The sequence below is a fragment of the uncultured Methanobrevibacter sp. genome (assembly GCF_902801725.1).
Taxonomy (GTDB): Archaea; Methanobacteriota; Methanobacteria; order Methanobacteriales; family Methanobacteriaceae; genus Methanocatella.
On the sequence record NZ_CADCJB010000004.1, the window covers coordinates 57,672 to 106,102 of the forward strand.

Genomic DNA, 48,431 nt, shown 5'->3' on the forward strand with positions numbered 1-48,431 from the left:
GGCTGTTTGGCTGGCGTAGGTATGGTAACCATTATCGGCGCCCCATTAAGATATATCGTATTAAGTGAAGCGAAGCCTACAGAAAGAGGTGCTGGTCAAGCTATCGTTAATATGCTGTCAAGTGCAGGGCAGTTAATAGGTGGAGCGCTTATCGGAGGGATTATTGCATCTTTTTCAGGAATCATAGGTTATAAGGTCAGCTTAATCCTGGCTGCAGTTGTAGCATTCATCGCATTTTTATTCACATTTCAATTAAAAAACAGGGACAAACAGATTGAAACCATGAAATCCAACCAATGATGTAAGTGTAACCTAATTTGGTGCACTATGAAAAATATGACATCAACGGAAAATTAATTATTTAGAAAAACAAATATCTAAATATCAAGTAATTCAAAAAAATATTTGAAATTATAGAAAAATAGTAAAACGGAGAAAATCAATGAGTCAGAATAGAATTGAATGGATTGATCTTGTGCGTGCAATAGCAATTTTAACAGTATTGTATATTCATGCAACTGACGGAATTTATATCATCACTTCAAGTGAGATAGTGCATTATACAATATATTCAAGATTATTTAATTTTGCATCACTATTTATTGGGCGTATTGGTGTTCCTTTCTTTTTAATGATTACTGGTTATCTTCTTCTGGACAGATCATACAATGACGAGAAAGTTAGAAAGTTCTGGGAGAAAAACTGTAGAGGATTGATTGCAGTTACAGTTATCTGGTCCGTAATATATGCTATCAGCTTACAGTACATTACCGTTTGGTATGATGTGGTTAACGTTAATGAAGCCGGAAACTTATTCTTTAGCCACATGTGGTATATGCCAATGATTATAGGAATGTATCTTTCAATGCCATTTGTTGCAACAGCATTAAAACAATTTGATGATAAAACCATTTGGAGAGCGACAATCGTATTTACCCTTTTAGCATTCCTATTGCCTTTTATTACAACCCTATTGGACATGCACGGCATTCAAAACGTGAATATTCAATATTGTCTAGGATTCAGTGGAGGAGTTTATGGAATCTACATAATCCTAGGATATTTAGTTAAAAAGGGATTTTTCAAAAATGTTGGAAGCATAAAATTAGGATTAATTGCGATTATATCATTTCTAATATGCGTATTATTCCAGTATTATTCATTTACTAAAGGATATGACTTTTTCTTATGGTATGATTTCCCATTCGTATTGACAGGTTCATTTGCACTATTTGAATTGTGTTCCAGAATTGGAAAAGTAAGGTCCTATCCATTTATAACCTTTTTATCCAAATATTCATTTGCAGTATTCTTAATCCACAACGTATTCAGATTGCCGTTACTGCCTACTATTGTGATGCTGCCTTATTCAGAACCTGTTAAAGCTCTAATACTATGGATATTGTTAATTATCCTAAGTTATACAGCAGTGGTAATCATCTATAGAATACCACGGGTCGGAAAATATATATTATACATGAGATAACAATCATTATCTCTTTTTATTTTTAAAATAATAATTTAGTGCCGTTAAAACAAATCAAGCATTCCAACCAAATAAAAGAAATAATAACTGTTTTTAATTAGAATTTAAGTCATAAATGAAAAAAAATGAGTTAAAAAATAATAAAAAAAAGTTATCTATGGTTTAATACCATTAAATAACAAATCTAAAAAGTCATCAGAATAATCCTTGTTTTCAACATCATGACGGTCATCGTATATCTTCCACAATATAACAGATTGGAAAATCATACTGAAACACATCAATGACAGTACCTTAGGATTAATTTCCCTGACTTTGCCCTTTTCAATCTGAAACTTGAAAAAGTCCTCCAGTTTTTCAATAACTATGTCAGTAAAATTTGAAATTAAATGTTTGCGATCAGGAACTGCCCTAACATCTTCCATTGCTATTTTGATAATGCTGAAATCATTTTCAGGAATGTCTAAAATTTTATAAAAACAGCGATTAAGATAGTCGGCAATTTCATCATCATCACTAAACTCGAAAATGTCCTCCAATTTCCCAACAAAACGAGCAACATAGTACTCTTTCGTGATTTTTATTAGATTTTTTTTGGATTCAAACTTTCTGAAAATAGTTACTTCATTAACTCCTGCTTCTGCAGCAATTCTTTTGGTAGTTGCTTTTTTGGAACCCTCTTTTTGAAGAATGCCAAATGTAGCCTCCACAATTTTTTCTTCAGTGTTATCCAATTCAATAACCATAATTATTAATATAAATTTTAAATAATTAAAAGTTATCCAATCTTCAAGAAAATAGGCCATACGAATGTGCAAAAAAAGAAATTAAAAAAATGGAATATGAAAATTTCAAAATCCATCATATGTATAAGCATCGTATGCTGCAAATAATCTCACGATTATACCGACGATTGTGTGGAGAAGAGCTATGCCTAAGAATAAAAGAGCAAACCACAAAATTATAAATCCTATTAAAAAAATCAATCCCCTTTCAATATAACCATTCATGAATTGCCCAAGGCCAGGTACAAAAAATGAGCATACTGCTTTAACTAACCTGTCTGAATCCATAATAACCCTCACTTAAATCAATATATCTAAGAAATACTTACAATAATTTTTATACTTGATTGTATTTAATCCTATTCATTAATCATCAACGGCAAATTTCCAATGATTTTCGCCCCATTATTTATTTCGACAGTGTCTTCAAGGCGAACTCCGAATTCTCCTTCCAAATAAATTCCTGGCTCCACTGTTAGAACCATGCCCTTTTCAATTACTGTTTCATCACGCGGAGAAAAACCCGGACTTTCATGAATATCCAGTCCAAGACTATGGCCTGTAGAATGGATAAATTTATCCCCATATCCATAATCTTCAATGATGTCTCGAGCAACTTTATCTACTTCACAACATTTCATGCCAGGTCGGATAGCTTTAATTGCCTTGTCATGGGCTTCGGCCACAATATCCCAAATTTCATGCTGAAATTCAGTATAAACCATTGTACGAGTATTATCAGAGCAATAACCATCATAAATAGCTCCCCAATCAACCAATATTGGCTGAGACAATTTTTTATCTTCAGGAATAGCATGCGGAAGACTTGAACTGGCACCACTAGTCACTATAGTATCAAAAGATTCCTTTGAAGCGCCATTTTCAATCATGTGCCTTACAAGATCGAATGCCACCTCTTTTTCACTGCAATTATTGTTTAGAATATCCAGCTGTTTGAATGACTCTTGAGCAATTTCAGTCGCTTTTGTGATTTTTTCAATCCCCGAAGGAGTTTTAATCATTCTTTGCCTGTTAACATATGTCTTGGAGTCCACTTCAAAATCATCCCTGATCTTAACATATGTGCTAAAAGGCAGGCTGGGCTCGATAGCCAGACTTTTTACAGACTCTTTTTTTAGCTCATCAATAATGACTTCAAAAGATTCATATTTCCTTACTTCAATTGATGAATTCTTATTTGCAAGTTCCATATCCATGCCAGATGCATAAACAACAGGATTTTCTTTTATAATGCAAAAGGCAAAGCTAGTTGGCCTGTATCCTGAAATATATTCAACATTCGTAAATTCTGTAAGCAAATAAGCCTGAAAATCATCTTTTTCCAAATCTTTTAAAATATTACTGATATGCAGATTCATATTTAATTATTTAGAAAAAGTATTATAAAAAAATAAGGAAATCCGAAAAACTGTTTTTCAATAAAATGCTTGAAAAAAGATAATTTTATTAAAGTCAAATTAGATATTTTAACATTATGATTAAATTTACAAGTAGTGAAGTGAGAGATTTAATAATTGCATTTATTGTTATTTCACTTTGTTTTGCAATAGCAAATGCAGGAAGAGACATGAATGCCATACTTCACCTATTACCTATGATTATGGTTGGTGTAGGTGCAGGTTTCATACTGCACGAACTGGGACATAAATTTGTGTCAATAAAATATGGTTATTGGGCTGAATTCAAATTATGGCCTCAAGGATTAATATTTGCACTTGTTACATCCTTTTTCGGATTTGTATTTGCAGCACCTGGTGCAGTTTACACATATGCAAATTACATGACTGATGAAATTAACGGTAAGATATCAATTGCAGGCCCTATTGTCAATATAATTCTTGCAATAATCTTTTTAGCAATATGCGTTGTGATTTACCCTAATGCATTATATTCACAGACTTCAATATTAATATTGAACGTTTGCGCTTTAGGTTTCAATATCAACAGTTTTCTTGCATTATTCAACTTGCTTCCAATCGGAAACCTTGACGGATCAAAAGTATTGAGATGGAATGTCGGAATCTGGATAATTACAATAGCCATTGCGGGAATCATGACATACATGTCAATGACAATTGGTGTTGAAAATATCATTAGATTAATTATAGGATACTGAACCATGAGCAAAGAACTTACATACTTCAAGGGAACTCATAGAGTAATTGCGCCCAAAAAAACCATTGAAAATACTGAAGACAAGTTAAAGACAGCTGGAATCACCCGTATTGCAGACATTACTGATTTGGATAGAATCGGACTTCCAATATATACTGCCATCCGACCCACAGCAGAAGACGGGGCAGTCAGCATTTATGGAGGAAAAGGAATTTCAAAAGACCATGCAAAAGCATCAGCAATGATGGAAGGATTTGAAAGATATTCCGCTGAAATGCAAGAAAGCGACAATACCACAATAGCCAATTTAGATGAAATAAGCAAAAAGGGCAATTATATTGATCCAAAATTCCTAAATTTAGGTCAAAAATTAGAAAAGCAAGATTTAAGTGAATTGAATTTGGAGTGGAATCTGGCGAAAGACATAATTTCCGGTGACGAGTATTATGTTCCATCAAATGCAGTTTATCACCCATATACCCATGACAATTCTATCGATGGACTGTTCAAATCAAATACCAACGGCCTGGCATCAGGAAATGTTCTTGAAGAAGCAATTCTGCATGGTATGTTTGAAGTAATTGAAAGAGATGCATGGAGCATCTTTGAGTTAACCCATAAAAATTATGCTCAAATTGATTTGGACACTATTGAAAGCGATATCATTAATGATACTGTTGACAAGTTCGAATCTGAAGGCATTAAAATAAAGCTGATGGATTTCACTGCAGACATCAAAGTTCCAACAATAGCTGCCTCAGCAGATGATACAATTCTAAAGGATGCAGGGCTTTTGACTTTGGGAATGGGAACACATCTTGATCCAGAAGTTGCAATCCTAAGAGCATTGACAGAAGTGGCGCAAAGCAGAGCAACTCAAATCAATGGTGCTCGTGAAGACACCGTCAGAGCCGATTTTGCTCGTGAAGCAGGCTATGAGCGAATGAAAAGAATCAACAAATATTATTTCAGAGAAGAAGATGAAAAAATTAGTCTGGCAGATATCGAAAATAAGGCTACAACATCAATAACTGAAGATATTGAAATTGTTAAAGACGAACTGGTATCCAATGACATTGGTAAAATTTTATATACTGATCTGACAAGACCTGAATTAGGTATCAGCGTTGTTCGTGTAATTATTCCAGAAATGGAACTTTATGCACTTGACCAGACCCGCGCAGGCTACAGATTTTTAAAAGTATGATACCATGACAAAAATCATCATTTATACAGGACTATCACTTCCATTCAAGGAAGCAAAAGAGATTTTGGATTCACACGATGACATTGAAGTGATATACAAAAGGCCAATTAAAAGAGGAGAGTTAAATTTAGCATTGAATGAAAATCCAGACATCATTGCCATAATCGACGGCGTTTTTCATCAAAGCTCCGCTGTAGGACATAAAGAAATCTTAAACGTTTTAAGAAAAGGAATTAAAGTTTATGGAGCATCAAGTATGGGTGCTTTGAGAGCATCTGAACTTGACACATTAGGAATGATTGGCATAGGATACTGTTATGAACAATACACCTCTGGCGCGATTGATTCCGATGATGAAGTTGCAGTAATGCTGGACAGTGAAAGTTTAGAAGCACTTTCCGTGCCTTTAATAAATATGAGATATGTTTTTACAAATGCCGTCAGTGAAAATATTATAACCGAAGAAGAAAAAGATGAACTGTTAATCATCGCCAAGAAAACCCATTACCCAAAGAGAAACTACTCTTCAATATTAAGCGAATCCGATTTGGATATTGACAAAAAAGGAAATCTAATAAATTTCATTCGTGAAAGTGATGACATTAAAAAAGAAGATGCAAAATCTTTATTGAAACATCTAAAATCAATTGCATGATATATCATGAATGAAAAAATATTTAGAAATTGAACGGTAAAATAAATTTAAACCAAACAAAGAGTTATTAAAATAAAAATTTTTATTGAAACTACCTTTTAATTAATCATTAAATTCAGATACTAAAAGATAATTTCATTTCCAAAAAATAGTTAAAAGAGATTAATTTTTCATCTCTTTATATTTTTTAAAAACAATGTCTGGAGTTTCAATACTCTGATCAAAAGTTGTGGAAAACTCTTTAATTTCAAACTCCTCATCAACCTTTCTAAGTCCACTTAATGAAATATTACAACCTTCAATCTTAAATCCAACACCATCAGCATCAACACTGATTAAATTGATTTCAATTTCAGAAGCATTATCCAAAGACTGATTGGCATTGACATCATATTTTATATTTAAAAATTTATGAGGTAGTATTTCATTAATTGTCCTTTTAATGACTGAATCAAAAAGCTCTAAAAATTTTTTAGCAGGAGGCAAATTATTAGCCCACCAATATGTAATTACGGAGTTAAGAATAATTTCATGTTCGGCAAAATCATCATAGAATCTTGCACGAACATTAACAACACTATCATCAACTTTAATCAATAATACTGGACTAACCGCCATTTATATCACAATTATTCAACTAATGATTTGATTAAATCACTTGCTCTTACAAGACCCACTAAATCCCCTTCAACACCAATTACAGGAATTTGTTCGATGTTTAAAGATTTCATTTTTTTAGCACAGTCTGTAACTTTAGTTTTTGAGTTAGCTACTTCAACATTACCTACAGCAACATCACCAACAACTTTATCAGTGAATTTCAAATGGTTTTTCTCAATGTATAATACTGAAGTGCTATCCCATGACCATTTGTCTCCTTCGGTACCTACTGTAGAACTGTGTTCACTTCTTTCGGAAATAATTTCAATTTCAGCGATGAAATCAGTTTCAGTTAAAATACCGGACAATTTTGCATCGTCATCTAAAGCCAATACTGATTTTAATCCAAATTGATTCATGGTTTCAAATGCAACGTTTAATGGAGATTTTTCCCAGGTGGTTGGAACAGTGGTAATCATATAATTTTCAACAGCATCATCAACATCAACTTTTGTCAATGCTTTGGATACAAGGTCAAATGAAGTAATAATACCTACCAATTCCCCATCTTCATTTACGACAGGAACTCTTCTCACATTATTATCAATCATTACACGTGCAGCATCAGTTACATCGTCATCAGGACTGACTGTAACTAAATTTCTGCTCATTAACATTGCAATTTGTTCTTCATCAGGATTATTAATTAAATCTGAACGTGTAATTACACCTACTAACATATTAGTGTCTTCTTTTACTACTGGAAGTACTGCTTTCTTTTCTTTTCTCATTAAGTCTAAAACTTTTTCTCTGTTTCCAGGTACAGAAACACTTACAACACTTTTAGACATTGTTCTTTTGACTAACATAAAAACACCTTATAATCATACAAATAAAAGGTAGATATCTAATGCACCACAAGTACTGCGCATTTAGCGGAGTTTACAACTTTATCCGCAACACTACCCATAATAAATCTATCGAAGCCAGATTTACCTGAACTTCCCATAACAATTAAATCAACTTGTTCCTCATTTGCCACTTCTAAAATAACTTTAGCCGGAGAACCTTCCCTAATAACATGATTAATTTTGACATCATCTTCATTTAATTTATCAAAATCCTTAAGGTTTTCCTCGGATCTTTCATTTAAAACTTGATTTAACTGATATATTTCATCATCTAATGGAAGCCCGTTAACAAAATTATTTTCAGTGACGCTTACTGCAACAATTTCAGCTCCACTAACTTTAGCTAAAAATAATGCATGTTTTTGTGCTTTTTTAGCGAATTCTGACCCATCTGTTGGGACCAATATCTTTTTATACATCATTAACATCTCCCTATATAGCATATGAATTATACCATTATACTATATGTTTAATTTTTTATTAATGATATATAATATATTTTTCGATTCACAGCGATTTATCATATTTAAGTATGGATTAGTAGAAAAAGAATTTGACACTATAAATTCAGCAGAACTGCCAACTGAAATTGCAGACTTGCCCACAACATCATTAATTTCACTACCACATACATTTGTTGTAGCCATTTTTAATAATTCTTTTGGATTTAAATAATCATTATAGTAGACAGACATAAGTTTTAAGCTAAATTCCAACTCCCTAAACATATTTGGAGAATTAAGCATCACATTATCAGTTCCGATTAATGGTTTGATACCCAAATTCAACATCCGATTTAATGGAGCCACCCCCACATTTAAAGTGGCATTGGCCCTTGGACAGACCACAACATTTTGATTTGATTTTGAAACTGACAGCAAGTCATCATTTTTAGGATTAGTGAGATGAACCAACTGACTGAAATCAGATTCGACTCCACGACCAATTTCACTTTTATCAAACCTATCCAGAGATTCAAATTGGTTGGATTCAGACTCCGCCACATGAATTGATGAAATTTTATTTTGTTTATTGCATTCTTCAACAATTACTTCCGCAGCTTCATCTGTGATTTCTCCAAAACCGCTTGGCGCAATCCCATCGGCAATCTTTAAAAGTTTTTTGACAGCTATTTTAACCCTTTTCAAATCAGGATCATCACCATAGAAACTATCATCCCTTCCCAGAATGATTGGTTTGATTGGAATGTTCTTGCTGGCTTTTCTTAAAAGTTCAACTCCCTTGATTCCACCTTCCCGATAATCAATGAAATGAGTTGTTCCGCTTTCAACCATCTCCCACATTGTCTCTTTCATGGCAGAAATAATTTCTTCATCTTCCGCATTTGCTAAAGCGACGTGTTTTACCCCATTTGGAGGCTTGACCATTTCACTTAATGACAGAGAATATCCTTCATCCCGAATAATGGAATCACCTATATGCATATGGCCATTGACAAATGACGGGCAGACAACTGCACCATCAACATCAATAATTTTACCTTCAGAAGATTCTTTTCCAATATCTACGATAATGCCATCATCAACGACAATATTTTCTTTTGTTAATGTTAAATCTTGGCCTTTTAAAATGATTCCGTTAGCTATAGTAAACATTAAAGGAAAATCTAATCTTTTTTATTAATAAATTTTTGCCCCTACATTAAATTTATTAAACTGAAAACAGTAATATTAAACTTAACAGAAAACAATGATTTTATATCTTTTTCATAGGAGAAAACCTTATGAACTCTCAGGAAATACGCTATTTTTACAGAAATATTGTAAAGACTGGAAATGTTTACCGAGTTAAACATAACAATAAAGATTATGGAGAGTTTAAAAAATTATCCGACGCACTCTATGAAAGAGATGCCCTATTTTTTTGTAACTTTGATTATGATTTGCTTGTTGAATGCGATTTGGAAAACAAGTATGAAAATATAGACCTTCCACCATTTCCCGAAAAAAGACCTAAAGGAAGAATAAAAGGAACAAAAATAAACAAAAAAGAAAGAGAAGGAGAAATTCTCTTTGACCATAAAGTCAGAGGATTTTATATTAAGAGAATGGACGAAATAATCGGCTATTACGACACCATGACCGAAGCGTTTTACTACAAAAAACTTCTAATGGACAATGACTGGGACAAAAGTGTCCTGAATCATAATGTGAGCGAAAGGATTGATGTAAATATCATTATTGACCAGACAAAAGAATATAAAGTTAAATTAAATTTCTGTCCAAAGTGTAAAAACAGGTTGAAAATTGGTGAAGAGGAATGTCCTTCCTGCGGTATCAACATTAAGGAATATCTGTCCAGCAATTAAATTTTTAAAAAAAAAGAAAAAGGGCAGGTAAATTAAATTACCTACATAACATGGAGAAGAATTATTCTCCTTCAGCATACTCATTTAAAGATTTGACATTGATTTCATTGTTTTGAACAGCTTCAATAGCATTCAAAGCAGCTCTTGCACCTGACAATGTGGTGACATAAGGTATGCCAAGTTCAATGGCCAATCTTCTGATGATATAACCGTCTTTTGCAGACTGTTTTCCTTCTGAAGTGTTAATAATCAAGTCAACTTCATTGTTTAAGATTGCATCCCTAATGTTAGGAGATCCTTGTGAGACTTTTAATACTCTTTCAACATCATCAAGTCCGGTAGCGTCCCCAGTACCTGCAGTAGCCATTATTTTAAATCCTAAATTATTTGCTTTTTCTGCAATTGGCCTGATTTTCTTTTTGTCCAACTCTTTAACACTCATGAATATTGTACCCTCTTGAGGCAATTCCATACCTGCTGAAAGCTGTGATTTATAAAATGCCATTCCGAAGTTTTCATCAATACCTATGCTTTCCCCAGTGGATTTCATTTCAGGACCTAAAACAGTATCGGATTCAGGAAGTTTCAAGAATGGGAATACAGATTCCTTAACAGCCACATGATCTATTTTAATTTCTTTTGTTAAATTGAAGTCTTTTAATTTAGCTCCATGCATAATCCAAGTTGCAACTTTAGCCAATGGCACCCCAATAGCTTTACTTACAAACGGAACGGTTCTACTTGCACGAGGATTGGCTTCAATAATATATACCATTTCCTCATCAAGTTTAACTGCATATTGAATATTCATTAAACCTTTAACATCCAATTCGAGAGCCAATTTTCTTGAATTTTCACGGATAGTATCTAAAATATGCACTGGAATGGTTTGAGGAGGTATTACACAAGCAGAGTCTCCTGAGTGAACACCAGCCTCTTCAATGTGTTCCATGATTCCTGCAATGAATACATCTTCACCATCACATAAAATATCCACATCAAGTTCAATAGCATCCTCCAGGAACTTATCAACCAAAATAGGATGGTCAGGAGATACCTTTACAGCTTCCTTCATATATTCCTCAAGCTCATTAGTATCATAAACAATTTCCATAGCCCTTCCACCAATAACATATGAAGGACGTACCAATACTGGAAATGTGATTTCTTCAGCAATTTCTTTAGCCTCTTCAAAGGAATTAGCTGTTCCGTATGGCGCCTGATGAATATGCAATTTTTCCAGAAGGTCAGCAAACAGTTCCCTGTCTTCTACCCTGTCAATGCTTTCATATGGAGTTCCCAAGATTTTAACTCCAGCATTTGCAAGTGGAACTGCCAGATTAATGGAAGTTTGACCACCAAATTGTACAATGACACCATCTGGTTTTTCCTGTTCAATAACACCCATTACATCTTCAAAAGTCAACGGTTCAAAGAACAGCTTATCTGAAATATCATAATCAGTACTTACGGTTTCAGGGTTGTTGTTGATTAATATTGTTTCGATTCCATCTTCTTTAAGTGCTAAAGATGAATGTACACAACAGTAATCAAATTCAATACCTTGACCAATTCTAATTGGACCTGCACCAAGAATAACAACTTTCTTTTTGGTAGTTGAAACAAGTTCATTTCCAATATCATAACTGCTGTAGTAATAAGGAGTCTTTGCTTCAAACTCAGCAGCACATGTATCAACCATCTTATATGATTGTTTGATGTTGTATCTTGAAAGCAAGTTTCTGATATACTCTTCAGTTTGACCCGCCAAATCAGCTAATCTTTTATTAGAAAATCCTAGCTGTTTTGCTTTTCTTAAGTAATATTCATCATCTAATTTTTCGGCTGTGACATCATTTTCAAAGTTTACGATGTTCCTGATTTTGTATAGGAAGAAATTATCGATTTGGGTAAGTTCCCTGATTTTATCAATGTCCATTCCATCTTTTATTGCGGAATAAATTTGGAAGTAGATTAAGTCAGTCGGATTTGCCAAATCCTCTTCTGTGTATTCAACATATTCAAATCCGTCAAAGCCCATATCAAGAGATCTTAATGCTTTTTGGAATGCTTCTTCAAAGGTTCTTCCAATAGCCATTACCTCTCCAGTTGCCTTCATTTGAACTCCCACTTGACGGCTGATTCCTTTGAATTTGTCAAAAGGCCATCTTGGGATTTTAATTACAACATAATCGATAGCAGGCTCGAAAGAAGCAGGGGTTTCTTTAGTAATGTCATTCTTGATTTCATCCAATGTCATTCCTAAAGCGATTTTGGATGATATTTTTGCAATCGGATAACCTGTTGCTTTTGATGCTAGTGCACTACTTCTTGATACACGTGGATTTACTTCAATAACCTTATATTCATCAGTTTCAGGATTAAGCGCAAATTGGATATTACATCCGCCTCGAATACCCAAAGCCCTTATAATTTTGATAGATGCATCACGCATTTTTTGAATGGTTTCATCACATAAGTTTTGAATAGGTGCAACTACAACACTGTCCCCAGTGTGGATTCCCATAGGGTCTATGTTTTCCATAGTACATACAATAATACATGTATCTTCCTTATCCCTCATAACCTCAAATTCAATTTCTTTCCATCCGAGGACTGATTCGTCAATTAGAACCTGATTAATGAAACTCATATCCAAACCATGATTTGCAATTTCAATTAATTCCTCTTCGTCGTGAGCAATTCCACCACCGGTTCCCCCTAATGTGAATGCCGGCCTGACGATTACAGGATAGCCTATTTCCTTAACAGCTTCAAGAGCTGCATCTACACTTTCAACCGCCTGACATTTAGGAATTTTTTCACCTATTTCATCCATCAGATTTGCAAATAAGTCACGGTCTTCCACATCCTTGATTGTCTGGACGTCAGAACCTAAAACTTTAATTCCTTCAAGTAATCCCAAATCTCCAAGACCTGTTGCAATATTTAATCCGGTTTGTCCACCCATTGTTGGTAAAATAGCATCAATATCTTCTTCTTTTATAATTTTTGCAACAACTTCCGGAGTTAATGGTTCAGTATAAACTGTATCAGCCATATCAATGTCAGTTTGAATTGTAGCTGGATTACTGTTGACTAAAACAGTTTCAATACCTTCCTCTCTTAATGATTTACATGCTTGTGAACCAGAATAATCGAACTCTGCAGCCTGTCCGATTTGAATAGGTCCAGAACCAATAATTAATACTTTTTTAATATCTTTATCAACTGGCATTTGTAATCCTCACTAAATTTTTAATAATCATCCATCATCTGATTGAACTCATCAAAAATACTTTTTGTATCATTTGGACCAGGACCCGCTTCAGGGTGGTACTGTATACATTTTAAAGGCAGTTCCTTATGAGAAATACCTTCAGGAGTTCCGTCATTCAAATTAATTTGAGCCAATTCCAAATCGGTTTCCTTTAAAGATTCCTTATCAATTGTAAACCCATGGTTTTGGGATGTTATAAATACTTTTCCAGTGCTTAAATCTTTAACAGGTTGATTTTCACCACGATGACCGAATTTCATTTTATATGATCTTGCACCGAAGGATTTGGCAATCAATTGTTGACCCATACATATTCCAAAAATAGGCAGTCTGTTGGATAGTTTCTTCATTGTTTCAATTGTCTCTGATACCCTATCAGGATTTCCAGGTCCGGAAGTAATCATCAAACCGCTTGGAGAGTAATCAAGAACTGTTTTATAATCAGTATCATATGGGAATAATACTACACCAATATCCCTTTCTAAAAATGAGTTGATGATGCTCTTTTTAACTCCACAGTCAATTAAAGCAACTTTCTTGTCTGCATCTTCATTAAACACTTTAATTTCTTTAGTTGAAACCAAAGGCACAACATCTCTTTCTTCAATGCTTGGTTGGGATCTTGCCATTTCAAGCAATTTATCATCATCAACGTCTTCAGTTGTGATTGCTGCTTTAAGTGAACCTCTTTCACGGATTTTCAAGGTTAAATCCCTAGTGTCTATTCCGCTTATTCCCGGAGTTTCAAATTCTTTTAAAAAATCATCCAAAGTTTTTTGAGGTCCGAAATTGGAAACTTCACGACAAACTTCACGACAAACAAAACCTTCAACCTGAATATTATCAGATTGATACCACTTCTCACTTACCCCATGATTTCCCTCTAACGGGTAAGTGGACATTAAAATCTCTCCTTTAAAAGAAGGATCAGTCAAAGATTCAGTGTAACCACCCATACCTGTGGAAAAAACAAGTTCTCCCAATTTGGTGGTTTCATAACCAAACCCTTCACCTTTTAAAATAGTTCCATCTTCCAAAGCTAATTTAGCTATTTTTACCATTACATCACCATTATAAAAAAAATATAATTCTCTATCTTTAATATATATTATTTTACTATATTATAAATTATTGTTTTTGAAAAATTATTCAAAGATTATGAAAAAAACACACCCCGATTTGAATTGTTTTTAATGGTGAAAAACAATGCATAGATTAATATCCGATTAACTACTACATAACACATATTGAATTGAAAGAGAAAAGATTATGGATAGCAAACTTGTAGGCTTAGTTAAAAAGCATTTAAACTCAAAAGATTATTCCAAATTCAAGAAGCTAATCAATGATACAAGAATCTATGATTCTCCCAATTATCTGACCGGCGAGCTTAGACCCTATCAAAAAATGGGTTATTCCTGGTTGGTTCAAAATATCCGGTACGGATTTGGAAGCATCTTAGCCGACGATATGGGTCTTGGAAAAACAATACAGGTTCTATCTGCAATCCTCTATTTTAAAGAAAATGATTATATGGAAGATAAGACAGCACTTATAATTGTTCCTCCAACATTAATATCCAACTGGGAAAATGAAATTAAAAAGTTCTCACCGGATTTAACCTATTTTATCTATCATGGATCCAACAGAACATTCCCCTTGGACACTTATGACATCATATTAACCTCCTACGGTGTTGTCAGGCTTGATTTAGATATGTTTTTAGATCAAAGATGGTTTTTATGTGTAATTGATGAAGCGCAGAATATTAAAAATCCAAATACAGAACAAACAAAAGCCATTAAGAGCGTTGCTGCCAGAAGCAAAATTGCAATGACAGGAACACCTATCGAAAACAAATTGATGGATTACTGGTCGATATTCGATTTTACAAACAAAGGCTACCTGTCTACAAAAGATGATTTCAAAAGACAATACGTAATGCCAATAGAAAAATTGGAAGATGAAGAGACCTTGGACGAACTCAAAACTATTGCAAAACCCTTTGTTTTAAGAAGGCTTAAAACGGATGATGACATCAAAAAAGAATTGCCCGAAAAATTTGTTAATGACATTTACTGCACATTAACCAAAAAGCAGATTAAACTGTATAATGCCATTCTGGAGGAGATATTTTTCGACATTGAAAATTCAAAAGGAATTCAGAGAAAGGGAATTATTCTTAAAATATTAACAGCTCTGAAACAAACCTGTAATCATCCTGCACAATTTTTATCAATCAAAAATCCAAAAATAAGTGAATCCGGGAAAATGGAGCTTTTAGTGAATATTTTAGAAAACATCCTAGACAATGATGAAAAAGTCATAATATTCACACAATACGTTGAAATGGGCAAATTAATCCAACAATTAATTTCTAAAAAGTTTAAGCAGGAAGTACTCTTTTTACACGGCTCACAAACAAGAGAAGAAAAATCAAGAATTATCGATACATTCCAGGAGGATGAAGACCATAAAATTTTTGTTGCAACACTCAAAACCGGAGGAACAGGTTTGAATTTAACTGCTGCCCAAAATGTAATTCATTATGACCTATGGTGGAATCCTGCAGTGGAAAATCAGGCCACAGACAGAGTTCACAGAATTGGTCAGGAAAATGACGTGATGGTTTACAGATTCATCACAAAAGGAACCTTGGAAGAAACTATCGATGCGATAAGCAAGCATAAAACTGATTTAGCCGCCAAATCCATCAGTAACGATGAAACGTTCCTTACCGAGATGAACAACGAAGAGCTGAAAGAAGTATTGAAATTAAGATTATAATCAGAATTTCATACTAAAATTAAGGCTTCTTGATGAATGTGTCAAAGCGCCGATTGAAATGATGTCAACACCTAATTTTGCATATTCCTCAATAGTATCCTCAGTTATGCCTCCAGACACTTCAATCAATGAATTTTGACGAATGTTTAGCTCATTCAACTTATCAATGACTTCACTAACATCATCAGGTGACATATTATCAAGCATCACAATATCAGCACCATTTTTAACGCATTCAATAGCGTCATCAAGTGTTTCAACTTCAATTTCAATCTTTTTAGAAAAGCTGACATTTGCTTTTGCCTTTAGCAATGCTTCAAGAGGAGTTCCGCAGGCCGCAATGTGATTGTCCTTAATCAATACCATGTCATCCAGACTAAACCGATGGGTATCCGCCCCGCCTACACCCAAGGCATATTTATCAAATTTGGCGATCGCAGGTGAAGTTTTACGTGTTCCAGCAACCCTAACATCATAATCCTTAACCAAATTAACATAATGATTAGCTGCACTGGCCACACCACTCATCCTCATAGATAAGTTTAAAACAGTTCTCTCCAAAAGCAAAATTGTCCTTGCATCTCCTGCAACGGACATTAGCAAATCATTTTTAGATATCTCACATCCATCATTTAACCAGAAGTTGACTTTAATACCATATTCTTCAAATACTCCCCTAATTATATCCATTCCTGCCAGAATTCCCTCATCTTTAGAAATTATTTTAGCAGTTATTTCTTTTCCTTTTTCAACAACAGCATCTGAAGTAATATCGCCAAATCCCTCATCTTCGGCCAACATGTATTCTATTATTTTATCCAAAAAATCACCTAAACTTTAATAATTAATTAAAATATATATTTATTCTATAATATAATATAAGTGATTATATATGGAAATAATATTTTTAGGAACCTCTTCAGCAGTCCATTCGAAAGAAAGAAATCAAGTTTCAGTTGCCGTCAAGGCATTCGGAAAGGTGATGCTATTTGATTGTGGAGAAGGAACCCAAAGGCAAATGCTTCACACAAAAGTAAGTCCTATGAAAATATCCAATATATTCATCACGCATTTCCATGGAGACCATATTTTAGGCCTTCCAGGACTAATACAATCTCTGGGACTGCATGGCAGAAAAGAAAAACTGACAATTTACGGACCTAAAGGATTACATAAAGTCAGAGACGCAATATTGAACTTCGGCTATTGTAAATACGAATACCCTCTCGAATTCATTGAGATAGAACCTGGAATCATTGAAGAAACTGATGAATACCTTATCAGATGCCAATCTGTCAGACATAATGTTCCAGCACTTGCATATTCAATTGAAGAAAAGAAAAAGCCAAGATTTTTGCGAGAAAAAGCCATTGAATTAGGAGTTCCCGTTGGCCCTCTTTTCGGCAAATTGCACAATGGAGAAGAAGTCGAAGTTGATGGAAGAATCATAAAGCCAAAACAAGTTCTTGGAGAACCTAGAAAAGGAATCAAACTCACATATTCAGGAGATACGAGACCATGTGAAGAAATGATTGACCTTGCAAAAGACAGTACAGTTCTAATCCATGAATCAACATTTTCAAGGCAAGATGAAGAAAATGCAGAAGAGCATGGGCATTCAACAGCAGCCGATGCTGCATACGTTGCAAAGCAATCAAACTGTAAAGAATTAATATTAACCCACATCAGCACACGTTATAATGGAAAATTTTCTGAAATTATATTAAATGAAGCACAGGAAATTTTTGAAAATACCAAAATCGCTTACGACCTAATGGAAATTGAAGTTAAATGATAATATGAACCTCCCAACAACACTGGACAATAATTTACAAATTTTAGTTTACATAATAATCATTATTGTCTTAACTGCAATCATAACAAAACTTTTTTCATATTTCATGAAAAAAGGGGAACGTGCCGGCCGAGATATGACTGCATCATATCTGATTAAAGACATTATAACCTACACAATATATTTTATTGCATTAATGTTTATTTTGCAATTCTTTGGAATAAACCTTGCAGGAACATTATTGAGTTTAGGTATCGTGGGTATTGCAGTGAGTTTTGCAGCTAAGGACATTATTTCCAATTTATTTTCAGGAATCATATTAATACTTGGCAAAAGCATTAAAGTTGGAGATTCCATTGAAATTGATGGCAAGAAAGGGACTGTCGAGCGTATTTCCCTCAGGTCAACCGTTATCGTTGATGACTTGGGCATAAAGATTAATGTTCCAAACTCCACATTAACAAACAATCCCTATCTCGAATTTAAATCCGATGAACTGCGCAGGGTTGATATTAATGCTGGATTGCCTTTAAATATTGATGTTGAAGAATTTAGAGATTATATTATTAAGAAAATTGTAACTTATGATGAAATAGCTGATACTCCCATGCCTAATGTTTTTGCAAGGGAAACCAGCTTTAAGCAAACCAAAGTCAAAGTATCTTTTTGGATAAAAGAATTTAATACTGAAGACAGACGTAAATTAATAATTGTAAATAAAGATAAATATAAACTGATAATCGCTAACGATATTCGGAAATATATAAATACAATGGGTGAAAAAAATGAGTAATTCCATTCAAGAAGAAATTTTAAAGTTGAAAGAAGAAAAAAATGCCATAATACTGGCGCACAATTATCAGCCAAAAGAAATTCAAGAAATTGCCGATTTTCTGGGCGACTCTTTGGAATTATGTATCAAAGCCTCTGAAATTGATGACAAAGATCTTGTAATCTTTTGTGGTGTGGACTTTATGGCTGAAACTGCATTTATTCTAAATCCTGATAAGAAAATTGTCATTCCAACACTTGAAGCTGAATGTCCAATGGCACATATGTTGCCGGAAGAGGAGTTATTGAAAGCTAAAGAAGAACATCCTGATGCAGGAGTAATACTTTATGTCAACAGTATTGCGGAAGCAAAACAGCATGCCGACACATTATGCACATCTGCAAATGCAGTGAAAGTGACTGAAAGCTTAAAACAGGATAAAATATTGTTCGGACCTGACACCAACTTAGGAAATCATGTTGCCCAAAAAACTGATAAAGAAATCATTCCAGTTCCAAAAGGAGGACACTGTTACGTTCATAAATTATTCCATGTGGAAGATGTTGAACTGAAAAGAGAGCAGCACCCTAATGCAGAAATAATATGCCACCCTGAATGTAATATCGAAGTTCAGGAAGCATGTGACCAGGTAATGTCCACTGGAGGAATGCTAAGGTACATCACCCAAAGTGATAAAGAGGAATTTGTACTCGGAACAGAAATTGACATGATTACAAGAATTAATCTGGAAGTTTCAGGTAAAAAATTATATCCTTTGCTTGAAGGAGCAATCTGTGAAACCATGAAGTTGCACACACTAGAAAAAGTAAGGGATTCCCTTATAAATGAAGCTCCACAGGTTACATTGCCAAAGGACGTTGCTGAAAAATCCTTAAAGGCTGTTCAGCACATGCTTGATGCATCAAAATAGCTAGTTCGCTAGCTTACTTTTTTTATTTTTTAAAATTTTCTAAAAATGAAGTTAATTCATCAATGAAATAATTATAATCAACATCATTTATCTGATTTTTATTGAATTCGAACATTAACAACTCGCAATCATCAATTAAATTCTTCAAAGGAATTGTATCGAATTTCGGCGAATAATATAAATCCTCATAAGGGCTGATGATTAGCGCTTTTGCCTTAACATTTTTCAACTGATTTTCAACATCATACTGAATAATAGCGTCATTTTGAAATTTAAAATCGTAAATGTCAATGAATAACCCATCATCAACATAATCATCCATCAAAACATCGATTTCATCTTTTGACATTGCATCAAAGGTATTTCTGGAAGAATAACTTGAATATAAAAGCCTATTAATGGAAACCATTATTTTTGATAAAGATTCACTGTATAATTCAGAATAATAATTTTCGCTTGAGTCTATGATGCTTTCAATTCCTTTAGCGACAACATAACGATGTCCGGTTGTCCTATATGCACTGCTGTCAACAATGATGAATTTCATATCATCAGGATACTCGCAGGCCCAAGTATACACTTCATATCCTCCCAATCCTCTGCCGGTAATTCCAAGAACTTTATCCATGTTCAATTTTTCCCTAAGAAATTTCCGTTTAAAATTGACTCTATCCAAAAAATTATATTCCGGGAAATTATATCTCAACCCAGTAGTGGAAGGGCTACATGAGTCCGGAACACCAATAGATGATATTGAAATGAAAAAATAATCATTGAAATCAAAAGGATTGCCTTCAGATGTTAACTGTGAAAAGTCAGCAAGCGAAGATGCATTTCCTTCATAGTTATGACAAAAAACAATTGCATTAGTAACGTTGCCATCTTCATCATAGCATGGAGTACCCTTTAAAATATAATCCACAACAACATTTTCAAGAACTTTGCCATTCACAAATTCAAACTTATCAAAAGTGTACTTCCCATACTCCAAAATAAATTCAGGATTATTAATAATAATCCCTCCCCAAATTAACTTCTAATTAATAATTGTCTTTGAAATTTATAAATATATTTACAAGCAATAAACATTAAAGTAAAATATATATAACAATATATTTTATAACATATCCTCCAAAAAGCCCGAAAGGAATACGTTCATTTCTATTTCTTCTCTTGAAATGAAATCATCCAATCTGATTTTTGCAACCTCGCTTTGAAAAGGGTAGATATTATCGGCAAAATACATTTTAATCTTCAATATGCCGTTTCCAACTTCAGTTTCTTCGCTTAAATTTTCATCCAAGAATTTGACCTGACTTTCAGACAATCCAAAAACCTCATATTCAATGAATTTTTTATCATTATCATCACCATAATCAGATATTTTTACATCCATGTTATCCCTCAAAATCATGCATGAACATCAACAACTCATCAGAAATGTTTTCAAGTTCATTAAAACACAGATGTCCCAGTTCCGAATCCATTACAATCAATTCAGAATTTTCAATCATAGCAGACATTGGGATTCCGTCAAGTTCCGGAGGAAAATGAGGGTCCTGCTTACATGAAATAATCAGAACTCTGGAATTTATCTTATCCAAATCATCTTCAACATCATAATTCATGCAGGATTCATTGCAATACTTCACATCATAAATGTCAACATTCAAACTTTCATTTCCAAAGTTTTCAAATTCCGCAGCCAATTCATCATTAGGCATGGCTCTCAATGCTTCTTTAGAAAGACCAAAATTAAATTCTGCCAAATTGGCCAATCTCAATGTTCTGATTAATGAATAAGTCATCTCCCCCTTGTTGTAATCAGGGTCTGACTCGATTATTTCATTTACAAATTTGGAAAGAATGAAATCATGCCCAGCAACTTTATAACTGCTCACACCACATATTATAAAGTCTGCAAAATCAGGATAGTCAATAGCCAACTTCAAACCAACAAAACCACCCATGGAATTACCTATTAAACCTAAAATATGATTAATATTGAATTTTTCAGCCAAAAACTGCTTATGAAAATTGACCACGTCCCCAATTGAATATTTGGGAAATTTATTTTTCAAACCGGTTGATGACGGAGAGCATGACCCCGGTGAACCCAAAGCGGAGGAAGATATGAAAAAGTATTTGCTCTTATCAAAAGGAGCATCACCACCGCTTAACGGAATAATTTTATTCATTGAAGAGAAATTGCCCAAAGATCCATGGCAGTACAAAATTGCATTGCTGATAGCTCCATTTTCATCATATTTCGGAGTTCCAAAAGTCATATACTCCACAGTTACATTATCAAGAGTTTTTCCATTTTCAAATTGAAACGTGCCCATTGTAAAATACTCTTTTTTATCTTCAAAATAATCATCATCGTAAATTTTAATCCCCACCAAATTAAGTTATTTTTTAATTTTAGTATAAAAAACAAATTATTTAAATTAATCTAAACAATGTTATTGTGATGAAATATAAAATTTTAGAAAAGCCAAATTGCGAAGATGCATACGACCTGGTCCAGGAAGCATTGCGCAAAAGAGCAACAATTGTAATATTTGCATGCTGTAAAGTTAACTATGAAGGACGAGCATTAAGTTTGCTTGACTGGGGAGAAAGAATAATTATGATAAAACCCGATGGGGCATTTTTAATCCATCAAGAGAAAAAAGTGGAGCCAGTTAATTGGCAGCCTCCCAAATCAAAAACAAGAAGTTATATCAAAAATGACAATCTTTTCCTCGAAAGCCACAGAAGAACTCCAAAGGAACTGCTAACCGTAGAGATAAGAAAGATTCAATTTATCAATTATGCCAATATCGAAGACTATGAAGAACTTGAACAGGCAGGATATGAAAAAGACATGAGCGACATGATTATGGAAAAGCCACACATGATTGAAGAGGGTTTTACTCCTACAACACGAGAATATAGTGTGGAACACGGATTCATTGACATATTAGGAAAAGATAAAGACAATAACCTGATGGTTTTGGAACTCAAGGCACGTAAAGCCGGAGTCAGCGCAGTCAAGCAACTTAGAAGATATCTTCAGGATTTAGAAAATACTGACAACGATTATTTAAAAGAATGTAAAGCCCAAAAGAAAAAAATCAGAGGACTTCTTGTTGCCCCATCCCTAATGGACGACGCGCAAGAACTAATTGAAGAGGAAGGTATTGAATTTGTATCAATTGAACCTCCTCGAGAATTAAAACGAGATAAAAAAGTAACATTGGATGCATTTTAACGCAATGCATCTTCAATTCTTCTCATTTCATCAAGATAGAATTTTCTTGTGAATTTATTTGCAGGGATTGAATTAGTAACATGACAGTCCTTTTCTAGTTTATAAATAAGATAATCCTCATTTTCCAATGGAATAGTTTCATCATCCTCCAAAAGTTCCAAACCATCCAATTCTCCTAGAATAAGATTATATTCATTTTCTTCAAGCTCAATTACATCATCCAATTCCATTTTCTGAACTTTAGGATTTAATTGTAATGCAATGGCAACAAAACCATTAACGGATTTATCTGAAATTTCGAATGTGGAGTTCCTTATTTCCTCCATGGAAAATTTAACATGAGTTAATGTGTGTTTTGTAACAGGAATCTCTCTTGACAAACCAATCTGATTAATTTCATAATTGTTTTTCCAGTCACCAATTTTATAAATTGCATAATTCATATCATCAATATTAATAATCTCATCATTTGCCATTTTTATCACATTTATAAATATCTTTTTATAAAATAAAAACATTATTATTAAATATAATGTAAAATTTAAACGGAGGTTGAGCTGTGAAAAAATGTCCAAAATGTGGAAATCCTAGTTACGATGGTGCTCCGGTTTGTGGAAATTGTGGATACAAATTCCCTAAACCAAAAGTTAAACCACCTAAAGAAGAAAGTATTTTTGATAAAGCACCAGAACCAAAAAAACCATCCTCTAACGAAAGTACAGTCAGTATTATAAAAGAAAAGAAACTTATCATTGGTGCAATACTTTTGGTAACATTGATTGTAATCTGTGGAATCCTTTTAACTGGATCCAACAATAACAATCCAACACAATCATCAAGTAGTGAATTAGTTGAAGTTGCCGAAGGAGCATTTTCATTTAAGTATCCTGGAAATTGGGAAGTAATAAATGAAAGCGATGCAGAGCACACCAATGCTAAATTCTTCAAAAATGGAAATAATACTACTATTGAATATTACAACAGTACAATGGAATCCACCTCACTAAAAGAAATAACTCAAGATAGGATTAGTCTTGCTCAAAATAATAATTCATATGTTGAACTTGTCGAAACTGTCAAATTAGATGGTAGAAACGGATCAAATATCATCATAGAAAATGCTGATGGAGATTATACAAGATTTGTTTCAATGTTTAGTGACGGGAAGCTATATGTATTTAAAATAAGCGGTGAGTCAATCAACGCTGTTAATTCAGACGACATTAACTCAATGATAAATACCGCAGACATCAAATAAGTATGATTAATTTCATACTTCTATTTTTATTTTTTAAAGTGTTAACATGACTAAAATTAAAATTGCACTTTGCCAAATGAACGTTATTGACGACAAAGACGAAAACTTAAGAAACGCTGAAATGATGATAAATAGAAGCGTTACTGAAAATGCTGATTTTATAGTCTTGCCGGAAATGTTTAACTGCCCCTATTCAAATGACAAATTTATCGAATATTGCGAAGAGCAAAAAAACAGCAAGACTCTTTTGAAAATATCACAACTGGCTTTAGACAATAATGTCTACATCCTTGCAGGATCAATTCCCGAAAAAGAAGGAAGCAAACTGTACAATACCAGCTATCTTTTTAACAGAAACGGTGAAATTACCGCAAAACATAGGAAAATGCATCTTTTTGATATCGATGTCAAGGGAAAAATAACATTTATGGAATCTGATGTGCTGACAGCCGGTGATAATGTAACCCTAGCAGATACGGAATTTGGAAAGATAGGCATAGGAATCTGTTATGACATTCGTTTTCCAGAACTTGCAAGATTGATGGCTCTTGAAGGTGCTTTAATGCTATTTTATCCTGGAGCATTCAACCTAACTACCGGACCTGCCCATTGGGAGTTGCTTTTCCGTTCAAGAGCATTGGACAATCAGGTTTTCTGCATAGGTGTTGCCCCTGCATTAAACAGAGATGCAAGTTACAACAGCTACGGACATTCCATTATTGCAAACCCGTGGGGTGAAATAATAGCCGAAGCAAATGAAAACGAGAGCCTGATAATATCAGAAATTGATTTAAGTGAAATAAAAAAAATTAGAGAAGAACTTCCCCTTTTAAAAAACAAAAGAGAAGATCTTTACGAAATTATTAAAAAATAGCTATTTCAATTTAGCCAGCCTTTTTTCAAAGTAGGCTAATTTTTTATCATTATCAGCAAAGACTTCGCAAGCTGTTTCTATAACCCTAACTTCATTATCATAGTCGTTGGCTTTCCTGTATAAAATACATAAACGTTTGTATGGAGCATCTTTAGGTTGTTTTGCTTCAACATAACGTTCATATTCTTTTATAGCTTTTTGAGGATTGGTTTTCTCCATTTCTTTAATGGTGCTCATAGGAATTACTTTAACAATGGATTCCCCTGATTTTTTAGCCTTTTGTCTTTTTTGTGCTTTTTTGATTGCCTTGTTACAGGATTTCTTGAAATCCTTATCATCCTCAGTTTTTCTTGCGTCTTTAATTAATTTAATAGAATCATCTGTGGCCAAATCACCCAAAGCTTGAATGGCTGCCAATTTAACACCCCAATCTTCATCTTCAAGACATTTGGCAATAGTATCTATCTCATCTTCTGCTTGAAGTTCACCTAAAGCACGTACGGCAACTTTTCTAACTCCAAAATCTTCATCATTTACAGCTTCAACAAAATAAGGAATTACTTTTTTATCTTCTGTCTCTTTGAGTGCGAATGCAAGGAAACGTTTATCTTTACCTTCAGCATTTTTAAACTCCTCGATTAACTTATCAACAGCTACATCTCCCATACTGCCCAAAATTTCAGCTGCTTTAAACCTAACTTGAGCATTATCATCAGTAGTGGCTTTGATTAATGGTTCAATAGCTGATTCATCAGTAGTCCCTACTAAAGACTCAATTGCTTCTTTTCGAACTTTAACATCATCATTTGATAAATTGTTAATAGCTTCTTCAAAATTAAAATCAGTCATGTTAATAAGTTAGATTTCAAGTACTATATAAATATTAAAAAAATAGAAAAAAATAAGAGAATAATCTCTTATTTAAATTGCGGTCCAACCACCATCAATACAGATTAATTGACCTGTACAGAAGCTGGATGCATCAGATGCTAAGTAAATTGCAATACCATCCAATTCACCTGGTTTACCTAAACGGCCAGCAGGACAGTATGCTGCAATAAGATCCATAAATCCATCCATTTCAATTGAATCAACAGTTAATTCAGTTTCAAATACTGCAGGACCGATTGCATTTACTGTAATATTATATTTTGCCCATTCAACAGCCAAGTTTTTGGTCAAGTTCATTACTCCACCTTTAGCTGAAGAGTATGCACTGATTCCTCCACCAGGGAAGATTACTCTGGAGTGGATTGAACCAATGTTGATGATTTTACCGTATTCCTGTTCAATCATAATTTCTCCAACAGCTTTACACATGTAGTAGACACCGCTTAAGTCAATGTGGATGTGTCTTTCCCATTCTTCGTTGGATTGGTCAGTGACCATTTTGTTGTTACCCATACCTGCTGCGTTTACAAGAATATCGATTCTTCCATAAGCATCCATAACTTTTGCAACGCCAGCGGTGATACTGTCATAATCTCCGACATCACATACAGCATACATTACTTCAGTTCCGAATTCTTTTTCGATTTCAGCAACGTTTTCTTGTAATCTTTCTTCTCTTCTTGCAAATAATGCTAATTTTGCACCTTGACTAGCGTATGCTTGAGCAATTTGCCAACCAAGACCAGATGATGCACCAGTAATAAGTGCCACTTTGTCTTTAATATCGAAATAATTTTTCATTTTGAATACCACCTAGGCATAAGCCTATGATTAAATGTATAGTAAATTAAACTATTTAATAATTTTTATTTATTCCTACAAAATTTAAAACAAGATTTAATTTTAAATAAACAACCATATAAATTATTCAATAAATGATTAGAAAAAATTAATAAAAAAAGTTTGAGCATAGAAAAAAATATTAAAAATTATCATATTGAACAATAAATATCAAAAAACATTATTAAATATTATAAAAATTAAAACTTAATTAAACATCAAAATTTATAGAGGCTAAAAATAATGATTGAAGAGCAGACCAAGAGCTATTCCAAAAAGCAAATTTACAAGATATTGCATCCATGGGTTAGACAATGGTTTAATTCAAAATTCGAGGACTTTACACCCGCTCAGAAAAAATCAATCATAGATATTCATAAAAAAAACAACATTCTGATTTCATCTCCAACAGGGTCCGGTAAAACATTGACCGCATTCTTATCAATCATCAGCGAACTGACAACACTTGCAGAGAAGGATAAACTTGAAGACAAAGTTTATTGCGTTTATATTTCACCCCTAAAAGCATTGGACAACGATATTGAGAAAAATTTAGACGAACCTTTAGAAGGAATTGAAAAAATAGCTGGAAAAGATTTGGGAATCAGAAAAGCAGTAAGAACAGGAGACACCACACAATACCAAAGGCAAAAGATGCTTAAAAAGCCACCGCACATCCTAATCACAACCCCCGAAACATTATCAATTTTACTGGTGGCTCCAAAGTTTAGGGAAAAGTTAAGCAATGTAAAATATGTGATCGTTGATGAAATTCATTCATTAGCTGAAAACAAAAGAGGAGTTCATTTAAGTTTATCTCTTGAACGATTACAACATTTAATAGGAAACTTTACCAGAATCGGACTTTCAGCTACCGTAAGCCCCATCGAGGAAGTTGCAAAATTTCTCGCAGGATACGAATATGGGGTTGAGCGAAACTGCAAAATCGTCAATATAAACTATTTAAAGGAGCTTGACATGGAAGTGATGTGTCCTGTAAGCGACATTGTACTGGCGGATGAAGAAGACACAAGGCTTGGAATGTATGATCTTCTGGATGATTTGATTTGGGAAAACAAGACCACACTAATATTTACAAATACCCGAAGCGGTACGGAACGCTTCGTTTACAATTTAAAGAAAATGTATCCTATGCACTACAATAATGAAAACATAATGGCCCATCATTCATCACTTTCTAAGGAAGTGCGCCTTGAAACTGAAAACAACTTAAAGGAAGGGAAACTGAAGGCCGTTGTTTCATCAACTTCACTGGAACTTGGAATTGATATAGGCTACATCGATCTTGTTATCCTAATCAATTCCCCAAAGTCCGTTGCAAGAGCGCTTCAAAGAATTGGGCGTAGTGGCCATAGGCTGCATGAAAAATCAAGAGGAAAAATAATTGTAACCGACCGTGACGATTTGGTTGAATGTTCCGTCCTGCTTAAGAATGCAAAAGAAGGAAAGATTGACCGAATCAACATTCCAACCAATTGTCTGGATGTTTTGGCACAGCACATCTATGGAATGAGTATAGAAAACCCATGGGATATTGATTATGCCTTTGACGTGATTAAAAAGAGTTACTGTTATAAAAACCTGACCAGAGATGATTATGAAGACGTTTTAAGCTATATGGCTGGAGAATATCCCGAACTTGAAGAAAGGTATGTTTATGCAAAAATCTGGATAGATTACAAGAAAAATACATTCGGAAAACGTGGTAAATTAGCCAGAATGCTTTATTCCACAAATATTGGGACAATTCCAGATAGTTCTGGTGTTTTAGTCAAATGTGACGGAGAAACTGTGGGAAAAATTGAAGAAGATTTTATGGAAAGACTTAAAAAGGGAGACACATTCGTTTTAGGAGGAAATACCTATAGATTCAATTACGGAAAAGGAATGACCATAAATGTAACACCTGCAATGGGTCCCCCAACAATTCCTTCATGGTTTTCACAGCAATTGCCCCTTTCCTTTGATTTGGCGATGGATATCCAAAGGTTTAGAGCACATATGGACGTTAAATTTAGATATAGAAGAAGTAAAGAGGAAATAATGGAATTCATACATGATTACCTGTATGTTGATGACTTTGCAGCCAATTCAATCTATGAATACTTCGTTGAACAGTTCAAATATGCAAAAATACCAAGCAACCAACTCCTATTAATTGAATACTACAAGGGATTTGGTGGAAGACGATTCGTAATATTCCACTCATTATTCGGAAGAAAAGTCAACGATGCGCTTTCAAGAGCGGTTGCATACATCGTAGCTAAAAGATATAATATCAACGTGACCATTTCAATATCAGACAACGGATTTTATTTAAGTTCAGATGGCAAAATCGGAGGTTTGGAGTCATTTAGAGAATTGAATCCAGAAAACTTTGAAAATATTCTATCGCAATCACTCAACAAAACAGAAACATTAGCCTCAAGGTTTAGGCATTGCGCCGGAAGATCACTTATGACCTTGAGAAGATACAAGGGAGAATCAAAATCAGTAGGACGCCAGCAAGTAAGAGGAAAAATACTGCTCAAATTTGTACAGGACATGGATGAGAATTTTTCAATCCTAAAAGAAGCAAGAAGGGAAGCACTGGAAGATTACATGGATGTTAAAAATGCTTTGAAAGTAATTGAATGGGTGGCTTCAGAAGAAATGGATGTTAAAACCATAAATACTGTTATACCCAGCCCTTTTGCATTTAATTTAATATCACAAGGATATTTGGATGTGTTGAATCAAAATGACAAAGCTGAATTTACAAAAAGAATGCATCAGGCAATTTTAAACCAAATAAAAGATAAATTAAAAGACATCTACTGAACTCAATTATAAATACTTTTATAGTTAATGATAAATAATGAATAATAGGAGATACTCATGACAAAATGGAAAGCAGTAATAATAGGATTTATTTTATCTGTAATGGTTAATTCATTTTTCGCCCACTATGAATTCATAGGATTATTGGTTGTTGGATTTATTACAGGATATATCGCACATGACGGGATTTTTGGAGGAATGTGGAATGCGGCCGTTGCCGGATCATTGGGCACTATCATATCCGCAGTATTATTCATAATATCTGCAACAGTCGGAGGAAGTTTCCTCGGATTATTCGGAGGACTTACCGGTTTTACAGTATCCGGAATTTCAAGCCTGTTTGCAGTCATCTCAGAATTAATCTATTACGCAATTGTCATGGGAATAACAGGAGCAATTGGAGGAGCAATAGCTTCTAAAAAATAAGTTTTTGGAGAAATAAAATGGAAATATTTAGTGACATAGATTTTAAATCATTAGTATTCGGAGCAGGAATCGCCGCCGCATTTGTAATATTGGGGTCAATGTATAACGAGTTCCTTTATGCTTTCGCATCAATCGGATTCCTATATGTTGGATACAACGCTCCAAATATAAAAACATCAACATTACTTGGTGCATTCGCAGCAACACCGATAATATATCTTGCATTTGAGTACAACATATTTAGGGGAATACCTCTAACCGAGACAGGAAGAATAGTGATGATTATTGCAATTCTTATTGTTGGTATACTCGTTACAGTCATTGGTGCATGGGCCAAAAGAGACCGTATGAAAGCTAAAGAGGAATACGAGAAAAAACAAAAAATCGGTAAAAATAAAAAGAAAAACAAAAAATCCAAAGAGCCTCAAACCGAAAATAAAGGTCTTTTAGGTAAAATTTTAAAAAAAGAATAAAAAAATAATAACTAAATTTATGTTATTATTTTTTCCAATTCATCTCTTTCTATACCACGTTTAATTTCTAAAGCAATTCTTCTACCCATACTCATTGGTTTGCCGTAGGTTAAGTAGGAGTAAGGAGAACCGTCCATAAATGTGTTTGTTCCACCGTCAGTTCTTGCACTTATTTCGAAACAGATTACTTCAAGATTATCGTTTACTAAAGTCTGCATACAGAAAGGACCGTTTAATCCAGGAGCAACTAATTTTTTAGCACTTTCTGTTAATTTATCAGCAATATCAAATACTTGTGGAAGCAATGATTCACGAATTACCGCAGGGTGGTTACCAGTTACAACATAAGAAGGGCTTAAATCAATGTCCAATTGGTCTTTTGCAGGCATCCTTACAAATCCATCAATACTGGATTCATATCTGGTGTCCATACCCATCAATTCAACTGTATCATCAAGTGCTGAGTAGAAATAGTGTATACAGTAATTACATCCTGAAACATATTCTTCAATGTGGGCCGCTTCAACATCACTGTCTTCTAGCCATCCACGTGCTTTCATAGCATCAATTTTAGAATTGAACTCTTCAGTAGATGAAGCTACAAAGTAACCTCTACCTCCCCTAGCACCTGGGAACTTGACCATAACAGGCCTGTCGATTTCATCAGGACCATTATATTTGAAAGGAATTCTTACGTCGCCTTCAACAAGTAAAGCTCTTTCTTTATCTCTTTCAGCTTCCCATCTTAAAACATCTCTATTACCAAACATAGGGACGTTGAATTTATCTTCAACATTATCCAATCCAGCATATGCGACAAAAGATCCATGAGGTACAACAATTGCATTCATATCCCTGAGTTTTTGTTGGACATCTTCATTGACTATGTCCTTAAATTCGTCGACAATAATATATTCGTCGGCGACATCAAAACGTTGATATGGAATTTCACGACCTTTTTGACACACAATAGCAGTTCTGAATCCTTCTTCCTTAGCACCTTGCAAAATATGTAAAGAAGTATGGCTTCCGAGAGTAGCTATTGTTATTTCACTTTTGTCATATTTAGCTAAAATATCTAAAATATCTTCCTTTTTAACTTCGCCCATTTTATCTTCTCCTCAAAGAATGATGATATTATATATGTTTTTTAGAATTTATATAGTTTTTATTGCATCACCAAAAAAATTCTAAAAAAAATATTAAAAAGGATAACCAACAAATTATAAGATAATATTTCGATAAAATATAAAAGGTTGAAAAAAATGTTGATAGGATTAATTTCAGACACCCATATACCGGATAGAGCTAAAGAAATACCTCAAAAAGTATTTGATGCATTTAGCGAAGTTGATTTGATAATACATGCTGGTGATTTAACTTCTCTAAAAGTGATAGAGGACTTGGAGAAAATAGCTCCAGTAATGGCCGTTCAGGGAAATATGGACAGGACAAGAGGAATTGATTTACCTGCAGCAAAGGTACTTGAAGCTGAAGGTTTGAAAATTGGAATTGCCCACGGCGAAGTTTATCCTAGAGCAGATACTCAACAACTGGTTTACCTTGCAAAGGAATTGAATGCAGACATAATGATTACAGGACATTCACATCAGCCAAAAATCGAACAGACTGACGGAGTACTTTTACTGAATCCGGGAAGTCCGATTGTGCCTAGACTTGCAGACAGAACTGTGATGATACTTGAAATCAACAACAAGGAAGTGGATGTCGAAATTATAAAAATTGGTGCACCGGTATGCAGCGCACTTGATTTTGACCAATACAAGAGGGATTGAAATGGGAAGCAAATGGCAAATGGAAAAACACAATGATCCGTATTACAAAAGAGCAAAACAAGAGGATTATCGTTCACGCGCATCATATAAATTAAAGCAACTTGACAAAAAGTATAAACTCATAAAAGAAGGGAATACTGTCGTCGATTTGGGTGCCGCACCTGGAGGATGGTCCCAAGTCGCATTGGAAAAGGTCGGAGAAGAAGGAATTGTAGTTGGTGTTGATTTGAATAGATTTAAGAAATTCCATGAAGAGAACTATTATGGAATCAGAGGAGACTTTACAACACCAGAAGTTCAGCAAAAGATTATGGATATTATTGGAGGAAAAGCAAAAGTCGTAATGTCCGATGCATCCCCTTCACTATGCGGAATTAAAAATATAGACCAATTGAGGTCAATTGATTTGGTTAATGTCGTTATTGAAATAGCGGAAAACATCCTTGAAGAGAAAGGAAACCTGGTAATGAAAGTTTTTCAAGGCCCTGAATATAAAAATATGCTGGATTCGCTTAAAGGAAAATTCAGACATGTGCGAACAACCAAACCTGCATCTTCACGTAAAAAAAGCTCTGAAATGTATGTGGTGGGTTTGGAATATATGCCAAAAAAGAGAAAAAAAAGAAATTAAAGATTATTATAAGCATCATTAGCGGCTTTAAGTTCTTGTTTTGCAAAATCAATTCTACTATCTACTTCATTAGACGGTTTTCCTGCATCTAAAGCACTTTGAACATTTTCAATAGCAGAATTTGCTCGGGATAACTCAAGTCTTGCATCATTATAAATTTTAACATCATCAGCTCCTCCCGCATAATATGTAGATTTGACATTATCAAACTTAACTGCCAAATCAGAATATGAGGATTTCAGCTCTGCAAGCTCATCGTATTGAGTGCCTGAAGATATTTCATCTGTAATACCCTCAGAAACCATACTATATCCCACATACGCCACAACGATAATTGTTGATACAATCATAATGATCCCAACAACGGAAATCATCATTGAAGTGGATTTGAATACATTTAATCTTGATTTCTTCATAATACCCTCAAAATAAAATTAAAATATTTATAATATGTATATTATTAATTTAAGTATTTAATATTTACCTCATCCCATTACTTGCCAAATGCTCTCATGCAATAATTTTTAAAGTATGAAAAAATAATAATATAGATAATGAATTCTACTACTAAATCACAGACATCAATTGCAAAATTCGAAGAATTTTTTTCTACTTCTTACAAGGATGATGTTTTTGAAATACTTGAAAAATATCCTGATGAGCGATCACTTAATGTAGACTATAATGCATTAGAAATGTTTGATCCTGATCTTGCAGATTTATTAATAGACAAACCGGAAGAGGTTATTCAGGCTGCCCAAATAGCTATCAAAAACATTGACCCTCTTGTAAAAGATGCAGACATCCACATCCGTTTTGAAAATCTTACCAATATAATCCCTTTAAAAACATTGCTGAGTAAATATATCGGAACATTCGTTGCTGCAGATGGGATTGTAAGAAAAACTGATGAAATCAGACCACGTATTGAAACTGGAGTATTTGAATGCAGAGGCTGTATGAGGCTTCACGAAGTTGAACAAACCTCCAGCAACACCATTATAGAACCGTCACTCTGTAGCGAATGTGGTGGAAGGTCATTTAGATTGCTCCAAGAAGAATCAAAATATATCGATACTCAAACCGCAAGAATGCAGGAGCCATTGGAAAATCTATCCGGAGGAACCGAACCTAAGCAAATGCTGATGGTATTGGAAGATGATTTAGTAGATGAATTGAATCCAGGAGACAAGGTAAGAATAACCGGAACATTGAAAACATTCAGGGAAGAGAGAAGCGGCAAATTTAAAAACTATATCTATGTAAACCACATTGAGCCTTTAGAACAGGAATTTGAAGAACTTCAACTGTCAGAAGAGGATGAAGAAAAGATTATTGAACTATCAAAAGATCCCCACATTTATGATAAAATAATCAAATCAACAGCCCCATCAATTAGGGGATATAGAGACGTAAAAGAAGCTATTGCATTACAGTTGTTTGGTGGTTCCGCAAAGCAGCTTGAAGACGAAACAAAATTAAGGGGAGATATCCACATTCTTATCGTAGGGGATCCTGGTATCGGTAAATCCCAAATTTTAAAGTATGTTTCAAGATTGGCTCCAAGAAGTATTTACACAAGTGGTAAAGGTACTACCGGTGCAGGATTAACCGCTGCTGCCGTTAGAGATGAACTTGGAGGATGGTCCCTTGAAGCAGGTGCATTGGTACTTGGAGACCAGGGTAATGTATGTGTAGACGAATTGGACAAGATGAGATCTGAAGACAGGTCTGCACTTCACGAAGCATTGGAACAACAAACCGTAAGTATTGCAAAAGCAGGAATCATGGCAACTTTAAATTCAAGATGTTCCGTTCTTGCAGCAGCAAACCCTAAATTCGGTAGATTTGACAAATATAAAATCCTTGCAGAACAGATTGATTTGCCTGCGCCGATTATTTCCCGTTTTGATTTAATTTTTGTAATTGAAGACAAACCAAGTAGAGAAGGGGATTCAAAATTAGCTGATCACATATTGAAGATACATAAAGAGAATACAATCGACTATGAAATTGAACCCGAACTGCTTAGGAAATATATTGCATATGCCCGTAAAAATGCCAATCCTGCATTAACCGAGGAAGCAAACAATGTCCTAAGGGAGTTTTATGTAAATACAAGAAACAGCAACCCTGAAGAACAAGGTGCAGTTCCAATTACAGCACGTCAATTGGAAGCTATTATTCGTTTGGCTGAAGCCAGCGCTAAAATCAAACTTAAGGACACTGTCGATAAAGAAGATGCTGAAAAAGCAGTGAGATTGCAGATGGCATGTCTTAAAAAGGTAGGTGTTGACCCTGAAACCGGTGAAATGGATATCGAAATCATGGAAGGAAGAACACCTAAATCCGACAGAGACAAAATCCAAAGAGTAACTGAAGAAATTGCACTTCTTGAAGAGGAATATGCTGGAAATGCTCCATTAAATGTGCTAATATCCAACATGAACGAAAAATACGGATTAAGTGAAGATAAAGTGGAAAGCATTGTTCGCAATTTAAGGCAAAAAGGAGTAATTTACGAGCCTAATACAGGATATTTCAAAAGAGCATAGGCTCTTCAACTTTTTTTATTTTTTTTAATTTTACTATTTTTTTCAAAAATATCAATACATTAATAAATGATTAAAATAAAATTTAATATATTATACTTATACTAATTTTCACGGAGAGATAATATGGATAAATACGAAGATTTATTAGAAAGAGCAATAGACCAATTACCTCCAGAAGTATTTGAACACAAAAGATTTAAAATTCCTAAAGCTTATTCAGATATCCAAGGTAATAGAACATTCATCAAAAACTTTAAAGATGTTGCAGAAGGCTTGAACAGAGACCCTCAACACTTATTAAAATTCTTAATGAGAGAATTAGGTACTGCTGGAAATATTGAAGGTCAAAGAGCAATTTTGCAAGGTAAATTTACTCATTACTTAATTAATGAAAGAATTGAAGATTATGTGGACAAATATGTTATTTGTCACGAATGTAACAGACCAGATACTAGAATTATCAGAGAAGGTAGAATATTCTTACTTAAATGTGCTGCATGCGGTGCAACAGCACCTTTAAAATCATTATAATTTTACCTTTTTTACTTATTTTTTATCGATATCATGTTTTGTGTAGAGTGCGGAAGTACTGAAAAAAAGATGGTTGGAAACATCTGCATAGACTGTTTTTTAAAAGATTTTCAGATGATTGAAATTCCAGGAAGAATTGAAGTTCAAATCTGCAGCCATTGCAACAGTAAACTTGAAGAAGGAAAATGGAGTGAAGAAAACATTCCCGAAGAAGAGATTATCTACAGAGCACTCGAAAGAAATATCCGAATAGCTGATGAAGTTGAAAACGAAATAATCAACCTTGAAATCGATCAGATGAAAGGAACAATCGCCAGCTGCTATGTTGAAGTTGTCGGTGAAGTTTATGGCGCGCAAATTGAAGAAACCCATGACAGTGAAGTGAAAATATTAAAGACAGTCTGTCCAACATGCAGCAAATTACAGGCAGGATACTACGAGTCAGTTATCCAATTTAGAGCTGACAAAAGAGATATAAAAAAAGAAGAATATGACAAAGCCGACGAAATTGTTGAGAAAACCCTAATTAAACAAAGCAAAAAGGACAAACTTGCATACTGTCCGCAAATAGCTAAATTAAAAGAGGGCTATGATTACTACATCGGTTCTTTAAAATCCGGTCGGAAAGTTGCTGATGCACTAAAAGATGAATTCGGAGGAGTTATCAAGGAATCCCCAAGACTCATCAGTGAAGACAAATCCACCGGAAAAGGGCTTTACAGAATCTGGATTTCAGTCAGAATCCCTGAATTTGAAATTGGCGACTTCATAAAATATGAAAACAAGATATCACAGGTAAAGGATATTGATAAAAATAGAATTACTTGCATTGACATTGCAAATGACAACAAGCATTTCACAATTCCACTTAAACATATGGAAAATGTAGAGCTTGTTAAAAAAGAAGATGAAATTGAAACTACAACAATAATATCAAAATCTCCGAAAATAATTCAAATTTTAGATCCAAGTGACTATTCCGCCGTGGATTTGGAAATAAAAGAAGGATTTGAAGACTGCCAGATTGGAGAAGAAATCAAACTTATTAAAATTGACAACTACATTTATTTAATAAATTAAGTGATAACATGAATATTGAAGAAAAAATTCAATTAATTGAAGAAGGAACCTTGGAAGTTATAGACAGTGAAGAATTGAAGGAAGTTCTTGAAAAAGACGCACCTATAGCTTATACTGGTTATGAACCTTCAGGTAAAATCCATTTAGGACATGCAGTAACAGTTCAAAAATTAAAACAACTGCAAAGTTTAGGTTTTAAAATTAAAATCCTTCTTGCAGATTATCACGCATTTTTAAATGGAAAAGGAAGTCTTGAAGAAATTGCTGAAACTGCAGAGTACAACAAAAAATGTTTCCAAGCATTAGGCCTTGATGAAACAACCGAATTTGTTTTAGGCTCATCTTTTCAATTAGAACCTGACTACACCAACAATATTTATCAATTGGCTACAATGACCACCTTGAAAAGAGCAAGAAGAAGTATGGACCAGGTGAGCCGTGCTGATGACAATCCAAAAGTAGCAAGTGTAATCTATCCAATCATGCAAACCGTAGATATGGCTGCATTAGAAGTTGATGTTGCTCTTGGAGGTATGGAACAGAGAAAAATTCAAATGCTGGCGCGTGAAAATTTGGAAAAAATAGGCGAAAACGTACCTGTCTGTATTCACACCCCATTATTGCACGGACTTGATGGAGATGCCAAAATGTCTTCAAGTAAAGGAAACTACATTGCAATAGACGATTCCATTGAAGAAATCAGCAAAAAAATCAAGAAGAGTTTCTGTCCTCAAGGAGAGGTTGAAGGAAATCCTATGATTGAAATTGCAGAAACTTTCGTATTCCCAAATCAAGAGAAATTACTTATTAAAAGACCTGAAAAGTTCGGTGGAGACATTGAATTGAACCACGACGAACTAATTAAAGACTTTAGTGAAGGTAACTTACATCCAATGGATTTAAAAAATGGAATTAAAGATTTCTTAATTGAATTCTTTGCTCCTGTAAGAGAATACCTGGAGGAAAATTAAATGGTTGAAGAAAAAGAAGAATTTGAAATGGGTTTGCCAAATGGTGTTGGCGAACAGATGCTCGCTCATGCATTTGAAAAATTTGACATCAAATTGGAACAGACCGAATTCGGACCTAAAATAATAGGTGAATATGACGAACTTGTAAAAACAAGAGATTTCTTGGAAAATGCAATTCGTGAAAGATTAAAAGAATTATCCGGAGAATAGATTTCTCCACATACATTATTTTTTTTGAATTTATCGTAACGGCAAAATCCCAAATAACTTTTTTATGTATTGCCAAATGTTTTTTCATTAACCTCTTCATTCAAACTAGGTTAGAGTAACTGGTGTTTCAGTTTATATGCAAAATACCGTTGGAAAATCAGCATCCAATCCATTTTATTGAATTAATTTTTACCTACACAATCTTTAATGTCTTAAACGATATTTAGGTATGTCTAAATATTATGGAGTTATTAATATCCATGCAAACAATTTATTTTAAAAACAACTGCTCAAATCACCGAATTTAACAAATAATCATGATTAAATATGGACAATAATCTATTTTTAGTATTTTTAAAGCAATTTAAAAAATAAAGATTAAGTGAAGTTATTATCAAGTATACCTGATATGTAATAAACATTTGTCAAAAAGAAAACTGCCCAACATATATTTCGATAATTAAACAGTATATTAAAACTTTTATAAATTATTATAAAATTTTCAGTTAATTTTATATACTACTAAATAAAAATAAGTAGTTAGACTTAACTTGAATTTTTATAAAGTTAAAATGAAAAAAGTTAAGTCATAATAAACGAGGTTAAATTAAATGTTTAAATTTGATAAAGAACAAGAAGTTTTTGACTTCGCAGGAGTCAAAATGGGTGGTCAACCGGGAGAATATCCTACTGTGTTAGCAGGAACAATATTCTACGGAGGACACAACATTCTTAACGATGAATTAACAGGTGATTTCGATAAAGACAGAGCCGAACAATTAGTAAATGATATGGCAGCTATTTCCGATGTAACAGGAAATCCCTACATTGTACAAGTTTTCGGACAGACTGTAGAAGCACTTCCAAAATATATTGAATATATCGGAGAGATTTGTGATGCTCCATTTCTTATAGATTCTACATCCGGTGATGCAAGAGTTGCTGGTGCACAGTACGCTGATGAAACCGGATTAACAGAAAGAGCAATCTATAATTCAATCAACATGGCTGCAGATAAATCTGAATTAGAAGCACTCGCTGAAACAGATATTTCTGCTTCAATCATCTTAGGATTCAACCCAATGAATGCTACCGTTGAAGGTAAAATGGCAATGTGGGAAGATGGGGATGACGGTGCATACGAAAAAGGTTTACTTGAAGTGGCCGCAGAATGTGGAATCGACAGATTCATGATGGATACTGCAGTTACACCTTTAGGTCAAGGTGCAGGTATCGCTGCGAGAACTTCATTTGCTGAAAAAGCAAAATGGGGATATCCAGTAGGATCAGGAATTCATAACGTCCCATCCGCATGGGATTGGTTAAGAGAATACAAAAAAGAAGGAAACAAAACTGCATTCACCGTTTGTGATATCGGTGCAAATATCGTGCAGGTAATGTGTGCGGGAGACTTTGTTCTTTTTGGACCGATCGAAAACGCAAGCATAGCGTTTCCGGCCGTAGCTCAAACAGATATGTTTATATCCGAAGCTGCAAAACCTTTAGGAACAGAACCTGTTGATTATCACCCTATGAATAAACTAGTATAATATCATTTGTTAATGCATTTTCAAACCTCAATGAAGATTTGTTCAACATCCAAATTAAACAACAGATCTTAACATAAAAGTATAATACCAAATTAGCACTGGAGCAAGCACCTCCAGTGCTTTTTAAAAAAATAATCATCATTAAAAGAAAAAGTTAAATAATCCGATTAAAGGATACAATCAGGACAGATTCCAAGATATGGTGCTACAGCCTTTTTAATATCAGAAGAGACTTTATTTATACCATTATTAGCATCAATAACTTCACAGGTATACTCTTCAGCCAGCTTCAAGTAATTTTGTCTAACGCCTGTCAAAAATTCTTCATCTTCAAAAGTATCTTTACCGGAAGTTCTCGCAACTGATTTAATAACATCCAAATCCAGTAAAATTATTAAATCAGGTTTTTTAGCATACCTATTTATAACTTCGACCCAATCGACAGGTTTCTGATAAGCCAAACTTGAAATAAATGACCTGTCTGAAATTATGATTTTAGACTCATCTTCCAACCTGTCCATTATTAACATCCTGTCCGCTGCAAACAAAAGTGCCAATGATTTTAGCAATCTTTCAGAAGTTGCATCAGGACGTTGCAAAATCTTTCGAATTAATTTACCAACTTCAGAATCTGTCGGTTCAACTAATGTGTCCACTCTAAATCCATTTGCTTCCAACCATTCCTTCAACATTTGAATTTGAGTAGATTTTCCAGCACCATCAATTCCTTCAAAAACTATATACATAAAATAGAATATGTTTTAATTTAATATATAATTAATTCCAAAAGTATTAATGAATAAAAACTTAAGGTGTAAAAATAAAATGGCTTTAGAAGAATTATTAGCGCCTGCAGGTTCACCAGAAGTATTAACAATAGCAGTTAATGCCGGTGCTGATGCAGTTTATATTGCAGGTCAAAATTATGGGGCAAGAGCATATGCCAAAAATTTTTCAATGGAAGAAATTGAAAAAGCAGTGGAATATGCTCACTTAAACGGCAGCAAAATACATGTTACCGTTAATACATTAATTAACAATTTTGAAATCATTGATGTTTTAAAATATTTGTTGGAATTGTATAAAATTGGAGTGGATGCAGTAATTGTGCAGGATTTTGGATTGATATGGCTTTTAAAAACATTCATACCGGATTTGGAAGTCCATGCATCAACACAAATGGGCTTGAACAATTATTCATCAATAAAATGGGCCAGCAAAAACAACATTAAAAGAGTCGTTCTCCCAAGAGAAGTTACAATTGAACAGATAAGGCAAACCACAGAACAGCTTGAAAAGGACGGCATCAATATGGACATTGAGGTATTTGGCCACGGAGCATTATGTTACTGTGTAAGTGGAAAATGTTATATGTCATCATACAACAGTGGAAGAAGCGGCAACAGAGGAGCCTGTGCACAGCCATGCAGACGGGAATATCGTTTGAAATACAGAGGATACAACATTGGAAACGGATACCTCCTCTCAACACATGACCTTGCGACCTACAATAATTTAGAAGCCATATCCGACGCAGGAGTCAAATCCCTAAAACTGGAAGGAAGAATGAAATCCGGAGACTATATCGGAACAATCGTAAACAGCTACAGAAACCTTCTGGACGGCAATGAGGGAGATTACAAAAAAGATTTGCACCTTGTTTTCAACAGACAGTTTACCAACGGATACATGATGGGCGATAAACCGGGAGATGTAATGGGAAGAGGCCATTCCGGTCATGAAGGATTATACATCGGAGACATTGTCGACATTGAAGATACCAAAGTTACAATTGAAATCAAAAACAAGGAAATTCCAGTTATTTTAGAGCCTGGAGACGGAATTGCATTTAAATACAATGGAAAAATCAAAGGAATCTATCTTGAAGACATCGTAAAACAGGACGAGAATGAAATCATAATTAACACTACACGCCTCGTTAAAGTCGGAACAGAGGTATTCATCAGTTATTCAAAATCAACACACGAATACCTAAAACAGTTTGAAAAGGAAATCATCAAAAACAATGTTCCGCTCAGCCTGTCTTTAACATGGGATGAAAATCTGAATTTATACACCAAGGTCGAATATTACCTGGACGATGAACTAATTAATTTCAGGCATAAAACACTGGACAAGTTCGAAAAAGCAAAAAATAAGCCAGTTACTGAAGAAATCCTGGAAAAACAGCTTAAAAAAACCGGCGGAACACCATTCTATATAGAAAATATTCGATTTAACAATATGCCGAAAGACATATTCATCCCTATTCGTGAAATTAATCAGATAAGGCGTGAAATACTTGACAACGCAACTGAATTTTTAATTAATCATTATACCCCTACCAAAAAGTCCGTTAAGGCAGTGCGCAAAAACTTAACTAAATTTTTTGAGGATTACAAAAATATCAAAGGCAAATCAAAAAGAAAAACTCCGAAATTGTCAATATTTATCGACGATATTGCTCAAATTAAAGCAGCATCAGGATTTGATTTGAAAAGAATCTATTTTGATGGAAACTGCCACTATAACAATCCTCAAGATTATTTTGACAATATAAAAGAGACTCTTAAAAAGGGAAGCCTTATGGCATCACCGACCGAATTTGTCTGGGTTCTCTCATCATTCATAACAGAAAAGGACGCATTAAGATGCAACGAAATTATTAAGGATTTGGAAAATGAGGGAATTATCGTATCGGTAATGGGAGACTTTCCAGGAATGGCTGAAATATTTGACTGCCCAATTTATGGAAATCATAATTTAAACGTATGGAACAGCTTTTGTGTGCGTGATTTGAACGAGGCGGGTTTCAAATCATTGATATTGTCATCAGAACTATCCGGAGATGAAATAAAAGAACTGATTAATAAGACTCCTGACAGAAACATTGACCTTGAAATGATTGTTAATGGAAATTTGGAAGTTATTGTCAGCAAAGACGATTTTACCAACCTGAACGATGGAAAAGACTTCATCATTTCAAACGATGCAGATTATGCAACCTTGGAAGACAAGAAAAGAAAGAAATTCAAGTATAAAATATTTTTCGACTACAACAGGCAGAGCCATATCATCAACAAGGATTGCCTGTGTTTGATTGAAGAGATGAATGATATAAAAGAATTCGGACTTGATTCCATAATTTTGGACTGCAGATATTCAAATGAGAAATACACTTCCCAAATCCTATCAATATACAATGAAAGTCTTAAAAACAAGACCATTGAAGAGTTAAGCGAATACAAATATCAAATTATGGATTTTTCCCAATCATACATCAACAAAGGCAACTACATTGAAGGAAGACTACACGAGGACAAATAATGAGAATTCCAGAATTACTTGCACCTGTCGGCTCAATGGATCATCTGAAAGTGGCAATAAATGCGGGAGCCAGTTCCGTCTATCTTTCCGGAAAGAACTATGGCGCAAGAAAGTATGCTCAGAACTTTACATTAAATGAAATAGAAGATGCAGTAAACATAGCACATTTACATAATGTTAAAGTTTACGTTACCGTGAACACATTAATTAAGCAGGATGAACTTGAGGACGTAATAAATTATCTGTCAAATCTATATGCTATCGGAGTAGATGCCGTTCTGGTTCAGGATTTTGGGCTGGTGGAACTCATTAACAAAAACCTGCCAGACCTCAAGATTCATGCATCCACACAGATGACCTGCGAAAACCAGCTGAAATTAGACTACATCGAAAGCAAGGGAATTAAAAGAATAGTTCTTCCACGGGAGATGAGAAAAGAGGAAATTCAAAACCTCAAAACAAATATGGAACTTGAGATTTTCGTGCATGGTGCATTATGTTATTCATATTCAGGACAATGCCTTATGAGTAGCTTTAAGGGAGGCAGAAGCGGAAATCGAGGAACATGCGCCCAGCCATGCAGACAGAAATATAAAGTTTCCGGAATAAAAAAAGAAGATTATTACCTGTCACCCTGCGATTTGAATTTGTTTGACAAACTAAAAGAAATTTCCGAGATGAATATTGCCTGCATCAAAATAGAAGGCAGAATGCGAAGCAAGGAATATCTTGCCATCACAATCAGCAGCTACAGAAATGCCCTCAACAAACTGAAAAGCGGGAAAAAAAGTGAAAACGAAGAGCTCAGTTTGGTTTTCAATAGGGGATTCAGCCAAGGTCAATTCAGCAACACCTCAAAAAGAAGCATAAGGGCAGGACATATAGGATTAAAAATAGGAAAAGTAATTGATGCCCATAAAAACCAAATTGCGATAAAAATAAATGACACAGTTAAGAATATTCCCGAGAAGGGTGACGGACTGCTTCTCATTAAAAACAGCAAGGATTATGGGTTTGAAATTTCACAAAATCCATTATTGACAACCGTGAATCATTTCAAAAAAGGAAAAAACAAGCAAGTTAAGGATTTGACAAGAAAAGACAAAGTCATGATTGTTAAAAAAGTATGGCAAAACAAAAAAAGTGATTTTGATTTAAACGGGTGTGATGTTTACCTGACTAAGAAAAATAACCTTATTAAAAAAGTTCGAGAAATTGAAAGCAAGAAAAACAGTTACGTCAAATCCAAATTGATTCTTACATTTTCAGTTAAAAATAAATTCCCCCAACTTAAAGGGCGACTAACGCTTGCAAACAAAAAGGAAATAGAATGTGAAGTCAGAGGAAACACACCGTTTGAAAAACCACTTAAAAAAAGCGTTTCGCAGGAAATCATCCAAAAGCAATTGTCGAAAGTTGACAATTACCCCTATAAGATTATTCAAACCAATATCAATTATGACGGAACACTGTTTATTCCAATAAGCAAAATCAATGAATTGAGAAGGGACTTATTCAAAAAATTAGAAATAGAACTCAACAATTCCTATAAACATGAAATCAAACAAATTAACTTGAAATTAACTGAAGCTAAAAAAGAAGAATCTGCACCCTCAATTTCATTCTACACCAATAATCTGAATCATTTGAAAAATATAGAAGGAGTGAAAAGAGTTTATTTGGAAATTCCTCCTGAAAACGATAATTTAGACATTAAAAATCATGAAAACTACAACCTGAACTATATGATCAGCTTTTTAAAGGATGCTTTGGAAATTTCACGCATGAAAGATTACGAACTGATATGGAAATGGCCGGACATCACTCATGACAAGCTTATTAGAGCATTCAATAAGGTAAAAGGAATATTGAATAAAATGCATTATAAAATTCCAATTATGAGTGGCAGTTTTAATGGAGAATATGGGCCTTATTCCATGAACATTACAAATACCGAAACAATAGACAGCCTCGAAGATTATAAAATTTTAACAATATCACCTGAACTAAATAAAGAGGATTATGAAAACATTGCAAGATATTGCAAAACCCCTGATAAAGTTGAAATACTAGTGCAGGGAACCGTTGAACTAATGAAAACACGCTACCCCCTCTTATATGGAAAAGAATTCAAACGATTAAAAGACAAATCAGAATTTTTCTTAATTGACAGAAAGAACAACAAATATCCTATTCACAGAAGCATTTCAGGTGAAGAGTTAACAATATTCAATTGTGAAGAGTTATCGTTGCTTGGCGAAATTAATCACTTAAAAGATATTGGCATCAGCAATTTTTCAATAGATGGAAGATATAAGGATAATGACTATAACAAAATTGTCGGAATATATAAAAAAGCATTTGAAGGAAATATCGAAGAAAAAGAACTGTTAAAATATAGCTGTCAAAACACATCAGGCAACTACTAATATTACTTTCCAAATGCTCTAGGGAATATGGAATAATACATTAATAATACATATTATATCAAAAAAGGGTTTGGTAAAAATGCAAGGGGAAAAAATTACATTGCAAAATATAAAAGGCATTGGAGATAAAATCTCTGAAAAAATTATAAATGGTATTGGAGGGGAAGAGGAACTCCAAAAAATTGTTGAAAATGTTGATGTTGAAAAGATATCGAACATTGAAGGAATAAGTCAAAGAAAAGCAATTGAAATAATGAATCAATTGCTAAATAACCCAAACTATGAGTTTATAAAAAGCGATAGAGCAATGGAAATCTATGAAGATATCATAAACAAAATCCTGTCATACTCAAACACAAACTATTCAAAAAACAGAATTTTACTGCTTAGCCCCACAAAAGATATTGATAAGATAAATTCCCGCCTTGATTTTGTAATGTCCGCTAAAGATCATGTGTCACAACTTCCAATCATCAAACTAAGAGGATTGATGAAAAATTTAAAGGAAGTTGAAGAGGCAAAACCCGAATACGACCCAAGCAAAGCGATCCTTGTAGAAAGCGAAGAAGACAGTTCATACCTTATGGATTTGGGCCTCAACCAATATTATCCCATTATAACTGCAAACGATTCACCATTACTTCAAGAAGAGATAATGAATTATGATTTGGTATTTTACGTTTATTCCCAAGGCATCCTTGATTTTGAAGGAATGCCCAATTTGGTGATGGTCAACATTGAAGAAGAGGATTATGAAATCGTTCCTGAAAAAATCATTAACTTTTTTGTGCAGAATAAGGAATTATTTTTAAGAGTTCATGAAATTCAAAAAATCAGAGATAAGGAAAGTGTTCTGGGAGACATCATCCCCATAATTGATGAACTCAACATCATCGACAAAAGAGAAGTCGATATTGAGAAACTTGTCTATTCTCTTAAAGATGATATGGATAACGAATTAGAAAAATCCATGAAAAGTGTTGACCTTGAAGGAGATGAAATTCTCAATCTATTAAACAATAACTTTCCTCCGAAGATTAGTAAAATATTTGACGAAATTATCAATAAAAGAAAGGAAATTATTCGCGAAGAAACCGGTATAAGTTTTGACCCATTCATCAGAAAGTATCCTATAGAAATTGACGACACAGAAATTCAAAGAGTAACACTGGAACAGTCTTCCAAAAAGGAAAATGACATCTTCGACATTAAAAAAAGTGCAGCAATCCAGCTAAACTCCATTAAAGAAAAGGCAATTGAGGAAGTTGAGGATGCAATTAAATTTGATTATGAATTCAGTCTTGGAAGTTTTGCATACGAATATGATTTATGCAGGCCGGAATTTGGAGATGAAATCAAATTAAACGGAGCCCTTCATTTAGAATTAGCACTTAAGAAAGATGAAGAGTACGTTCAAAAAATTGATTACCAATTAACACGCGATGAAAATATTGCTCTTTTGACAGGTGCCAACAGCGGAGGAAAAACAACACTCCTAGAAACATTGACACAAATATCCATAATGGCTCAAATGGGACTTCCAGTAAGTGCTGATGCGGCAGAGATAAAAATAGTTGATGAAATTTATCATTTCTCAAAGAAAAGATCTCTTGATGCAGGTGCTTTTGAATCATTCCTGAATGTATTCATACCAATAGTTACAACAAAAAGCGAAAAACTGGTATTGCTGGACGAACTTGAAGGAATAACAGAACTTGATGCAGCCGTTAAAATAATATCAACATTTATAGACATGATTAAGGAATCAAATTCTTATGGAATCATTGTAACACACATGGCAAGAGAAATAATGAACTACACAGACATCCGAGTAGACGGTATTGAAGCAAAAGGATTGGATGAAGATTATAATTTAATTGTAGACAGAACACCAAAAATGAATTTCCTTGCAAAAAGTACTCCCGAATTAATTTTAAAAAGAATATATGAAAAATCAGATAATGAATTAAAAGCAGTGTATGCAAGAATATTAGAAAAATTCTAAATTTATATTTTAGGGATTAATCTGGAATAGGAAAGTTTTGAGTTATTTAAAAAACAATTCAAAATCCCTTCTTAAAAAAAACTAAGTCTTAGTTTTTCTAAATATCAGCCCTATTGCACAGAATTCAACAATGAAAATCAATATATACGAAAAAACGGATAACACATCATTGAAAATCGGTGCGAATTCCAATAATGTCAGAATCATCAAAATAATCAAAACGATTGTATAATCCTTAGCATAGTTATACCAACCAATTTTTTCAATATATTCTTTAAGCAATTTTAAATTGAAAGAATTACGAAGACTTCCACCATCAGCAAGTTGGGCCAAAGCAATTTCTAGGAAGAAAACAGTAATATAAAGGATAACTATGCTTAAAGCAAAAAATAAGAGTGAACTGATAGGATTATGATTGTAGATTAAATGAAATGTTTCTTGAAAGTTAAAAACAAACTCCTCTATTTCAAACCTAGGAAAATCAAATAAAAATGAAATTGCAGCTAAAAACAAAGTTTGAATACAAATATAAATAGCAAATATTATTGTTGCCCAAATACCCAATTTAATATCTTTAAAATTAAATTTAGGCAATTCTTCCCTACCATTTATTACTTCACGAGTCAATTGCATTCCGTAGGAATTGTATAAAACAATATAGATTACAATAGCTATAGCAGCATATATACCATCAAGTAAACCAAAGATAAATGCAAACAAAAATATTAGAAGTATGAACATGACAGTATGTTTCTTGTTAGCCATGCAACAATTAAATGAATTTTTCAAAAAATACACTACGGAATCTAACAT

At 33.9% G+C, this 48,431-nt stretch carries 47 protein-coding genes (1 of these 47 only partly in view); 27 read left to right on the forward strand and 20 right to left on the reverse strand.

Annotation, left to right across the window (positions count from 1 at the left end; all coding sequences use genetic code 11):
* On the forward strand, positions 1–300 hold the end of the coding sequence (locus QZV68_RS01320; RefSeq protein WP_296877837.1) for an MFS transporter. The gene continues 1,089 nt to the left of window position 1, outside the view; the window shows 300 of its 1,389 coding nt (coding positions 1,090–1,389); its start codon lies off the left edge, out of view; the stop codon is at positions 298–300.
* 142 nt (positions 301–442) lie between these two features.
* Positions 443–1,486, forward strand: a complete 1,044-nt coding sequence (locus QZV68_RS01325) for an acyltransferase (protein ID WP_296877839.1) — start codon at positions 443–445, stop codon at positions 1,484–1,486.
* Between the two features lie 155 nt (positions 1,487–1,641).
* Here QZV68_RS01325 and QZV68_RS01330 read toward each other — a convergent pair whose 3' ends face one another.
* The 3 genes from QZV68_RS01330 to QZV68_RS01340 all read right to left on the reverse strand — a co-directional run bounded on the left by QZV68_RS01330 (position 1,642) and on the right by QZV68_RS01340 (position 3,650).
* Positions 1,642–2,232, reverse strand: a complete 591-nt coding sequence (locus QZV68_RS01330; protein WP_296877841.1) for a TetR/AcrR family transcriptional regulator — start codon at positions 2,230–2,232, stop codon at positions 1,642–1,644.
* A 105-nt stretch (positions 2,233–2,337) separates the two neighbouring features.
* On the reverse strand, positions 2,338–2,559 hold the full coding sequence (locus QZV68_RS01335) for a hypothetical protein (RefSeq protein ID WP_296877844.1): 222 nt from the start codon (positions 2,557–2,559) through the stop codon (positions 2,338–2,340).
* 71 nt (positions 2,560–2,630) lie between these two features.
* Positions 2,631–3,650, reverse strand: a complete 1,020-nt coding sequence (locus QZV68_RS01340) for an aminopeptidase P family protein (RefSeq protein ID WP_296877845.1) — start codon at positions 3,648–3,650, stop codon at positions 2,631–2,633.
* Positions 3,651–3,766: 116 nt separating this feature from the next.
* Between QZV68_RS01340 and QZV68_RS01345 the strand changes: the two genes are divergently transcribed.
* The 3 genes from QZV68_RS01345 to QZV68_RS01355 are packed head-to-tail and all read left to right on the forward strand — an operon-like array spanning position 3,767 to position 6,269.
* Entirely contained in the window at positions 3,767–4,408 is a 642-nt protein-coding gene (locus QZV68_RS01345; RefSeq protein ID WP_296877847.1) for a site-2 protease family protein, read from the forward strand.
* 3 nt (positions 4,409–4,411) lie between these two features.
* The gene (locus QZV68_RS01350; protein WP_296877849.1) at positions 4,412–5,614 is read left to right on the forward strand and encodes a YcaO-related McrA-glycine thioamidation protein; all 1,203 of its coding nucleotides are present in this window, start codon (positions 4,412–4,414) and stop codon (positions 5,612–5,614) included.
* Between the two features lie 4 nt (positions 5,615–5,618).
* The gene (locus QZV68_RS01355; RefSeq protein ID WP_296877851.1) at positions 5,619–6,269 is read left to right on the forward strand and encodes a TfuA-related McrA-glycine thioamidation protein; all 651 of its coding nucleotides are present in this window, start codon (positions 5,619–5,621) and stop codon (positions 6,267–6,269) included.
* Positions 6,270–6,431: 162 nt separating this feature from the next.
* Here the strand turns inward: QZV68_RS01355 and QZV68_RS01360 are convergent, their stop codons facing one another.
* Genes QZV68_RS01360 through QZV68_RS01375 form a run of 4 tightly spaced genes read right to left on the reverse strand, consistent with a single transcriptional unit; the run spans position 6,432 to position 9,396 of the window.
* Positions 6,432–6,887 (reverse strand): hypothetical protein, encoded by a 456-nt coding sequence (locus QZV68_RS01360; protein WP_296877853.1) that lies wholly within the window; start codon positions 6,885–6,887, stop codon positions 6,432–6,434.
* 11 nt (positions 6,888–6,898) lie between these two features.
* Entirely contained in the window at positions 6,899–7,738 is an 840-nt protein-coding gene (locus tag QZV68_RS01365; RefSeq protein WP_296877855.1) for a CBS domain-containing protein, read from the reverse strand.
* 38 nt (positions 7,739–7,776) lie between these two features.
* Positions 7,777–8,199, reverse strand: a complete 423-nt coding sequence (locus tag QZV68_RS01370; RefSeq protein WP_363136787.1) for a universal stress protein — start codon at positions 8,197–8,199, stop codon at positions 7,777–7,779.
* 42 nt (positions 8,200–8,241) lie between these two features.
* Positions 8,242–9,396, reverse strand: coding sequence for an amidohydrolase family protein (locus tag QZV68_RS01375; RefSeq protein ID WP_296877859.1), 1,155 nt, complete (start codon positions 9,394–9,396; stop codon positions 8,242–8,244).
* Between the two features lie 128 nt (positions 9,397–9,524).
* On the opposite strand from QZV68_RS01375, the gene QZV68_RS01380 reads away from it, so the two are divergent.
* On the forward strand, positions 9,525–10,109 hold the full coding sequence (locus QZV68_RS01380) for a zinc ribbon domain-containing protein (RefSeq protein WP_296877861.1): 585 nt from the start codon (positions 9,525–9,527) through the stop codon (positions 10,107–10,109).
* A 61-nt stretch (positions 10,110–10,170) separates the two neighbouring features.
* Here QZV68_RS01380 and carB read toward each other — a convergent pair whose 3' ends face one another.
* Entirely contained in the window at positions 10,171–13,347 is a 3,177-nt protein-coding gene (carB, locus tag QZV68_RS01385) for a carbamoyl-phosphate synthase large subunit (protein WP_296877863.1), read from the reverse strand.
* A 20-nt stretch (positions 13,348–13,367) separates the two neighbouring features.
* Entirely contained in the window at positions 13,368–14,450 is a 1,083-nt protein-coding gene (carA, locus tag QZV68_RS01390; protein WP_296877865.1) for a glutamine-hydrolyzing carbamoyl-phosphate synthase small subunit, read from the reverse strand.
* A 208-nt stretch (positions 14,451–14,658) separates the two neighbouring features.
* On the opposite strand from carA, the gene QZV68_RS01395 reads away from it, so the two are divergent.
* Positions 14,659–16,176 (forward strand): DEAD/DEAH box helicase, encoded by a 1,518-nt coding sequence (locus tag QZV68_RS01395; RefSeq protein ID WP_296877867.1) that lies wholly within the window; start codon positions 14,659–14,661, stop codon positions 16,174–16,176.
* On the opposite strand, the gene nadC is transcribed toward QZV68_RS01395, so the two are convergent.
* Positions 16,177–16,998: a carboxylating nicotinate-nucleotide diphosphorylase gene (gene nadC / locus QZV68_RS01400; RefSeq protein WP_296877869.1), complete on the reverse strand. Its 822-nt coding sequence runs from the start codon at positions 16,996–16,998 to the stop codon at positions 16,177–16,179.
* Positions 16,999–17,068: 70 nt separating this feature from the next.
* Here nadC and rnz point away from each other — a divergent pair, with 70 nt between their 5' ends.
* From rnz to nadA, 3 genes are read left to right on the forward strand one after another with little or no spacing between them, the layout of a single operon-like run.
* Positions 17,069–17,971, forward strand: coding sequence for a ribonuclease Z (rnz, locus tag QZV68_RS01405; protein WP_296877871.1), 903 nt, complete (start codon positions 17,069–17,071; stop codon positions 17,969–17,971).
* Between the two features lie 4 nt (positions 17,972–17,975).
* On the forward strand, positions 17,976–18,764 hold the full coding sequence (locus tag QZV68_RS01410; RefSeq protein WP_296877874.1) for a mechanosensitive ion channel family protein: 789 nt from the start codon (positions 17,976–17,978) through the stop codon (positions 18,762–18,764).
* A complete protein-coding gene (gene nadA / locus QZV68_RS01415; protein WP_296877876.1) occupies positions 18,757–19,674 on the forward strand; it encodes a quinolinate synthase NadA in 918 nt (305 codons plus the stop codon). The genes QZV68_RS01410 and nadA overlap by 8 nt, the downstream gene beginning before the upstream one ends.
* Positions 19,675–19,696: 22 nt before the next feature.
* Here the strand turns inward: nadA and QZV68_RS01420 are convergent, their stop codons facing one another.
* From QZV68_RS01420 to QZV68_RS01430, 3 genes are all read right to left on the reverse strand, one after another.
* Entirely contained in the window at positions 19,697–20,626 is a 930-nt protein-coding gene (locus QZV68_RS01420; protein WP_296877878.1) for an alpha/beta fold hydrolase, read from the reverse strand.
* A gap of 165 nt (positions 20,627–20,791) precedes the next feature.
* Positions 20,792–21,070: a DUF5750 family protein gene (locus tag QZV68_RS01425; RefSeq protein ID WP_296877880.1), complete on the reverse strand. Its 279-nt coding sequence runs from the start codon at positions 21,068–21,070 to the stop codon at positions 20,792–20,794.
* 1 nt (position 21,071) lies between these two features.
* On the reverse strand, positions 21,072–22,076 hold the full coding sequence (locus tag QZV68_RS01430; protein ID WP_296877882.1) for an alpha/beta fold hydrolase: 1,005 nt from the start codon (positions 22,074–22,076) through the stop codon (positions 21,072–21,074).
* Positions 22,077–22,147: 71 nt separating this feature from the next.
* On the opposite strand from QZV68_RS01430, the gene nucS reads away from it, so the two are divergent.
* Positions 22,148–22,930 carry an endonuclease NucS gene (nucS, locus tag QZV68_RS01435; RefSeq protein WP_296877884.1) on the forward strand — a complete coding sequence of 261 codons (783 nt, stop codon included), beginning with the start codon at positions 22,148–22,150 and terminating at the stop codon, positions 22,928–22,930.
* On the opposite strand, the gene QZV68_RS01440 is transcribed toward nucS, so the two are convergent.
* A complete protein-coding gene (locus tag QZV68_RS01440) occupies positions 22,927–23,406 on the reverse strand; it encodes a hypothetical protein (protein ID WP_296877886.1) in 480 nt (159 codons plus the stop codon). The two genes, nucS and QZV68_RS01440, sit on opposite strands and share 4 nt — an antisense overlap.
* 83 nt (positions 23,407–23,489) lie before the next feature.
* Here QZV68_RS01440 and QZV68_RS01445 point away from each other — a divergent pair, with 83 nt between their 5' ends.
* Both QZV68_RS01445 and QZV68_RS01450 read left to right on the forward strand, forming a co-directional pair.
* Positions 23,490–24,188, forward strand: a complete 699-nt coding sequence (locus QZV68_RS01445) for a PsbP-related protein (RefSeq protein ID WP_296877888.1) — start codon at positions 23,490–23,492, stop codon at positions 24,186–24,188.
* Positions 24,189–24,234: 46 nt separating this feature from the next.
* Complete coding sequence (locus QZV68_RS01450; RefSeq protein WP_296877890.1) at positions 24,235–25,062, forward strand: carbon-nitrogen hydrolase family protein; 828 nt, start codon at positions 24,235–24,237, stop codon at positions 25,060–25,062.
* Here QZV68_RS01450 and QZV68_RS01455 read toward each other — a convergent pair whose 3' ends face one another.
* Positions 25,063–25,911 carry a HEAT repeat domain-containing protein gene (locus tag QZV68_RS01455; RefSeq protein ID WP_296877892.1) on the reverse strand — a complete coding sequence of 283 codons (849 nt, stop codon included), beginning with the start codon at positions 25,909–25,911 and terminating at the stop codon, positions 25,063–25,065. It lies immediately after the preceding gene.
* Between the two features lie 72 nt (positions 25,912–25,983).
* Positions 25,984–26,754, reverse strand: coding sequence for an SDR family NAD(P)-dependent oxidoreductase (locus QZV68_RS01460; RefSeq protein WP_296877894.1), 771 nt, complete (start codon positions 26,752–26,754; stop codon positions 25,984–25,986).
* Between the two features lie 282 nt (positions 26,755–27,036).
* On the opposite strand from QZV68_RS01460, the gene QZV68_RS01465 reads away from it, so the two are divergent.
* From QZV68_RS01465 to QZV68_RS01475, 3 genes are read left to right on the forward strand one after another with little or no spacing between them, the layout of a single operon-like run.
* Positions 27,037–29,634 carry an ATP-dependent helicase gene (locus QZV68_RS01465; RefSeq protein ID WP_296877896.1) on the forward strand — a complete coding sequence of 866 codons (2,598 nt, stop codon included), beginning with the start codon at positions 27,037–27,039 and terminating at the stop codon, positions 29,632–29,634.
* A gap of 57 nt (positions 29,635–29,691) precedes the next feature.
* Complete coding sequence (locus QZV68_RS01470) at positions 29,692–30,060, forward strand: DUF5518 domain-containing protein (RefSeq protein ID WP_296877898.1); 369 nt, start codon at positions 29,692–29,694, stop codon at positions 30,058–30,060.
* 17 nt (positions 30,061–30,077) lie between these two features.
* Complete coding sequence (locus tag QZV68_RS01475) at positions 30,078–30,533, forward strand: hypothetical protein (RefSeq protein ID WP_296877900.1); 456 nt, start codon at positions 30,078–30,080, stop codon at positions 30,531–30,533.
* 17 nt (positions 30,534–30,550) lie between these two features.
* Here QZV68_RS01475 and QZV68_RS01480 read toward each other — a convergent pair whose 3' ends face one another.
* Positions 30,551–31,642 (reverse strand): formate--phosphoribosylaminoimidazolecarboxamide ligase, encoded by a 1,092-nt coding sequence (locus QZV68_RS01480; protein WP_296877902.1) that lies wholly within the window; start codon positions 31,640–31,642, stop codon positions 30,551–30,553.
* 147 nt (positions 31,643–31,789) lie between these two features.
* Here QZV68_RS01480 and QZV68_RS01485 point away from each other — a divergent pair, with 147 nt between their 5' ends.
* Positions 31,790–32,329 carry a metallophosphoesterase gene (locus QZV68_RS01485; RefSeq protein WP_296877904.1) on the forward strand — a complete coding sequence of 180 codons (540 nt, stop codon included), beginning with the start codon at positions 31,790–31,792 and terminating at the stop codon, positions 32,327–32,329.
* Between the two features lies 1 nt (position 32,330).
* A complete protein-coding gene (locus QZV68_RS01490) occupies positions 32,331–32,960 on the forward strand; it encodes an RlmE family RNA methyltransferase (protein ID WP_296877906.1) in 630 nt (209 codons plus the stop codon).
* On the opposite strand, the gene QZV68_RS01495 is transcribed toward QZV68_RS01490, so the two are convergent.
* Positions 32,957–33,376 (reverse strand): hypothetical protein, encoded by a 420-nt coding sequence (locus QZV68_RS01495; RefSeq protein ID WP_296877908.1) that lies wholly within the window; start codon positions 33,374–33,376, stop codon positions 32,957–32,959. The genes QZV68_RS01490 and QZV68_RS01495 overlap by 4 nt on opposite strands.
* A 138-nt stretch (positions 33,377–33,514) precedes the next feature.
* On the opposite strand from QZV68_RS01495, the gene QZV68_RS01500 reads away from it, so the two are divergent.
* The 6 genes from QZV68_RS01500 (at position 33,515) to mtrH (ending at position 39,857) form a co-directional block, all read left to right on the forward strand.
* Positions 33,515–35,515, forward strand: a complete 2,001-nt coding sequence (locus tag QZV68_RS01500; RefSeq protein WP_296877909.1) for a minichromosome maintenance protein MCM — start codon at positions 33,515–33,517, stop codon at positions 35,513–35,515.
* A gap of 123 nt (positions 35,516–35,638) precedes the next feature.
* The gene (locus QZV68_RS01505; RefSeq protein ID WP_067040760.1) at positions 35,639–36,046 is read left to right on the forward strand and encodes a translation initiation factor IF-2 subunit beta; all 408 of its coding nucleotides are present in this window, start codon (positions 35,639–35,641) and stop codon (positions 36,044–36,046) included.
* 24 nt (positions 36,047–36,070) lie between these two features.
* A complete protein-coding gene (locus tag QZV68_RS01510; protein ID WP_363136789.1) occupies positions 36,071–37,126 on the forward strand; it encodes an NMD3-related protein in 1,056 nt (351 codons plus the stop codon).
* 8 nt (positions 37,127–37,134) lie between these two features.
* Complete coding sequence (locus tag QZV68_RS01515) at positions 37,135–38,097, forward strand: tyrosine--tRNA ligase (RefSeq protein WP_296877914.1); 963 nt, start codon at positions 37,135–37,137, stop codon at positions 38,095–38,097.
* Entirely contained in the window at positions 38,098–38,307 is a 210-nt protein-coding gene (locus tag QZV68_RS01520) for a hypothetical protein (protein WP_296877916.1), read from the forward strand.
* Positions 38,308–38,918: 611 nt separating this feature from the next.
* Entirely contained in the window at positions 38,919–39,857 is a 939-nt protein-coding gene (mtrH, locus tag QZV68_RS01525; protein WP_296877918.1) for a tetrahydromethanopterin S-methyltransferase subunit H, read from the forward strand.
* 167 nt (positions 39,858–40,024) lie between these two features.
* Here mtrH and tmk read toward each other — a convergent pair whose 3' ends face one another.
* Positions 40,025–40,603 carry a dTMP kinase gene (tmk, locus tag QZV68_RS01530; protein WP_296877920.1) on the reverse strand — a complete coding sequence of 193 codons (579 nt, stop codon included), beginning with the start codon at positions 40,601–40,603 and terminating at the stop codon, positions 40,025–40,027.
* A 79-nt stretch (positions 40,604–40,682) separates the two neighbouring features.
* Between tmk and QZV68_RS01535 the strand changes: the two genes are divergently transcribed.
* Genes QZV68_RS01535 through QZV68_RS01545 form a run of 3 tightly spaced genes read left to right on the forward strand, consistent with a single transcriptional unit; the run spans position 40,683 to position 47,618 of the window.
* Positions 40,683–43,184: a U32 family peptidase gene (locus tag QZV68_RS01535; RefSeq protein WP_296877922.1), complete on the forward strand. Its 2,502-nt coding sequence runs from the start codon at positions 40,683–40,685 to the stop codon at positions 43,182–43,184.
* Entirely contained in the window at positions 43,184–45,613 is a 2,430-nt protein-coding gene (locus tag QZV68_RS01540; RefSeq protein WP_296877924.1) for a U32 family peptidase, read from the forward strand. The genes QZV68_RS01535 and QZV68_RS01540 overlap by 1 nt, the downstream gene beginning before the upstream one ends.
* 52 nt (positions 45,614–45,665) lie before the next feature.
* On the forward strand, positions 45,666–47,618 hold the full coding sequence (locus QZV68_RS01545) for an endonuclease MutS2 (protein WP_296877927.1): 1,953 nt from the start codon (positions 45,666–45,668) through the stop codon (positions 47,616–47,618).
* Positions 47,619–47,699: 81 nt separating this feature from the next.
* Here QZV68_RS01545 and QZV68_RS01550 read toward each other — a convergent pair whose 3' ends face one another.
* Complete coding sequence (locus QZV68_RS01550) at positions 47,700–48,383, reverse strand: DUF4013 domain-containing protein (RefSeq protein ID WP_296877925.1); 684 nt, start codon at positions 48,381–48,383, stop codon at positions 47,700–47,702.
* Between the last annotated feature and the right edge of the window lie 48 nt (positions 48,384–48,431).

Coding starts and splice junctions, on each gene's coding strand:
- QZV68_RS01360 (WP_296877853.1), bottom strand. CDS start 6,887: ATGGCGGTTAGTCCAGTATTATTGATTAAAGTTGATGATAGTGTTGTT.
- QZV68_RS01480 (WP_296877902.1), bottom strand. CDS start 31,642: ATGGGCGAAGTTAAAAAGGAAGATATTTTAGATATTTTAGCTAAATAT.
- QZV68_RS01355 (WP_296877851.1), top strand. CDS start 5,619: ATGACAAAAATCATCATTTATACAGGACTATCACTTCCATTCAAGGAA.
- QZV68_RS01495 (WP_296877908.1), bottom strand. CDS start 33,376: ATGAAGAAATCAAGATTAAATGTATTCAAATCCACTTCAATGATGATT.
- QZV68_RS01410 (WP_296877874.1), top strand. CDS start 17,976: ATGAACCTCCCAACAACACTGGACAATAATTTACAAATTTTAGTTTAC.
- QZV68_RS01380 (WP_296877861.1), top strand. CDS start 9,525: ATGAACTCTCAGGAAATACGCTATTTTTACAGAAATATTGTAAAGACT.
- QZV68_RS01330 (WP_296877841.1), bottom strand. CDS start 2,232: ATGGTTATTGAATTGGATAACACTGAAGAAAAAATTGTGGAGGCTACA.
- QZV68_RS01345 (WP_296877847.1), top strand. CDS start 3,767: ATGATTAAATTTACAAGTAGTGAAGTGAGAGATTTAATAATTGCATTT.
- QZV68_RS01370 (WP_363136787.1), bottom strand. CDS start 8,199: ATGTATAAAAAGATATTGGTCCCAACAGATGGGTCAGAATTCGCTAAA.
- QZV68_RS01340 (WP_296877845.1), bottom strand. CDS start 3,650: ATGAATCTGCATATCAGTAATATTTTAAAAGATTTGGAAAAAGATGAT.
- QZV68_RS01550 (WP_296877925.1), bottom strand. CDS start 48,383: ATGGCTAACAAGAAACATACTGTCATGTTCATACTTCTAATATTTTTG.
- QZV68_RS01465 (WP_296877896.1), top strand. CDS start 27,037: ATGATTGAAGAGCAGACCAAGAGCTATTCCAAAAAGCAAATTTACAAG.
- QZV68_RS01325 (WP_296877839.1), top strand. CDS start 443: ATGAGTCAGAATAGAATTGAATGGATTGATCTTGTGCGTGCAATAGCA.
- QZV68_RS01395 (WP_296877867.1), top strand. CDS start 14,659: ATGGATAGCAAACTTGTAGGCTTAGTTAAAAAGCATTTAAACTCAAAA.
- QZV68_RS01335 (WP_296877844.1), bottom strand. CDS start 2,559: ATGGATTCAGACAGGTTAGTTAAAGCAGTATGCTCATTTTTTGTACCT.
- nucS (WP_296877884.1), top strand. CDS start 22,148: ATGAAATATAAAATTTTAGAAAAGCCAAATTGCGAAGATGCATACGAC.
- QZV68_RS01475 (WP_296877900.1), top strand. CDS start 30,078: ATGGAAATATTTAGTGACATAGATTTTAAATCATTAGTATTCGGAGCA.
- QZV68_RS01505 (WP_067040760.1), top strand. CDS start 35,639: ATGGATAAATACGAAGATTTATTAGAAAGAGCAATAGACCAATTACCT.
- QZV68_RS01425 (WP_296877880.1), bottom strand. CDS start 21,070: ATGGATGTAAAAATATCTGATTATGGTGATGATAATGATAAAAAATTC.
- QZV68_RS01375 (WP_296877859.1), bottom strand. CDS start 9,396: ATGTTTACTATAGCTAACGGAATCATTTTAAAAGGCCAAGATTTAACA.
- carA (WP_296877865.1), bottom strand. CDS start 14,450: ATGGTAAAAATAGCTAAATTAGCTTTGGAAGATGGAACTATTTTAAAA.
- QZV68_RS01460 (WP_296877894.1), bottom strand. CDS start 26,754: ATGAAAAATTATTTCGATATTAAAGACAAAGTGGCACTTATTACTGGT.
- QZV68_RS01515 (WP_296877914.1), top strand. CDS start 37,135: ATGAATATTGAAGAAAAAATTCAATTAATTGAAGAAGGAACCTTGGAA.
- QZV68_RS01440 (WP_296877886.1), bottom strand. CDS start 23,406: ATGGCAAATGATGAGATTATTAATATTGATGATATGAATTATGCAATT.
- QZV68_RS01490 (WP_296877906.1), top strand. CDS start 32,331: ATGGGAAGCAAATGGCAAATGGAAAAACACAATGATCCGTATTACAAA.
- mtrH (WP_296877918.1), top strand. CDS start 38,919: ATGTTTAAATTTGATAAAGAACAAGAAGTTTTTGACTTCGCAGGAGTC.
- nadA (WP_296877876.1), top strand. CDS start 18,757: ATGAGTAATTCCATTCAAGAAGAAATTTTAAAGTTGAAAGAAGAAAAA.
- QZV68_RS01455 (WP_296877892.1), bottom strand. CDS start 25,911: ATGACTGATTTTAATTTTGAAGAAGCTATTAACAATTTATCAAATGAT.
- QZV68_RS01450 (WP_296877890.1), top strand. CDS start 24,235: ATGACTAAAATTAAAATTGCACTTTGCCAAATGAACGTTATTGACGAC.
- QZV68_RS01350 (WP_296877849.1), top strand. CDS start 4,412: ATGAGCAAAGAACTTACATACTTCAAGGGAACTCATAGAGTAATTGCG.
- QZV68_RS01365 (WP_296877855.1), bottom strand. CDS start 7,738: ATGTTAGTCAAAAGAACAATGTCTAAAAGTGTTGTAAGTGTTTCTGTA.
- QZV68_RS01535 (WP_296877922.1), top strand. CDS start 40,683: ATGGCTTTAGAAGAATTATTAGCGCCTGCAGGTTCACCAGAAGTATTA.
- QZV68_RS01500 (WP_296877909.1), top strand. CDS start 33,515: ATGAATTCTACTACTAAATCACAGACATCAATTGCAAAATTCGAAGAA.
- tmk (WP_296877920.1), bottom strand. CDS start 40,603: ATGTATATAGTTTTTGAAGGAATTGATGGTGCTGGAAAATCTACTCAA.
- QZV68_RS01470 (WP_296877898.1), top strand. CDS start 29,692: ATGACAAAATGGAAAGCAGTAATAATAGGATTTATTTTATCTGTAATG.
- QZV68_RS01520 (WP_296877916.1), top strand. CDS start 38,098: ATGGTTGAAGAAAAAGAAGAATTTGAAATGGGTTTGCCAAATGGTGTT.
- rnz (WP_296877871.1), top strand. CDS start 17,069: ATGGAAATAATATTTTTAGGAACCTCTTCAGCAGTCCATTCGAAAGAA.
- carB (WP_296877863.1), bottom strand. CDS start 13,347: ATGCCAGTTGATAAAGATATTAAAAAAGTATTAATTATTGGTTCTGGA.
- QZV68_RS01540 (WP_296877924.1), top strand. CDS start 43,184: ATGAGAATTCCAGAATTACTTGCACCTGTCGGCTCAATGGATCATCTG.